At 54.9% G+C, this 57,671-nt stretch carries 47 protein-coding genes and 2 pseudogenes (1 of these 49 running past the window's edge); 30 read left to right on the top strand and 19 right to left on the bottom strand.

Annotated features, from left to right (window positions below; all coding sequences use genetic code 11):
• The 4 genes from galS to mglC form a co-directional block, all read left to right on the top strand.
• Positions 1–789, top strand: partial view of an HTH-type transcriptional regulator GalS gene (galS, locus tag LZ634_RS08970; RefSeq protein WP_234504130.1) — the 3' portion only. Its footprint begins 234 nt before the window's first position; the window shows 789 of its 1,023 coding nt (coding positions 235–1,023); its start codon lies off the left edge, out of view; its stop codon occupies positions 787–789.
• 291 nt (positions 790–1,080) lie between these two features.
• A complete protein-coding gene (gene mglB, locus LZ634_RS08965) occupies positions 1,081–2,079 on the top strand; it encodes a galactose/glucose ABC transporter substrate-binding protein MglB (RefSeq protein WP_234504128.1) in 999 nt (332 codons plus the stop codon).
• Positions 2,080–2,153: 74 nt separating this feature from the next.
• Positions 2,154–3,674, top strand: coding sequence for a galactose/methyl galactoside ABC transporter ATP-binding protein MglA (mglA, locus tag LZ634_RS08960; protein ID WP_234504126.1), 1,521 nt, complete (start codon positions 2,154–2,156; stop codon positions 3,672–3,674).
• A gap of 15 nt (positions 3,675–3,689) precedes the next feature.
• Positions 3,690–4,700 carry a galactose/methyl galactoside ABC transporter permease MglC gene (gene mglC, locus LZ634_RS08955; protein WP_052285156.1) on the top strand — a complete coding sequence of 337 codons (1,011 nt, stop codon included), beginning with the start codon at positions 3,690–3,692 and terminating at the stop codon, positions 4,698–4,700.
• A 148-nt stretch (positions 4,701–4,848) separates the two neighbouring features.
• Here the strand turns inward: mglC and sanA are convergent, their stop codons facing one another.
• The 5 genes from sanA to LZ634_RS08930 all read right to left on the bottom strand — a co-directional run bounded on the left by sanA (position 4,849) and on the right by LZ634_RS08930 (position 9,509).
• The gene (gene sanA / locus LZ634_RS08950; protein ID WP_234504123.1) at positions 4,849–5,565 is read right to left on the bottom strand and encodes an outer membrane permeability protein SanA; all 717 of its coding nucleotides are present in this window, start codon (positions 5,563–5,565) and stop codon (positions 4,849–4,851) included.
• A gap of 180 nt (positions 5,566–5,745) precedes the next feature.
• The gene (cdd, locus tag LZ634_RS08945) at positions 5,746–6,630 is read right to left on the bottom strand and encodes a cytidine deaminase (protein ID WP_234504120.1); all 885 of its coding nucleotides are present in this window, start codon (positions 6,628–6,630) and stop codon (positions 5,746–5,748) included.
• Positions 6,631–6,759: 129 nt separating this feature from the next.
• Entirely contained in the window at positions 6,760–7,455 is a 696-nt protein-coding gene (locus LZ634_RS08940) for a CidB/LrgB family autolysis modulator (RefSeq protein WP_234504117.1), read from the bottom strand.
• Positions 7,455–7,853, bottom strand: coding sequence for a CidA/LrgA family protein (locus tag LZ634_RS08935; protein WP_234504114.1), 399 nt, complete (start codon positions 7,851–7,853; stop codon positions 7,455–7,457). Before LZ634_RS08935 ends, LZ634_RS08940 begins: the two co-directional genes overlap by 1 nt.
• Positions 7,854–8,117: 264 nt before the next feature.
• Complete coding sequence (locus tag LZ634_RS08930) at positions 8,118–9,509, bottom strand: M24 family metallopeptidase (RefSeq protein WP_234504111.1); 1,392 nt, start codon at positions 9,507–9,509, stop codon at positions 8,118–8,120.
• 110 nt (positions 9,510–9,619) lie between these two features.
• On the opposite strand from LZ634_RS08930, the gene dusC reads away from it, so the two are divergent.
• From dusC to LZ634_RS08910, 4 genes and pseudogenes are all read left to right on the top strand, one after another.
• The gene (gene dusC / locus LZ634_RS08925; protein WP_234504108.1) at positions 9,620–10,558 is read left to right on the top strand and encodes a tRNA dihydrouridine(16) synthase DusC; all 939 of its coding nucleotides are present in this window, start codon (positions 9,620–9,622) and stop codon (positions 10,556–10,558) included.
• A 153-nt stretch (positions 10,559–10,711) separates the two neighbouring features.
• Positions 10,712–11,545: pseudogene (gene bglG, locus LZ634_RS08920) on the top strand (transcriptional antiterminator BglG).
• Positions 11,546–11,560: 15 nt separating this feature from the next.
• Positions 11,561–13,511 (top strand): annotated as a pseudogene (gene bglF, locus LZ634_RS08915) (PTS beta-glucoside transporter subunit IIABC).
• A 15-nt stretch (positions 13,512–13,526) separates the two neighbouring features.
• Complete coding sequence (locus tag LZ634_RS08910) at positions 13,527–14,921, top strand: glycoside hydrolase family 1 protein (RefSeq protein WP_234504105.1); 1,395 nt, start codon at positions 13,527–13,529, stop codon at positions 14,919–14,921.
• Positions 14,922–15,108: 187 nt separating this feature from the next.
• Here the strand turns inward: LZ634_RS08910 and LZ634_RS08905 are convergent, their stop codons facing one another.
• Complete coding sequence (locus LZ634_RS08905) at positions 15,109–15,843, bottom strand: class I SAM-dependent methyltransferase (RefSeq protein WP_234504101.1); 735 nt, start codon at positions 15,841–15,843, stop codon at positions 15,109–15,111.
• A 133-nt stretch (positions 15,844–15,976) separates the two neighbouring features.
• Here LZ634_RS08905 and mdtQ point away from each other — a divergent pair, with 133 nt between their 5' ends.
• On the top strand, positions 15,977–17,416 hold the full coding sequence (mdtQ, locus tag LZ634_RS08900; protein WP_234504099.1) for a multidrug resistance outer membrane protein MdtQ: 1,440 nt from the start codon (positions 15,977–15,979) through the stop codon (positions 17,414–17,416).
• Between the two features lie 95 nt (positions 17,417–17,511).
• Here the strand turns inward: mdtQ and LZ634_RS08895 are convergent, their stop codons facing one another.
• Positions 17,512–18,084, bottom strand: a complete 573-nt coding sequence (locus LZ634_RS08895) for a DedA family protein (protein ID WP_234504094.1) — start codon at positions 18,082–18,084, stop codon at positions 17,512–17,514.
• 154 nt (positions 18,085–18,238) lie between these two features.
• Here LZ634_RS08895 and LZ634_RS08890 point away from each other — a divergent pair, with 154 nt between their 5' ends.
• Positions 18,239–18,826, top strand: a complete 588-nt coding sequence (locus LZ634_RS08890; RefSeq protein WP_234504092.1) for a Yip1 family protein — start codon at positions 18,239–18,241, stop codon at positions 18,824–18,826.
• Between the two features lie 178 nt (positions 18,827–19,004).
• Positions 19,005–19,958, top strand: coding sequence for a D-alanyl-D-alanine endopeptidase (pbpG, locus tag LZ634_RS08885; RefSeq protein ID WP_234504090.1), 954 nt, complete (start codon positions 19,005–19,007; stop codon positions 19,956–19,958).
• Positions 19,959–19,976: 18 nt separating this feature from the next.
• Here the strand turns inward: pbpG and LZ634_RS08880 are convergent, their stop codons facing one another.
• Together LZ634_RS08880 and dld are read right to left on the bottom strand one after the other, a co-directional pair.
• Positions 19,977–20,531, bottom strand: coding sequence for a GNAT family N-acetyltransferase (locus LZ634_RS08880; protein ID WP_234504254.1), 555 nt, complete (start codon positions 20,529–20,531; stop codon positions 19,977–19,979).
• Between the two features lie 84 nt (positions 20,532–20,615).
• Positions 20,616–22,337 (bottom strand): D-lactate dehydrogenase, encoded by a 1,722-nt coding sequence (gene dld, locus LZ634_RS08875; RefSeq protein ID WP_234504089.1) that lies wholly within the window; start codon positions 22,335–22,337, stop codon positions 20,616–20,618.
• Positions 22,338–22,540: 203 nt separating this feature from the next.
• Between dld and bglX the strand changes: the two genes are divergently transcribed.
• Positions 22,541–24,838: a beta-glucosidase BglX gene (gene bglX / locus LZ634_RS08870; RefSeq protein WP_234504088.1), complete on the top strand. Its 2,298-nt coding sequence runs from the start codon at positions 22,541–22,543 to the stop codon at positions 24,836–24,838.
• Between the two features lie 210 nt (positions 24,839–25,048).
• Here bglX and LZ634_RS08865 read toward each other — a convergent pair whose 3' ends face one another.
• Positions 25,049–26,203 carry an ATP-binding protein gene (locus LZ634_RS08865; protein WP_234504087.1) on the bottom strand — a complete coding sequence of 385 codons (1,155 nt, stop codon included), beginning with the start codon at positions 26,201–26,203 and terminating at the stop codon, positions 25,049–25,051.
• Positions 26,204–26,862: 659 nt separating this feature from the next.
• Between LZ634_RS08865 and LZ634_RS08860 the strand changes: the two genes are divergently transcribed.
• The 7 genes from LZ634_RS08860 to LZ634_RS08830 all read left to right on the top strand — a co-directional run bounded on the left by LZ634_RS08860 (position 26,863) and on the right by LZ634_RS08830 (position 34,974).
• Complete coding sequence (locus tag LZ634_RS08860) at positions 26,863–28,203, top strand: glycoside hydrolase family 28 protein (RefSeq protein WP_234504086.1); 1,341 nt, start codon at positions 26,863–26,865, stop codon at positions 28,201–28,203.
• Positions 28,204–28,265: 62 nt separating this feature from the next.
• Positions 28,266–29,825 carry an MFS transporter gene (locus tag LZ634_RS08855; protein WP_234504085.1) on the top strand — a complete coding sequence of 520 codons (1,560 nt, stop codon included), beginning with the start codon at positions 28,266–28,268 and terminating at the stop codon, positions 29,823–29,825.
• 98 nt (positions 29,826–29,923) lie between these two features.
• Complete coding sequence (locus tag LZ634_RS08850; protein WP_234504083.1) at positions 29,924–31,159, top strand: MFS transporter; 1,236 nt, start codon at positions 29,924–29,926, stop codon at positions 31,157–31,159.
• 69 nt (positions 31,160–31,228) lie between these two features.
• Complete coding sequence (locus tag LZ634_RS08845; RefSeq protein WP_061279379.1) at positions 31,229–32,146, top strand: ABC transporter substrate-binding protein; 918 nt, start codon at positions 31,229–31,231, stop codon at positions 32,144–32,146.
• A gap of 12 nt (positions 32,147–32,158) precedes the next feature.
• Positions 32,159–33,313, top strand: coding sequence for an ABC transporter permease (locus LZ634_RS08840; RefSeq protein WP_234504082.1), 1,155 nt, complete (start codon positions 32,159–32,161; stop codon positions 33,311–33,313).
• Positions 33,306–34,253 (top strand): ABC transporter ATP-binding protein, encoded by a 948-nt coding sequence (locus tag LZ634_RS08835; RefSeq protein WP_234504079.1) that lies wholly within the window; start codon positions 33,306–33,308, stop codon positions 34,251–34,253. The genes LZ634_RS08840 and LZ634_RS08835 overlap by 8 nt, the downstream gene beginning before the upstream one ends.
• Positions 34,237–34,974 (top strand): ABC transporter permease, encoded by a 738-nt coding sequence (locus tag LZ634_RS08830; RefSeq protein ID WP_234504077.1) that lies wholly within the window; start codon positions 34,237–34,239, stop codon positions 34,972–34,974. The genes LZ634_RS08835 and LZ634_RS08830 overlap by 17 nt, the downstream gene beginning before the upstream one ends.
• On the opposite strand, the gene LZ634_RS08825 is transcribed toward LZ634_RS08830, so the two are convergent.
• Together LZ634_RS08825 and LZ634_RS08820 are read right to left on the bottom strand one after the other, a co-directional pair.
• A complete protein-coding gene (locus LZ634_RS08825) occupies positions 34,949–35,062 on the bottom strand; it encodes a protein YohO (protein ID WP_072129168.1) in 114 nt (37 codons plus the stop codon). The two genes, LZ634_RS08830 and LZ634_RS08825, sit on opposite strands and share 26 nt — an antisense overlap.
• A gap of 59 nt (positions 35,063–35,121) precedes the next feature.
• Complete coding sequence (locus LZ634_RS08820; protein ID WP_234504075.1) at positions 35,122–35,841, bottom strand: MerR family transcriptional regulator; 720 nt, start codon at positions 35,839–35,841, stop codon at positions 35,122–35,124.
• Between the two features lie 209 nt (positions 35,842–36,050).
• Between LZ634_RS08820 and LZ634_RS08815 the strand changes: the two genes are divergently transcribed.
• From LZ634_RS08815 to LZ634_RS08805, 3 genes are all read left to right on the top strand, one after another.
• Entirely contained in the window at positions 36,051–37,736 is a 1,686-nt protein-coding gene (locus LZ634_RS08815; RefSeq protein WP_234504074.1) for a sensor histidine kinase, read from the top strand.
• The gene (gene btsR / locus LZ634_RS08810) at positions 37,733–38,452 is read left to right on the top strand and encodes a two-component system response regulator BtsR (RefSeq protein ID WP_234504073.1); all 720 of its coding nucleotides are present in this window, start codon (positions 37,733–37,735) and stop codon (positions 38,450–38,452) included. Before LZ634_RS08815 ends, btsR begins: the two co-directional genes overlap by 4 nt.
• A gap of 106 nt (positions 38,453–38,558) precedes the next feature.
• Entirely contained in the window at positions 38,559–39,032 is a 474-nt protein-coding gene (locus LZ634_RS08805; RefSeq protein ID WP_234504251.1) for a DUF1456 family protein, read from the top strand.
• 42 nt (positions 39,033–39,074) lie between these two features.
• Here LZ634_RS08805 and LZ634_RS08800 read toward each other — a convergent pair whose 3' ends face one another.
• Together LZ634_RS08800 and metG are read right to left on the bottom strand one after the other, a co-directional pair.
• Positions 39,075–39,575 carry a DUF1307 domain-containing protein gene (locus LZ634_RS08800; protein ID WP_234504072.1) on the bottom strand — a complete coding sequence of 167 codons (501 nt, stop codon included), beginning with the start codon at positions 39,573–39,575 and terminating at the stop codon, positions 39,075–39,077.
• Between the two features lie 250 nt (positions 39,576–39,825).
• Positions 39,826–41,862 carry a methionine--tRNA ligase gene (metG, locus tag LZ634_RS08795; protein WP_234504070.1) on the bottom strand — a complete coding sequence of 679 codons (2,037 nt, stop codon included), beginning with the start codon at positions 41,860–41,862 and terminating at the stop codon, positions 39,826–39,828.
• Positions 41,863–42,083: 221 nt separating this feature from the next.
• Here metG and apbC point away from each other — a divergent pair, with 221 nt between their 5' ends.
• Positions 42,084–43,193, top strand: coding sequence for an iron-sulfur cluster carrier protein ApbC (gene apbC, locus LZ634_RS08790; RefSeq protein WP_234504067.1), 1,110 nt, complete (start codon positions 42,084–42,086; stop codon positions 43,191–43,193).
• A gap of 52 nt (positions 43,194–43,245) precedes the next feature.
• On the opposite strand, the gene LZ634_RS08785 is transcribed toward apbC, so the two are convergent.
• Positions 43,246–43,563, bottom strand: a complete 318-nt coding sequence (locus LZ634_RS08785; RefSeq protein WP_234504065.1) for an RcnB family protein — start codon at positions 43,561–43,563, stop codon at positions 43,246–43,248.
• 153 nt (positions 43,564–43,716) lie between these two features.
• Between LZ634_RS08785 and LZ634_RS08780 the strand changes: the two genes are divergently transcribed.
• Positions 43,717–44,610, top strand: a complete 894-nt coding sequence (locus tag LZ634_RS08780; RefSeq protein ID WP_234504061.1) for a LysR family transcriptional regulator — start codon at positions 43,717–43,719, stop codon at positions 44,608–44,610.
• Between the two features lie 84 nt (positions 44,611–44,694).
• Here LZ634_RS08780 and speG read toward each other — a convergent pair whose 3' ends face one another.
• From speG to LZ634_RS08765, 3 genes are all read right to left on the bottom strand, one after another.
• Complete coding sequence (gene speG / locus LZ634_RS08775; RefSeq protein ID WP_234504059.1) at positions 44,695–45,252, bottom strand: spermidine N1-acetyltransferase; 558 nt, start codon at positions 45,250–45,252, stop codon at positions 44,695–44,697.
• Positions 45,253–45,479: 227 nt separating this feature from the next.
• Positions 45,480–46,823: an NCS2 family permease gene (locus tag LZ634_RS08770; protein ID WP_234504057.1), complete on the bottom strand. Its 1,344-nt coding sequence runs from the start codon at positions 46,821–46,823 to the stop codon at positions 45,480–45,482.
• An 18-nt stretch (positions 46,824–46,841) separates the two neighbouring features.
• Positions 46,842–48,623 carry an adenine deaminase gene (locus tag LZ634_RS08765; RefSeq protein WP_414467734.1) on the bottom strand — a complete coding sequence of 594 codons (1,782 nt, stop codon included), beginning with the start codon at positions 48,621–48,623 and terminating at the stop codon, positions 46,842–46,844.
• Positions 48,624–48,748: 125 nt separating this feature from the next.
• Here LZ634_RS08765 and LZ634_RS08760 point away from each other — a divergent pair, with 125 nt between their 5' ends.
• The 6 genes from LZ634_RS08760 (at position 48,749) to LZ634_RS08735 (ending at position 56,499) form a co-directional block, all read left to right on the top strand.
• Positions 48,749–49,666 (top strand): LysR family transcriptional regulator, encoded by a 918-nt coding sequence (locus LZ634_RS08760; protein WP_234504053.1) that lies wholly within the window; start codon positions 48,749–48,751, stop codon positions 49,664–49,666.
• Between the two features lie 348 nt (positions 49,667–50,014).
• The gene (locus tag LZ634_RS08755) at positions 50,015–50,476 is read left to right on the top strand and encodes a PTS sugar transporter subunit IIA (protein WP_234504050.1); all 462 of its coding nucleotides are present in this window, start codon (positions 50,015–50,017) and stop codon (positions 50,474–50,476) included.
• The gene (locus LZ634_RS08750; protein WP_234504048.1) at positions 50,473–50,796 is read left to right on the top strand and encodes a PTS fructose transporter subunit IIB; all 324 of its coding nucleotides are present in this window, start codon (positions 50,473–50,475) and stop codon (positions 50,794–50,796) included. Before LZ634_RS08755 ends, LZ634_RS08750 begins: the two co-directional genes overlap by 4 nt.
• Positions 50,797–50,809: 13 nt before the next feature.
• Positions 50,810–51,916: a PTS fructose transporter subunit IIC gene (locus tag LZ634_RS08745; protein WP_234504046.1), complete on the top strand. Its 1,107-nt coding sequence runs from the start codon at positions 50,810–50,812 to the stop codon at positions 51,914–51,916.
• Between the two features lie 31 nt (positions 51,917–51,947).
• Positions 51,948–54,581, top strand: a complete 2,634-nt coding sequence (mngB, locus tag LZ634_RS08740) for a mannosylglycerate hydrolase (protein WP_234504044.1) — start codon at positions 51,948–51,950, stop codon at positions 54,579–54,581.
• Between the two features lie 10 nt (positions 54,582–54,591).
• Positions 54,592–56,499 (top strand): BglG family transcription antiterminator, encoded by a 1,908-nt coding sequence (locus tag LZ634_RS08735; protein ID WP_234504042.1) that lies wholly within the window; start codon positions 54,592–54,594, stop codon positions 56,497–56,499.
• Positions 56,500–56,549: 50 nt separating this feature from the next.
• On the opposite strand, the gene LZ634_RS08730 is transcribed toward LZ634_RS08735, so the two are convergent.
• Positions 56,550–57,029 carry a hypothetical protein gene (locus tag LZ634_RS08730; protein WP_320673451.1) on the bottom strand — a complete coding sequence of 160 codons (480 nt, stop codon included), beginning with the start codon at positions 57,027–57,029 and terminating at the stop codon, positions 56,550–56,552.
• Positions 57,030–57,671 lie beyond the last annotated feature (642 nt).

The following is a 57,671-nucleotide window of genomic DNA, read 5'->3' as shown; positions in this document are numbered from 1 at the left end:
AAAGCCGTGGATATGGTGGCTCAGCAGCATCAAAAGTATGTGCTTATCGGTAACAGCTACCATGAGGCAGAAAAAGAGCGCCACGCCATTGAAGTGTTGATTCGCCAACGATGCAGCGCACTCATCGTTCACTCGAAAGCCTTAAGCGACCGCGAGTTGAGTGAGTTTATGACCCATATGTCGGGCATGGTATTGATTAACCGCGTCGTGCCGGGCTACGCCCATCGTTGCGTATGTCTTGATAACGTCAGCGGTGCGCTGATGGGTACGCGTATGCTGCTCAATCATGGGCATCAGCGAATCGGCTATCTTGCCTCCAGTCATAATATTGAAGATGACACGCTGCGGCGGGAAGGGTGGACGCGCGCCTTGCAGGAACAGGGCATCGTGGCGCCGGAAAGTTGGGTCGGGACCGGCACGCCGGACATGCCCGGGGGGGAAGCGGCTATGGTCGAACTGCTCGGGCGCAATGCCGGGCTGACCGCCGTATTTGCCTACAACGATAACATGGCCGCCGGGGCGCTCAGCGCATTAAAAGACAACGGAATTGCCGTGCCGCAGCAGGTCTCGGTTATCGGCTTCGATGATATTCCCATCGCTCGCTATACCGATCCTCAACTCACGACCATCCGCTACCCGATTGTTTCTATGGCAAAACAGGCGACGGAACTGGCGCTTCTTGGGGCGGCAGGAAAGCTAGATAGTGAGGCAACTCACTGTTTTATGCCGACGCTGGTTCGACGCCATTCGGTGGCTCAACGGCAATTTGTGCATCCCATCACGAAGTAACACGTTCACTCGATGTAACCGTTTTCAATCTGTGATTAAATTCACAGATTGTTAACATTGCGATGACTATGATGGCAGCGTTTATTCGATTGAAACATGATGTAACGGTGATTAATCACTTTTTATAATGCGTTTCAGCCTTAAACACAGATTAAAGCGTAACCGGGATCGTGACTCAACACGGAAGAACAAATTTTTATCAGTGAATTTCGTCGCGCAGTAACATCTTATTAACGTTGCCTGCCGACTATTATCATCTGAACTACCCTGCATAATAAAACCGGAGATACCATGAATAAGAAGGTGTTAACCCTGTCTGCCCTGATGGCCAGCATGTTTTTCGGTGCCGCAGCGCACGCAGCCGATACCCGTATTGGTGTGACGATCTATAAATACGACGATAACTTTATGTCCGTTGTGCGCAAAGCTATCGAAAAAGACGGCAAAGCTGCCCCTGACGTGCAGTTGCTGATGAACGACTCCCAGAACGACCAGTCCAAACAGAACGACCAGATTGACGTGCTGCTGGCAAAAGGCGTGAAAGCGCTGGCGATTAACCTGGTTGACCCGGCAGCGGCGGGCACAGTGATTGAAAAAGCGCGCAGCCAGAACGTGCCAATCGTCTTCTTCAACAAAGAACCTTCTCGTAAAGCGCTGGATAGCTACGACAAAGCCTTCTACGTCGGTACCGACTCTAAAGAGTCCGGTATCATCCAGGGCGATCTGATTGCTAAACACTGGGCGGCGAACCCGAATTGGGATCTGAACAAAGACGGTCAGGTACAGTTCGTTCTGCTGAAAGGCGAACCAGGCCACCCGGATGCTGAAGCACGTACCACCTACGTTATCAAAGAGCTGAATGACAAGGGTCTGAAAACCCAGCAGCTGGCGCTGGATACCGCGATGTGGGATACCGCTCAGGCAAAAGACAAGATGGATGCATGGCTGTCTGGCCCGAACGCTAACAAAATTGAAGTGGTGATCGCGAACAACGATGCGATGGCAATGGGTGCGGTTGAAGCGCTGAAAGCACACAACAAATCATCGATTCCAGTCTTCGGTGTTGATGCCCTGCCAGAAGCACTGTCACTGGTGAAATCTGGCGCAATGGCCGGTACCGTGCTGAACGATGCTAACAACCAGGCGAAAGCGACCTTTGATCTGGCGAAAAACCTCGCTGAAGGTAAAGGCGCGGCTGACGGCACCAAGTGGAAAATTGAGAACAAAATCGTCCGCGTACCTTACGTTGGCGTAGATAAAGACAACCTTAGCGAATTTACCGGTAAGTAATCTTTAATTATATATGGCGCACTTTGGTGCGCCATATAAATACTGACGCAGATATATCGCAGCCAGGTACAATTATGGACAACAATAATAGAGAGCCGTCTGGTGAATTCTTGTTGGAAATGAGCCAGATCGACAAGTCATTTCCGGGCGTAAAAGCACTCGATAATGTTAACCTGAAAGTTCGTCCGCACTCTATCCATGCATTAATGGGTGAGAACGGCGCGGGCAAATCAACGTTATTAAAATGTCTATTTGGCATCTACCAAAAAGATTCCGGCAGTATTTTATTTCAGGGTAAAGAAATTGATTTCCATTCAGCAAAAGAAGCGCTGGAAAATGGAATCTCAATGGTTCACCAGGAACTTAACCTGGTATTACAACGTTCGGTAATGGACAACATGTGGCTGGGTCGTTATCCCACTAAAGGCATGTTTGTCGATCAGGACAAAATGTATCGCGATACTAAAGCCATCTTTGATGAGCTGGATATTGATATCGATCCGCGCGCTCGCGTGGGCACCTTATCGGTTTCGCAGATGCAAATGATTGAAATCGCCAAGGCCTTCTCCTATAACGCGAAAATCGTGATTATGGATGAACCGACCTCGTCGCTGACGGAAAAAGAGGTGAACCATCTGTTCACCATTATTCGGAAGTTGAAAGATCGTGGCTGCGGCATCGTCTATATCTCGCACAAAATGGAAGAGATCTTCCAGCTGTGTGATGAAATTACCGTTCTGCGCGATGGGCAGTGGATTGCCACCCAGCCGCTGGAAGGGCTGGATATGGACAAGATTATCGCCATGATGGTGGGACGTTCGTTGAACCAGCGTTTCCCGGACCGGCAGAACACGCCGGGTGAAGTGATTCTTGATGTCCAGCATCTGACTTCACTGCGCCAGCCATCAATCCGTGACATCTCGTTCCAGCTGCGTAAGGGCGAAATCCTTGGTATTGCTGGGCTGGTGGGGGCGAAACGTACCGATATCGTCGAGACGTTGTTTGGCGTGCGCGAAAAATCGGGCGGCACCATTACGCTACATGGCAAGAAAATTAATAACCATAACGCCAACGAAGCCATCAATAACGGCTTTGCGCTGGTGACGGAAGAGCGTCGCTCTACCGGTATCTATGCCTACCTTGATATTGGCTTTAACTCGTTAATATCTAATATCAAGAATTATAAAAATAAAGTGGGGTTATTGGATACTTCCCGCATGAAGAGCGATACCCAATGGGTTATTGACTCTATGCGTGTTAAAACGCCAGGGCACCACACGCAGATTGGTTCTTTATCGGGCGGTAACCAGCAAAAGGTTATTATCGGTCGCTGGCTGTTAACCCAACCTGAAATTTTAATGCTCGATGAGCCGACGCGCGGTATCGACGTTGGGGCAAAGTTTGAAATTTATCAATTAATCGCTGAGCTAGCGAAGAAAGATAAAGGGATTATTATTATTTCTTCCGAAATGCCTGAGCTGCTGGGAATTACCGACCGCATCCTTGTCATGAGTAATGGCCTGGTTGCTGGAATTGTCGAAACGAAAACAACAACGCAAAACGAAATTCTCCGTCTTGCGTCATTGCATCTTTAATCGCAGGGGCTCGACATGAGTACATTAAATAAAAAAAGCTTTCTGAGTTATCTGAAGGATGGCGGCATCTACGTCGTTCTTTTGGTTCTGCTGGCTATTATTATTATCCAGGACCCGACTTTCTTAAGTTTGTTGAACCTCAGTAACATCCTGACCCAGTCTTCTGTACGTATTATTATCGCGTTGGGCGTCGCGGGTCTGATTGTCACCCAGGGTACCGACCTGTCTGCTGGTCGTCAGGTTGGCCTGGCGGCGGTTATCGCGGCGACGCTGTTGCAATCCATGGAGAACGCCAACAAGGTATTCCCTGAGATGGCCACGATGCCGATTTTCGTGGTGGTACTGATTGTCTGTGCGATTGGCGCGGTAATTGGCCTGATTAACGGCATTATCATTGCTTACCTCAACGTGACGCCATTTATCACCACCTTGGGTACCATGATTATCGTTTACGGTATCAACTCCCTGTACTACGACTTCGTGGGTGCATCGCCGATTTCCGGCTTCGACAGCGGCTTCTCGACGTTCGCTCAAGGGTTTATTGCGCTGGGCAGTTTCCGCCTGTCATACATCACCTTCTACGCGTTGATTGCCGTTGCCTTCGTTTGGGTACTGTGGAACAAAACGCGCTTTGGTAAAAACATCTTCGCTATCGGCGGCAACCCGGAAGCGGCGAAAGTTTCCGGCGTGAACGTGGCGCTGAACCTGCTGGTGATTTATGCGCTGTCCGGTGTGTTCTATGCCTTCGGCGGGCTGCTGGAAGCGGGGCGTATAGGCTCGGCAACCAACAACCTCGGCTTTATGTATGAGCTGGATGCGATTGCGGCCTGCGTGGTCGGCGGCGTATCGTTTAGCGGCGGCGTGGGTACGGTTGTTGGGGTCGTGACCGGTGTTATCATCTTCACCGTTATCAACTACGGTCTGACCTATATCGGCGTTAACCCGTACTGGCAGTACATTATCAAAGGCGCGATCATCATCTTCGCTGTGGCACTGGATTCATTGAAATACGCCCGCAAGAAGTAACAGAACGCAGCCAGAAAAAGCCCGGCAGATGCTGGGCTTTTTTACGTCTATGAATAAGGGCTTGGTGAGCGGGATGCGTAGGGTAAAGCATGCGTAAACACATCAGCTCAATCTCGATGCGATTAGCTCTGCGGGCTTCAATGCTTTACTACGATTTCTTCTTTTGCAGCTCCAGCAGCTGCTCCGGTGTGACCGCAGGATAACCCTGGGCATCTTCCGGCAGCGCTTGCTGAGCAGGGATCGGGATAAGCGGGCCTAAGAAACGCGGTTCACGCTTGAAGAGATAAAGGTCGGCCAGCGCACCGAAGCGAGCGCCGAATTCGCGCAAGCGTACGCTCCACATATCTTTCGGTGACGGCACGGCGTAGCACTGCGCCTGAATGCCCATATGCAGGGCGATAAACAGCGCGCGCTCGCAGTGGAAGCGCTGGGTGATGATAATGAAATCGTTGGTATCGAACACCTTGCGGGTGCGAACGATGGAGTCGAGCGTCCTGAAACCGGCGTAGTCGAGCACAATATCTTCCGGCGCAACGCCGGCTTTGATCAGATCGCGGCGCATCGTCATCGGCTCGTTATAGCTTTGCAGTGCGTTATCGCCGCTCAGCAGCAGGTAATTCACCTTACCGCTGTTATAGGCGTTGAGTGCGCCCTGCATGCGGTAGCGATAATACTGATTGATAACGCCGGTACGATAATATTTAGCGGTGCCGAGCACCACGCCGACCTGGCGGTAGGGGAGATCCTGCAGCTCATCGTAAATATAGGGCGCGGTTTTCCAGCTCATCCAGCGGTCAAGACCGAGCACGGTTATCAGCAGCAGGCCGCATAGGACTAACAGGCTGTATAACACACGCTTTAACATGAACTTGACTCAATAGTGGACGAGAGAGGCATCAGGCTACTGCACCCGCCCCGCAAGCGCAAGAAACCATCGTTTAATTGCGGGGAAATTGGACAATTACGCCATTTGTTGCGGCGAAGCGCCGGGGAGAACGCCCGGAGTCAGCGTTTGCACGCGTCGTCCGGGTGAGCGTGGAGAGGATTAACCTAACAGCACGCGGTCGATATTGCTGCAACCCAGCGCTTTCAGCGTGGCGGCGGTGGCATCCCACTGGATAAGCGGCGCATCGGCGCGTTCGGCCAGAATAGCGCGCTGGATATCCGGATAGTCATAACCGTTGAGGCTCAGTAGATTGAGCGCACCTTGCAGCGGTGGCAGCGTTGGGTTGAAGGCGGCGTTTTCCGCGTAGCTGCCGCTGAAAATCGTGCCATCGCGCAGTTTCAGCGCCACGCCGGAAGGCGATTTGCTGTATGGCGTATGGCTGCGGTTCGCCGCTTTGATAGCTGCCTGCGCCAGCGCATCGCCTTCAAGCGGATAACCATGATTCTGTTCATCCATCAGCAGAGTTTTGATATCCAGATCTTTTGGCCCAAATGCGTCAGGCAGGTAATCCTGCAGCGTATGCGGCTGACGGCCCGGCAGGTTAATGCGCAGCGAAAGCCCGCTGTTCAGTTCATTCATAAACTGACGACAGTGACCACAAGGGGTGTAGTTGACGGTAATCGCCTGCAGGGCTTTTTCACCGCACATCCAGGCATGGCTGATGGCGCTTTGTTCTGCGTGAACCGTTTGCTGCATGGTCGCACCCAGAAACTCCATGTTGCCGCCGAAGTACCAAGTGCCGCTGACGCCGCGGGCGATAGCGCCGACGTTAAAGTGCGACAGGTCCGCACGCGCGCAGGCTGCTGCCAGCGGTAGAAGCGCAAAAGCGAGCGCGTCTTCGTCCAGCCCCGTCGCCTTTTGCAGCGAAGAGACCTGCTCGGCGCTCAGCTCGGCAGAGAAGTGCGGACAGGCTAGCAGCGGGGCGATAGCGGTCTGCAGATCTGCCGCCAGTTGCGTAAAAGCAGATTGAAAACGTGGATGCATGGCGTTGTGCCTCATAACAATGTAATGGGATCGTAGTGTACGGGGCGCGAACGCCTTAAATAGTGATCAATATCTCATTGTTAATGCAACGCATGTAACATCGTTTAAAAATGTGTGATTTGTCTCGTTTTATCCCATCACGGCCAGAATAACCGGGAACAGGAACGGAGCAATCAGCGAAGTAATAATGCCGCAGATAACCAACGCCAGTGAACTAAACGCCCCTTCCTGGTAGTCCAGTTCGGCGCAGCGGGCGGTACCGAGGGCGTGCGAAGCGGTCCCCATCGACAGACCGCGCGACGCTTTGGTGGTTATACGCATCAGGTTCAACAGCGTATGACCAAATACCGCGCCGAGAATCCCGACATAAATCACGCAGACGGCGCTAATGGCTGGGATCCCGCCAATGCTGCCGCTGACCGCCATGGCAATCGGCGTAGTGACCGATTTTGGCAAGATAGAGGCGGCGATTTGCGGTGAGGCCCCCATCATCAGTGCAACGGACGTACCGGTGATCATCGCCACCGCGCTACCGATAAAGCAGATGGTGATGATGGATTTCCAGCGCGCGCGAATCTGGTGCAGCTGTTCATACAATGGGTAGGCGAGGGCGACCACCGCCGGTTGCAGCAGATCGTTTAATACTTCGCTGCCTTTAAAGTAGTGATCGTACGGAATGCCTGTCAGCATCAGGAACGGAATAATCACCACCATGGAAACCAGCAGCGGGTTCAGCAGCGGCATTTTAAAACGCGCACCCAGCTTACGGGCGGCAAAAAAAACGACTAAGGTCAGCGGCAGTGACCACCAGATATAGTGCAGCATTATTTTTTTGCCTCTTCCTGACCAACAACTTTACGTTCACCGTGAACCAGATGCGAACTCCAGCTCACAACCACCAGCACCACCAGGGTACTGATGGTACAGGACACCACCACCGGGCCGAACTGAGCGCTTAACAGCGAGAAATACTGCATTACGCCAACGCCAATCGGTACAAACAGCAGCGCCATATAGCGGATCAACACGTAGCAGCCGGGGTTAACCCATTTGGCGGGCAGAATTTGCAGCCCCAGCAGAACGAAAAGAATTAGCATGCCGATAATGCTGCCGGGAATGGTAATTGGCAGCAGCGAGGCAATAAAAATACCGGCGTAAAGGCAGGCGTAAATCAGGACGAATGCACGCAGGTATTGCCAGATGATATTCAGTGATTTGAGCATGGGATTCACCTTTGGTGGAATGCATTCATCATACAATTAAACCCTAAACTGTGCTACCGATCACACCATGAATTCTGAGCATACCTGATATAGACAAGCGGAACATCAGGCATCTGACCGGATAACTCCGCCGTTTCTATAAGATAAGACAAATAGCCACCGTGCGCCGCCTGGTGGCGCTACGCTTATCAGGCCTACAGAAAGATCTGTATATGTCGGGCAAGGCGTAGCCGCCACCCGACATATACACCAACCCCAGGAATATCACTCAACCGAACAAAGCAGCGCCTTATCTTTGGCCAGCATAAACGGTCGCAGATACCCCACGCTGTTGGATAACGGGATCACATCGTCGCTGATGGCAATCTTCAGCACGTCGCGAATGTAGGCGCGGCGGGTGACAATCCGCGCCCATAGATCCGGATAATCCTGAGCGATCGCCTGCTGTAGTGCCGCATCCGCCAGCGCCACGCTCTCCTCGGCACTCACCCCGGTATAGCCCGGCACCGAAGGGATAATATCGATCTGCAGGATCATTCCGCTTTTGAGCGTCTCGCTTGATGCCGGATAGACCGGCGATGACATCCACTCTTCGTCGGCGCTCAGGTGCCCCGGATTGAGATGCCAACCGTAGGTTTCTTTTGGCAACACGCGCTCGATAAGGTTGTACAGTTCGCCGCCCGGCATCCCAATCTGAATGTTCTCCAGCCAGCTGGCGACCGCGCCGAAATAAGGTTTCGCCACGCGGTCTAAATAATCTTTCTGGTTTTCCGGCAGCTCGCTTTCATCGGCAATCACAAAGCCGGTGCGGCTGGAAAGCCCGCCTTTAAAGCCGGTGGTCATCGACAGCGGCTGCCCGCGTTCGACCGGTTTATAGGTTGGATAAAGGTTGGCTTTCTCAAAACGCTGCCCGGCAGCGGCAATGGCCACCACCGTCTGATACTGCCCTTCGGCGGCCAGCAGTGCGCCCAGTTCGGTTTCACGAATCCCCGGCGTGACGGCGTCCAGCGCGGTGAGTATACAGTTTGAGGCGAGGTTGGCGCCGTATTCATAATGGGCGATTTCATTGGCGTTGTTGACCGTTCTCGCCCCTTTATCACCGCGGATAAACAGATGCGCGGCGTTCACCAGATCCGCGTGAGTGCTGCTCTTGACCGCATCGACAATAAACCACGGTAGGTCGAAGAGTTTGGCGTTATCGGTATGTGCGGCGGTAAACATTTTCCAGCCCACCAGACCGATTTTCGACATGGTGCTCAGCCCGGTTTCGTTGAACAACTGGGCCAGCGGCTTTTCGTTGTCCATCGGCTGGTTGGGCAGGGAAAACAGCGGGCAGTGTTTGAGGGCAACCGGCAGGCGCGAATGCTGCGCCATTTTGAGGTTTTCATTGCCGAGAATGGCGGTGGCGTGGCCGGATTTATCCAGCACCAGCAGCCCTTCTTCAAAGCGCGGAATAAACCCGGTCAGGTATTCAAAGTTGCCGCCATGTTCTTTATCGGCATAAATCACCAGGGCGTCGAAGCGTTCTTCGCGCATGCGTTCCAGCAGCTTATCTTTGCGCGCAAGCATAGTGGCATCGGTTAATAAAACCGGCGGCACATCGCGAAACTGCTGCGGGGCTGGCGTGGTCTGTAGCTGGATAACTTTCGAATTCATGATTCACCTCCTGGTGTGTCAATAATCGCGATTGCTCGTCGCGCTCCTGGCAGTGGAAAGCTGCATGTGAAGACGTTACCATAGCGCCTCTTTTTTTTCCGGATAACAATATGCGTGTTTTACTGGCGCCAATGGAAGGCGTGCTCGATTCGCTGGTGCGTGAGCTGCTGACCGAAGTGAATGATTACGATCTGTGCATCACCGAATTTTTGCGCGTGGTGGATCAACTGCTGCCGGTAAAATCGTTCCAGAAGCTTTGCCCGGAATTACATAACCACAGTCGTACCCCTTCCGGCACCCGCGTGCGCATCCAGCTATTAGGGCAGTACCCCCAGTGGCTGGCGGAAAACGCCGCTCGCGCGGTAGAGCTGGGCTCGTGGGGCGTTGATCTCAACTGCGGTTGCCCCTCGAAGACGGTGAACGGTAGCGGCGGCGGGGCCACGCTGCTTAAAGATCCTGAACTGATTTACCAGGGTGCGAAAGCCATGCGCGAAGCGGTGCCGGCGCATCTGCCGGTCACGGTGAAAGTGCGTCTGGGCTGGGACAGCGGCGCGCGGCAGTTTGAAATCGCCGACGCGGTGCAGCAGGCCGGTGCGACGGAGCTGGCGGTACACGGGCGTACCAAAGAAGATGGTTACAAGGCCGAGCGCATTAACTGGCAGGCGATTGCCGATATCCGCCAGCGCCTGACCATTCCGGTTATCGCCAACGGCGAAATCTGGGACTACCAAAGCGCGCAGGAATGCATGGCGGTCACCGGCTGTGATGCGGTGATGATTGGCCGCGGGGCGCTCAACGTGCCAAACCTGAGCCGGGTCATCAAATACAACGAGCCGCGTTTACCCTGGCCACAGGTGGTTGAACTGCTGCAAAAGTACACCCGTCTGGAAAAACACGGCGATACCGGGCTGTATCACGTGGCGCGCATCAAGCAGTGGTTGGGCTACCTGCGTAAAGAATACGAGGAAGCGACTACGCTATTTACCGCCGTTCGCGCGCTGCAGGAATCGAAGCTGATTTCGCAGGTGATTAACGACTGGCGCGGATAAAGTTCCGATCCACATCACAAATTTCCCTTTGTGCCATTGAGCTATTGATAGGGGAAATGAAATACTCATAACGATTGTTACTGCTTCGGCAGGCAAAACCTGATTATCTGACGTTTGTCAGGAGTCAGGTTTTTTTGTTTCTGGGGTTCATAAATGCAAATCGCCAAAGTGCTTAATAATAATGTGGTGGTTGTTCTGGATGAACACCGGCGTGAGCAGGTGGTGATGGGGCGAGGGCTAGCCTTTCAGAAACGCGTCGGCGACTCATTGGATGAGACAAAAATCGAGAAAATTTTCGCCTTACAGAGCGATGAGCTGGTAGGGCGGTTGGGTGAATTACTCAGTCAGATTCCGCTCGAGGTGATGACCACCTGCGACCGGATAATAGAACGTGCCCGCGAGCGGCTAGGGCCGTTGCAGGAGAGCATTTACATCACGCTCACCGACCACTGTCACTTTGCTATCGAGCGACAGAAAAACGGCGTAGCGCTGCGAAATGTCCTGCTGTGGGAAACCAAGCGGCTCTATCCGAAAGAGTTTGCGCTGGGGCAGGAGGCGTGAGCGCTGATTGCCAAGCGGCTCGGGGTGGAGCTGGCGGAAGATGAAGCGGGTTTTATTGCTTTGCATCTGGTGACGGGCCAGCTTAACAGCGAAATGCCGGAAGTGATGCACGTGACCCGCGTCATGCAGGAAATCTTGCAGCTGGTGAAGTATCAGCTGCATCTGGAGTATGACGAAGAGTCGTTAAGCTACCAGCGTTTCGTGACTCATCTGAAGTTTTTCGCCCAGCGTATGCTGACGCGAACGGTGGTGGAAGATGATGATGCGTCGCTGCATAGCGCGGTGAAAGACAACTACGCCAAAGCGTGGAAATGCGCGGAAACCGTGGCCCTTCATCTGCAAAACAGCTATCAGCGGTCGCTAACGACGGAAGAAATTATGTTTCTCGCCATTCATATTGAGCGGGTGAGAAAAGAGGGGCGTTAACCCCTACACAACTGGATTGTTACTGCATTTTTGCAGGCAAAACCTGAGCGCGGCGTCTTCGGACGACGTTCTCGGGTTTTTTTGTTTTTATACTCGGTCAAGGAATTACAGTATGGAATACAAAGCACTCGCGCAGGATATTCTCAGCCACGTTGGCGGCAAAGAGAATATTGTGAGTCTGGTTCACTGCGCTACCCGACTGCGTTTCAAGCTTAAAGAGAGCGGCAAGGCCGATGCCGAGGCGCTCAAAAAGAACCCCGGCGTCATTATGGTCGTTGAAAGCGGCGGCCAGTTTCAGGTGGTGATTGGCAACCACGTCCATGACGTGTGGCAGGCGGTGCGCTATGAAGCCGGGATTAACGATGACAGCGAACCGGTCGCCGTGAAGGGGGAAAAAACGTCCGCCCTCGGCCAGGTGATTGATATTGTCTCCGGTATTTTTGCGCCGTTTATCGGCGTGATGGCGGCCACCGGTTTACTGAAAGGGCTGCTGGCGCTGGCGGTGGTCTGCGGTTGGCTCAACACCGAACAGGCGACCTATAAAATCTGGTTCGCGGCCAGCGATGCGCTGTTCTTCTTCTTCCCGCTGTTCCTCGGCTATACCGCCGGGAAAAAGTTTGGCGGCAATCCGTTTATCACCATGGTCATCGGCGGTGCGCTGACGCATCCGCTGATGATTCAGGCTTTCGAAGCGGCGCAGGCGCCGGGGGCGACGGCGGACTATTTCCTCGGTATCCCGGTCACCTTTATCAACTACAGCTCGTCGGTTATCCCGATTATTCTCGCCGCGTGGGTGAGCTGCTGGATTGAACGGCGCAGCAACGCCTGGCTGCCGTCGGCGATGAAAAACTTCTTCACCCCGGCTATTTGTCTGGCGGTTGTGGTACCACTGACCTTCCTGGTGATTGGCCCTGTCGCCACCTGGCTTAGCCATCTGCTGGCGAACGGCTATCAGATTATCTACGTAGTGGCACCGTGGTTAGCCGGTGCGGCACTGGGCGGCCTGTGGCAGGTGTGCGTGATCTTTGGTCTGCATTGGGGGCTGGTGCCGCTGATGATCAATAACATGACCGTGCTCGGCCACGACTCCATGCTGCCGATTATTCTGCCTGCGGTATTGGCGCAGGTGGGGGCGGTGCTGGGGATCTTCCTCGCCACCCGCGATGCTCGCCAGAAAGTGCTGGCCGGCTCTGCGTTTTCTGCTGGGCTTTTTGGTATCACCGAACCGGCGGTGTACGGTCTGACCCTGCCATTACGCCGTCCGTTTATCTTTGGCTGCGTAGCGGGGGCTATCGGCGGCGCGATCACCGCGTTCAGCAACAGCTACGCCTTCTCATTCGGGCTGCCGAATATCTTCTTCCCGGCGCAGATGATCCCTGCTAGCGGCATTGATGCCAGCGTTTGGGGCGGGCTGATTGGCACGGCGGTGGCCTTTATTCTGGCCTGTGCGCTGACCTTTTTCGTCGGCGTACCGCGCAAAACCGCAGAGTCCAGCGTGATTGCCACCGCATCAGCCAATGATGTGCTGGCCCCGATGACGGGCACCGTGCTGGCGCTCGACAAGGTGCCGGATACCACGTTTGCCAGCGGCCTGCTGGGTAAAGGCGTGGCGATTATTCCCAGCGTAGGCGAAGTGATTGCGCCATTTGACGGCGAAGTGGCCTCTATTTTTCAGACCAAACACGCCATCGGTTTACTCAGCGACAGCGGCATTGAACTGCTGATCCACGTTGGCATTGATACCGTCAAGCTCGATGGCGCACCGTTTACCACCCACGTGAAAGAGGGTGACAAAGTGAAGGCCGGCGATCTGCTGCTGACCTTCGATCGTCAGGCGATTATCGACGCCGGTTACGACCTGGCAACGCCAATTATTATCAGCAACAGCGACGACTATCCGGGGCTGGAAATCAGCGCCGCCAGCGCGGTCACCGCCGGTCAGCCGCTGTTGACCGTACAGCATTAATCACAGGAGAGAGAGATGAAAACATTCCCGCATACGTTTCTTTGGGGCGGCGCGACCGCGGCAAATCAGGTCGAAGGCGCTTATCTGGAAGATGGCAAAGGACTATCGACCTCCGACGTACAGCCGCACGGCGTGTTTGGCGACGTCGTCGAGCGTGTACCGGGTGATTCCGGCATTAAGGATGTGGCTATCGATTTCTATCATCGCTACCCGGAAGATATCGCGCTGTTCGCCGAAATGGGCTTTAACTGCCTGCGCGTCTCCATTGCCTGGACGCGCATCTTCCCCAACGGCGACGATGCCGAGCCAAATGAAGCCGGGCTGGCGTTTTACGACAAGCTGTTCGATGAGATGGCGCAGCACAACATCACCCCGCTGGTGACGCTGTCCCACTACGAGATGCCGTGGGCGCTGGTGAAAAACTACGGCGGCTGGGGAAACCGCAAGGTGATTGGCTTCTTTGAACGCTACGTCCGCACGGTGTTTGAGCGCTTTAAAGGTAAAGTAAAACTGTGGCTGACCTTCAACGAAATCAACATGTCGCTGCACGCGCCGATGACCGGCGTTGGCCTGCCGGCGGACAGCAGTAAAGCCGATATTTACCAGGCCATTCATCATCAGCTGGTAGCGAGCGCGCTGGCGGTAAAAGCCTGTCATGACATCGTCCCGGAAGGGAAAATTGGCAATATGCTGCTGGGCGGCCTGATGTATCCGCTGAGCTGCAAGCCGGACGATGTGTTTAAAACTCTGCAGGAAAACCGCAGCTGGCAATTCTTCGGTGACGTGCAGTGCCGCGGCGCGTATCCGGGCTATATGCTGCGCTATTTCCGTGATAATGGGTTTGAACTCACGATTACCGATAGCGATCGCGAAGCGCTGAAATCGACCGTCGACTTTATCTCCTTTAGCTACTACATGACCGGCTGCGTCACCGCCGATGAGGCGCTGAATAACAAAGCGCGCGGTAACATTCTTAATATGGTGCCGAACCCGCATCTCGAGAGTTCAGAGTGGGGCTGGCAGATTGACCCGCTGGGGCTGCGCACGCTGCTTAACGTGCTGTGGGATCGCTATCAGAAGCCGCTGTTTATCGTGGAAAACGGTCTGGGGGCGAAGGATAAAGTCGAAGCCGACGGCAGCATCAATGATGACTACCGCATCAGCTACCTCAACGATCACCTGGTGCAGGCGCGTGAAGCGATTGAAGACGGCGTTGAGCTGATGGGCTTTACCAGCTGGGGGCCAATCGATCTGGTCAGCGCCTCGAAAGCCGAGCTGTCCAAGCGCTACGGTTTTATCTACGTTGACCGCAACGATGACGGCAGCGGTACGCTGGCGCGCAGTAAGAAGAAGAGCTTTGGCTGGTATAAAGAGGTGATTGCGACTCACGGCGCAAGCTTGAAAGAGTAAACCTGAAGAGAACCGCGCTTTATCCGGCCTAAGAGCGGGATAAAGCGTAACACCGTGAGTTTAAGATTGAGATACCCGGGGCGACCGCCGGGTTGGGCGTCCCTCCGGGAACCCAATCCCGACGTTTCCCCTAATCGCTTTGCTTAAGTGAACGGTATTAGGGTAAAGCGCGGCCTTATCGGTGTTTTTAACCCGCTTTTCGAGCGCGCAGAATAAATATCATCGGCCGCTCTTTCTCTTCGTCCAGCGCAGGGTTAGCGGCAATTTGCTCCGCCGTGGGGCCCCATTCGTTGAGATGTTCAATCACAAATCCGGCGCCAATCAAGGCGTTAATCCAGCTGCCCAGCGTACGGTGCTGTTTTTTGACGCCATCGGCAAACCAGTTGCTGATACGCTCACCTTCTTGCTGATAATGGCTCACCGGCCAGCTTTTCTGCCCATGTACATCCACCTGCCAGCCCTGCTGTAGCGGGGCGGTGTAGATCGGGTGTTCGGCGGTGAATACCAACGTCCCGCTCGGCGTTAATGCCTGATAGACGTTAGCCAGCAGCGGGGCAATATCCGGTAAATAGTGCAGCGTCAGTGAGCTGTAGACCAGATCGCAGCTATTGGCGGGTAGGCTGAGGGCCTGTAAATCTTCGCGGCGGTACTCAATACCGTCGCCGTCGGTCATCTCACGCGCGCGTTCCAGCATACGCTGGGACAGGTCAAGCCCGCTTATCTGCGCGGCGCCCTGGTCGCGCGCCCAGCGGCAAAACCAGCCGTAACCGCAGCCCAAATCGACCACGCGCAGACCGCGCATTGTCGGCAGTATTTGCTGAATGGCAGGCCATTCCGGCGCGCCGTCCAGCCCTTTGACCGAGCGGTCGAGGGTGGCGTATCCGGCGAAGAAATTGGCATCGTCATAGATGTTTTGGCTCATTTTCACTCCGTGAATATTAACTATTTTTAGCTGTGTTTAAGTATGTCTGTTTATGTTCCCACACGCTTTACTAAAGAGATTTATATCATTTAAATTATGATCAACCTCCCTATTCTGTAACCTGACCTTCCAAATGAATCTAACTCTGAAAAAAAGCGTGTTGTCCGGTTTGCCTCTGTTCATAGCGCTGGCGGGTTGTGCGCCATCGCATGATATTGGCGCACCGGCAAAACAGCAGGTTCCGGCCTCCACCGTGTCGGCAGATCTTCCTGCCGCGGTGCAAAATGGCTGGCCGCAGAGCAACTGGTGGCAGGATTACCACGACGCGCAGCTTAATAGCTTAATCACCCGCGCGTTGGCCAACTCACCGGATATGCAAATTGCCGACCAGCGCATTAAGCTAGCGGAAGCCCAGGCGCGAATGTCGCAGGCGGATCTTGGCCCGGAAGTTGATTTTGGCGGCAACGTTGAGCGGCAAAAAATGTCCGCAGAGGGCCTGATGGGGCCTTTTGCCACCGACAGCGACGGTAACACCGGCCCGTGGTATACCAACGGGACGTTCGGGTTAACGGCCGGCTGGGATCTCGACCTGTGGGGCAAAAACCGCGCTCTGGTGCAGGCGCGCATTGGTGAAGTCAAAGCGCAGATGGCCGAACGGGCTCAAACCCGAGAGCTGCTTTCCAGCAGCGTGGCGCGCCTTTACTGGCAGTGGCAGACCGAAGCGGCCATCCAGGATGTGCTGCAGCAGATCAAAAGCGAACAGAATAATATCGTGACCGTGGATACCGCGCTGCTCGAGCATGGTATTACCAACTCGGCGGAAGGGGCGGAGAACGATATCAACGTCAGCAAAACCGATGAACAGCTGGCGGACGTCGCAGGCAATATGAAAGAGATTGAGGCCCGGCTGATGGCGCTGACCAACAGTCAGAGCCGGTCGTTGAATTTGCGTAAGGCGGCGCTGCCTGCCGTCGCCAGCAAAATGCCGACCACCTTAGGTTACGAGCTACTGGCGCGCCGTCCGGATTTGCAGGAAGCACACTGGTATATCGAGGCATCACTCAGCGAAATTGATGCCGCGAAAGCGGCGTTTTATCCGGATATTAACCTGATGGCCTTCCTGCAACAGGATGCTCTGCACTTAAGCGATCTGTTCCGCCACTCGGCGCAGCAGATGGGCGTGACCGCCGGCTTAACGCTGCCTATCTTTGACAGCGGCCGCCTTAACGCCAATCTGGATATTGCCAGCGCGCAGAACAACCTTTCCATCGCCAAATACAACAAAGCAGTGGTTGATGCCGTCAATCAAGTGGCGAAAACCGCAAGCCAGGTCGAAACGCTGATGGCGAAAAACCAGCAGCAGGCGCAGGTGGAGAAAGATGTGCAGCGGGTGGTCAATCTGGCGCAACAGCGCAAGAATGCCGGGATTATCTCCGGTGCAAAAGTCAGCGTGGCGAAACTACCTGCGCTGCAGGAGCGGATTGGTGCTATCCGCCTGCACGGCCAGTGGATTGACGCCAGCATTCAGCTGACCTCTGCGCTGGGCGGCGGCTACCACATTACCGAGAAATAAACACGCCATGGATGATGTCCTCCCGTACTGTCCGGCGGGAGGTTATCTCAGCCACGCGTTAACACGCCTTTTCCCGCTACCGCCGTCGATATGGGCTATTCCTGCGGCTTTCTCGCTTCCCGCCGTTTCAACCACCAGCGCAGCGCTATCACCAGAACGATAGCCAGTGCCAGCCAGATCAGATGCTTAAGGTGCTTATCCAGATGATGGAGCCATGGACCGATCGCTTCACCGCCAAGATAGCCGAGCGTGGTAAACAGCAGCGCCCAGATAATCGCCCCGACAATATTCAGCGGCAGGAAAATTTTCGGCGGCAGACCGCTGGCGCCAATCAGCAGCGGGCCTATTACCCGGAAACCGTACATAAAGCGCGTACCGATAACGAACAGATAGGGGTGACTCTTAATTAAGCGCTGCGCTTTGCGAATCCGCGCCTGATGGCGTGAGAAGCGCTTAAGTAATCGACCGCCAAACCGCCGCCCAAGAAGGTAAAGCAGCTGATCGCCAATCATGCCGCCTAACGCCACCGAAATGACCACCAGCGGAAATTTCAATAGACCCTGATGTGCCGCCACGCCGCCGAGCAGCGTAATTGTTTCACCTTCTGCCATGCTGCCGATAATCAGCGCGGCGTAACCATAGTGGGAAATCAGGTTATTGATATCCATGCAAACACGTACTCCTTACAACGTCTTTCCCTTAATGATACACCCTGACGCGCAGGCTGCGGCTGCGTCTATTTTTCGCGTTGTACATAAAATAATCCATTGACGTGAATTATACTTACAGCAACGTGGTACGAAGCCGTGCAGAGGAGGCGTTATGAACCATGTATGGGGACTTTTCTCCCACCCTGACAAAGAAATGCATATTATCCGTAGCGAGAACGAAACTGTTTCTCACCACTTTGTGCATCACGTACTAATCATGGCGGCCATTCCGGTCATTTGTGCTTTCATTGGCACCACCCAGCTTGGCTGGAACTTTGGCGATGGCAACATCGTCAGGCTATCTGTCATGACGGGGTTGGGGATGGCCGTGCTGTTCTATGCGCTAATGCTAGCGGGTGTCGCCGTGATGGGGCGGGTCATCTGGTGGATGGCGCGTCACTATCCAAACAGACCGTCGCTCAAACGCTGCATGGTGTTTGCCGGCTATGTGGCAACGCCTATCTTCCTGAGCGGTATCGTCGCGCTGTACCCACTGGTTTGGCTGTGCGCGCTGGTGGGAACGGTGGCGCTGTTTTACACCGGTTATCTGCTGTATGTCGGCATTCCGACCTTCCTGAATATCGACCGGGAAGAAGGGCTGAGTTTCGCCAGTTCGACGCTGGCCATTGGCGTGTTGGTGCTGGAAGTGCTGCTGGCGCTGACCGTTGTGCTCTGGGGCTACGGCTACCGTCTGTTCTGATGTTGTAACGCATTGCTGGCGTGAATTTAATCGCGCTAGCAATGCAGCATTTATTCACTATTCTTTGCTGGTAGATTCCGCGCACTCCGCGCTATGATGAGCCATTCCGCTTCGTCACCGTTTGGTGCGAAGCGGTTGTCTATCATAATGTGCATAAATAACCGCCAGAATACTCACCATGCAGAAATTTCGAGTTTCCCTGCTCAGCCTTGCTTTAGTGCTGGCTGTGCCTTTTGCGCCTCAGGCGAGTGCAAAAACGGCCGTTTCCGCCGTGGCCTCGCAGCCGGATATTGCTTCCGGTAGCGCAATGATTGTTGATCTGAATACCAATAAAGTCATTTATGCAAACCAGCCGGATCTCGTGCGCCCGATGGCCTCGATAACCAAGCTGATGACGGCGATGGTGGTGCTGGATGCACATTTACCGCTGGATGAGATGCTGACGGTCGATATCAGCCATACGCCGGAAATGAAAGGGATTTACTCTCGCGTACGCCTCAATAGCCAGATCAGCCGTAAAAATATGCTGCTGCTGGCGCTGATGTCTTCCGAAAACCGTGCGGCGGCGAGCCTGGCGCATCATTATCCGGGCGGTTATGACGCGTTTGTTCGCGCCATGAATGCGAAAGCCAAAGCGCTGGGCATGACCCGCACTCGCTATGTCGAGCCGACGGGGCTGTCGATTCACAACGTATCGACCGCGCGTGACCTGACTCGCCTGCTGATTGCCACCAAACAGTATCCGCTGATTGGCCAGTTGAGTACCACCAAAGAAGATACCGCGACCTTTGCCCACCCGGCTTACACGCTGCCGTTCCGCAATACCAACCATCTGGTGTATCGCGATAACTGGAGCATTCAGCTGACCAAAACCGGCTTTACCAACGCCGCGGGTCACTGCCTGGTGATGCGTACCGTGATGAACAACCGTCCGGTGGCGATGGTGGTGATGGATGCGTTTGGCAAATATACCCACTTTGCCGACGCCAGCCGTCTGCGTACGTGGGTCGAAACCGGGAAAGTGATGCCGGTTCCGGCGGCGGCTTTGAGCTATAAAAAGCAAAAAGAAGCCCAGGTGGAAGGCGATATCGCCAAAGCCCAGCGTAGCGGGCAAACCACCCAGGAAGATTAGCCCTCGGCTGATGTAAAATTATTCCGGCAGCGTCCAGTCACCATCGTTGAGTGGGCGCTGCATAATCACCGTATCCCGCCAGTCTCCCAGTTTGTAGCCTACGCTACGCAGCTGGCCCACAACCTCAAATCCATGTTTCTTATGCAGGCGTAACGAGCCGGTATTGTTATTCCCGTCGCCAATCACCGCCAGCATCTGTCGCCACGGGCCTTGTTCGCAGATTGCAATCAGCGCCGTTAACAGACGACTGCCGATACCGTGCGCCGTCATACTGGTGTCAACGTAGATAGACTCTTCAAGCGTGTAGCGATAGGCCGGGCGAGGGCTATAGGGGCTGGCATAACAGTAGCCGACAATCTCGCCGCGATAGAGCGCCACCAGCCAGGGCAAGCCCTGCTGCTGGATTTTGCTCATCCGCTGGCCCATTTCGTCAATCGAAGGGGGGACTTCTTCAAACGAGGCGCGTCCGTTGAGGACATGCCAGGCGTACAGCGCCGCAATGGCCTGAACATCGTCGGCTCTGGCGGCGCGGATTTCAATATCGGCATCGCAGGCGACATCAAGCGTGGACATCATCGAATTCCTTGTAGTGACAAACGCGTTTGGGATACGCCGGGGGCCCGCAAAAGCGCCCCCGGAAAAGCCCGGATGACGACATTATGCGTCAGTTTTCTCACCCCAGTATTTCAGTTTACTGGTTTTACCGATACCCGGATTCATACTGTTGGTCGGATCGTTTTCGTGGTAATGGCGCTGGAGGTTTTCATCGGCTTCATACAGATGTCCGACGTTATGTTCCGCCGGGTACTGTGCGCCGCGCGCGCGCAGCAGTTCCAGCATTTGCTCTTTAAGTTCGTGCGGATCGACGCCTTTTTTGACGATGTAATCCTGGTGGAAAACGTGGCACATAAAGTGGCCGTAGTAGAGCTTATGCACCAGCTTGCTGTCGATTTCCGGCGGTAGGTGTTCAAACCACTCGGTATCATTCCGGCGCAGTGCGATATCCAGCGCCAGAATATCTTCCACTTCATCCGCGTGTACCGCCTGATAACGGATTGCCGCACCGGCAGCCGCGAAACGGTGCAGGAACGCTTTGCTGCCTTCTTCCGGCGTACAGGCGAAGAAATCACCTTCCGCCTGTTTAAAGTACTCGGTCAGCCAGCTTTGCGCTTCTTCAATACCCTCGCCGGACATTTTCAGCAGCAGGTGATGTTCGTACTTGTCGCGCCAGGTTTTCATGCGCTCCGGCAGGTGTGCGGGGAAGACATGCCCCAGCTTTTGCATGAAGCGGTCGGTGAAGTGCGGTTTAAACAGCGACACTTTTTCCAGCATCGCGTCGGTACGCCCTTTCATGGTGAAGAAGAACGGCATTTTATCGGTGCCGAGCTTGTCGATCATCAGGAAGGTATCTTTACCGTACTGCTCGGCAATATCGTAAATATCGCGATGCATGTATTCGCCGGCAACCGGCAGATTGTTAAACTCAGCCAGAATGTGGCGACGGATTTCGGTCAGCACCTCAGGCTGGTTGCTGCCAATGTAGAACACCTGCTGGCGTTTTTCCGCCGGGAAGGTGTCAAGACGCACGGCAAATACCGCCAGCTTGCCCGCACAGCCGGAGGACTCGAACAGACGGTCCGGGTCGGCGTTGTAGCGCGCCGGGGTGTCGGCGTTCACATCGCGCACGCGGTTCACGTAGTCGTGGTCGTGTGCATGACGGCCGTCGTGCTGCACGTCGCTGTCCTTCACGCGCTCATCGTCGAGCTTGCTTAAGATTTGCTCCGGCGTTTCGCCCAGATCGATCCCCAAATGGTTAACCAGCGTCAGTTTTCCCTGCTCATCAATGCGCGCAAACAGCGACATTTCGGTGTAGGCCGGGCCGCGCTGGACCAGTGAACCGCCGGAGTTGTTGCAGATGCCGCCGATAACCGACGCGCCGATGCAGGAAGAACCAATCACCGAGTGCGGCTCGCGACCGAACGGTTTCAGCGCTTTCTCCAGCGAATAGAGGGTGGTGCCCGGCCAGGCCAGAACCTGCTCGCCTTTATCCAGCAGGTGCAGTTTATCAAGGCGCAGGGTGCTGATAATGACGATTTCGCGGTCGTAGTCGTTGCCGCTTGGCGTCGAGCCTTCGGTCAGACCGGTATTGGCGGCCTGCATCAGGATAATTTTGTCCGCCGCCACGCAGGCGCTGAGGACGCGCCACAGTTCCAGCAGCGTGCCGGGGAAGACCACGGCGAGGGCATCGCCGTGACCAGAACGAAAGCCTTTGCGATAGCGGGCGGTTTTAGCGGGGTCGGTCAGCAGGTGAGCGTGACCAACCAGGCGGGAGAGTTCGTTAATCAACGCGTTATTATCGATTGTAGTTTGAGAAGACATTCTCCACTCCTTGTGGTGGGACGAATTTTTTTTCGTTTCTAAGAATAGCGCTTTGTATGATCATTTGGTGAGCGAATGTTTCTAATAATCAGAGAATAAACCTTAGCTTTCTGTACCGGGGTCATTCAAGTTTATGGCAAACTGCGTTTTTTCATCGACTCTCGTCGCCCAAATCGGCACGCACTCAAAGAGACTATAAGAATATGAAATGGCTATTATCTGTAAGCGTTGCGGTGAGCCTGGCGCTGCAACCCGCTCTGGCTGAGGATCTGTTCGGCAACCATCCGCTGACGCCGCAGGCGCGCGATGCCTTCGTAACCGGCCTGCTGAAAAAGATGACCGTCGATGAAAAAATCGGCCAGCTACGACTGATTAGCGTCGGCCCGGATAACCCGAAAGAAGCCATTCGCGAGATGATCAAAGACGGTCAGGTGGGGGCGATTTTTAACACCGTCACCCGTAAGGACATTCGCGCCATGCAAGATCAGGTGATGTCGCTAAGCCGCCTGAAAATCCCTCTGTTCTTCGCCTACGATGTGGTGCACGGTCAGCGCACCGTCTTCCCGATTAGCCTCGGGCTAGCCTCGACGTTTAACCTCGATGCGGTGAAAACCGTTGGCCGCGTGTCGGCCTATGAAGCGGCGGACGATGGCCTGAATATGACCTGGGCGCCGATGGTCGATGTCTCGCGCGATCCGCGCTGGGGGCGCGCCTCGGAAGGGTTTGGTGAAGACACCTATTTAACCTCCATCATGGGTGAAACCATGGTGAGCGCGATGCAGGGAAAAAGCCCGGCGGATCGCTACTCGGTGATGACCAGCGTCAAGCACTTCGCCGCCTACGGCGCGGTGGAGGGCGGTAAAGAATACAACACCGTCGACATGAGCCCGCAGCGCCTGTTCAACGACTACATGCCGCCATACAAAGCCGGGCTGGATGCGGGCAGCGGCGCGGTGATGATCGGCCTGAACTCGCTCAACGGTACGCCGGCGACCTCCGACGCGTGGTTGCTAAAAGACGTGCTGCGTAACCAGTGGGGCTTTAAAGGCATTACCGTCTCCGATCACGGGGCGATTAAAGAGCTTATCAAGCACGGCGTAGCATCCGACCCGGAAGATGCGGTGCGCGTGGCGCTGAAGTCCGGCATTGATATGAGCATGAGCGATGAGTACTACAGCAAATACCTGCCGGGGCTGGTGAAGTCCGGCAAGATAACCATGGCGGAGCTGGACGATGCGACGCGTCACGTCCTGAACGTGAAGTACGATATGGGGCTGTTTAACGACCCGTATAGCCACCTGGGGCCAAAAGATTCTGACCCGCAGGACACCAATGCGGAAAGCCGCCTGCACCGCGCTGAAGCGCGTGAAGTGGCGCGCCAAAGCCTGGTACTGCTGAAAAACCGTCTGGAAACCTTGCCGCTCAAGAAAGACGCCACCGTTGCCGTTGTCGGTCCACTGGCGGATAGCCAGCGCGATGTGATGGGCAGCTGGTCAGCGGCAGGCGTTGCCGCACAGTCGGTGACCGTGCTGAGCGGTATTAAAAACGTGATGGCCGGGCAGGGGAAAGTGGTGTACGCCAAAGGGGCGAACGCTATCAATGACAAAGGCATAGTGGACTTCCTGAACCAGTACGAAGAGGCGGTGAAAATCGACCCGCGCTCACCGCAGGCGATGATTGATGAAGCGGTTAACGCCGCCAAACAATCTGACGTGGTGGTGGCGGTGGTTGGTGAAGCGCAGGGCATGGCCCACGAAGCCTCCAGCCGCACCGAACTCTCCATCCCGCAAAGCCAGCAGGATCTGATCGCCGCGCTGAAAGCCACCGGCAAGCCGCTGGTACTGGTGCTGATGAACGGTCGTCCGCTGACGCTGGTGAAAGAAGATCAGCAGGCGGATGCCATTCTGGAAACCTGGTTCGCCGGTACCGAAGGCGGTAACGCCATCGCCGACGTGCTGTTTGGCGACTACAACCCGTCCGGTAAACTGCCGATGTCCTTCCCGCGCTCCGTGGGGCAGATTCCGCAGTACTACAGCCATCTCAACACCGGCCGTCCATACAACGCCGATAAGCCGAACAAATACACCTCGCGCTACTTTGACGAGGCCAATGGCCCGCTGTATCCGTTCGGTTACGGCCTGAGCTACACCACCTTCACCGTGTCTGATGTGAAAATGTCCGCGCCGAGCATGAAGGCAAGCGGCAGCGTCACCGCCAGCGTGCAGGTCACTAACACCGGCAAACGCGAAGGTGCGACGGTCATTCAGATGTACTTGCAGGACGTCACCGCGTCGATGAGTCGTCCGGTGAAACAGTTGAAAGGCTTTGAGAAAGTGACGCTGAAACCGGGCGAAACCCAGACGGTCAGCTTCCCGATTGATGAAAGCCAGCTGAAGTTCTGGAACCAGCAGATGAAGTATGCCGCTGAGCCGGGTAAATTCAACGTCTTTATCGGCGTGGATTCCGCACGCGTGAAGCAGGGCGAGTTCGAGCTGCAGTAAGTTTTGCTCACTTACGACGCTTTGCCGGGCTCTCCATTTGAGGAGAGGGCCCGGCAACCCCCAAATATAGTCAGCTATGAGCGAGGAGCAGATGTTCGTAATTGAGTCGCCATAGATGTTGCTAGTAATGCCGTGTATCAATCAACTGGGAACAGGTCACTTCTTCATTATCCCCGCTCTGGATTACAGAACTGCTGAATCCCCTAACAATCACTTCGCTTGTTCAGCGGTGACGTAATCCCTGAAACCATTAAAGTCTAAAGAGAGACGATCTCCCGTTGTCTCAACTGCAAACTCTTGCTCAATCGGAGTGCCTAATTCACCGCCTAAAACACGCAAGCGAATACGCATGCGTCCCGGGCCTTCCGGCAAAACTGCAATGAGCTCCGAACTGGCCTGTTCCCCTGGCAATAGAGATCCTAAACGAAAGTGGCATTCCGGATTTTGGGCACCTTCGATTATCTCCAGCTTGTTATCTCTGTTAAACAATGGGCCGCTTTTAATGGTCCCGAAGTCGAGCGTATTTTGCGTTGGTTTTGGCTTTTCAGGCAAATCACTTTCTGCGATTAAATGCACATGGGACTCTATTGTATCAATGGTTAGTTCAACCTTAGCGTTGGACAACTGCACGCCAGACCGATTGAGAAGCACTAGTCTTAGCATAATAAGCGCTTTATTGATTCGCATGTATTCTGCGTACTCGCGGAAGAAATTCCTATTGTCCCTGTAAATGCTTGAGACACTAGGCATGTCAAAAGGCCCTCGTGGTTTTGAGGGCCTTTCAAAGTCTGGAAACTCCTCAGTGAAATGAAGGTAAGTGCGGGTAAAGTTGAGGGGAAGAGTGTCATTATCAGGTGTCCGCAGGGATAGCTCGATTTTCATCTCCGCGCGACCATTGTCTTCATACCCCATCGCTATGGTTTCGACAGGTTCGGCTTCATCAGTGCTACTTCCTCTTCGGACATAAACGACATTGCTTTTGAGTTTTCCGTAAGCAGTAGTGAGATAAAACGGGCGCTTCTGTTTGGGGATTGAAATGATGCCGATGGTCTTGCCTTCATACAGGTGTTCTTCATAACTGAATGTAAGCTTCGGCTTCACCTTGCTGTTCACGAACTGCTGTATTCGAGAGTCATCAATGCTGTCATGAATTCCAACTACCTCCGCAGGATTCGGACGCTGATCTTTAAATCCCAATAGGATATATCCGGTGCCATCGCGCCAGGAGTTAGCTATAGCGAGAATATCTTTAAGCAGTTCTGATTTATCGTTCTCAGAGCCATTGGTAAAGCGGTACTGTGCAGATTTGAAGTCAATATCAGTACCCTCACTCTTATAGCGCAGCATATTTAATAAATTGTGCATTTTAGTTCTCATGCTTTGGTTTTATGAGCACATTATAAATAAATCGCCATCTGAGTGTTAGGCATGCAGAACAGCGCTGACCTGCTCCGTTGAGCCACACCAACTGTTATTAACAACGTCTGCAATTGGCTGTGAGTTCAACTGATGGACGCAACACATTGGTTAAAACTTCTGTCGTGATTTGCCATAAGCATTTTTAGTGTGATTACATGGGGTGAAGGATATGGGTAGGAGCAACTTGCGTATTGACGAGCAGCTGAAAGCTCTGCTCGATGGTACGTGAACAGTGGAAAAATGAACTCGCAAAAGGCAGGGTATCTCTGTTTTGCAGCAAAGGAACCGCTTCTACATTGTGTTGATACCCCCCAATCTCGCTCTTCACTCCACTTTGTGAACCCCATCGCGATTTACCTCTCTGTGACGCAGAATCTGCGCTAAATAGCCTATTTTTTATCCGCTAAATCGTACGTAACGTGATTAATCTCACGACTTACGTCCCGCGCCTGCCACCGTTTTGTGCGCCAGTTCAAATGCGGCCCCGCATCGTAAGAACTGGCGTGATGCCATTCACTAATACGTAAAAAAGCCCACATCTGTCCGGCGAGAGAAAACGAAAACCCGCGTTAAATGCAGCTATCTCAACATCAGCAGGTAGCGACATGAAGATTTCTCTGCATAACACTTCCCTCGACCGTAGTGGCAAAACGCCGCTGACCGCTCAGCTTCAACAGCTGATTGATGAAATTGACCGCGCGGGCGGCGGCACGCTGGTGGTGCCGTCGGGTGACTGGATGACCGGCACGCTGATACTGCCATCGAATTTTACCCTGCATCTGGAAGCGGGAGCGCGTTTGCTGGCCAGCCCGAATGCAGAAGATTACCCGCAGACATTGACGCAAACCGTCGCCGAACTCTCGCGGATGGCGCTCATCTATGCCCGCAATGCCCATCACATCACCCTGAGCGGTGAAGGCAGCCTGGTAGGCGGTGCGAGCGCCTGGTTTTCAGCCAGCGCCGATGCCCAGGGCTATCGCCAGCCGAAAACGATGCGCCCGCGCATGCTGGTGCTGGAAGGCTGCCAGCAGGTGCGCATTCGCGATATCACTATCAGCGATTCGCCGATGTGGACGGCGCACCTGGTGAGCTGCAATCAGCTGTTTATCCAGAATCTCACCATTGATAACGATCTGGCGCTGTCCAATACCGACGCGCTGGATATCGACAGCTGCCAGCACGTGCATATCAGCGACAGTTATTTCAGCGCTGCCGACGACGGCATCTGCATTAAAACCACCCGTAAGCCGGAAGGTTTACAGCAGGCCACCCGACACGTAGTGGTCAGCAACTGCCTGATTCGCTCCAAAAGTTGCGCCATTAAAGTCGGCACTGAAACCTTCGCCGATATCAGCCATATCGCGGTACACAACTGCTCGATTTTTGAATCCAACCGCGGCATTGGTCTGGTTTCCCGCGACGGCGGCCAGTTCAGCCAAATGATTTTCAGCAACATTCTGTTCGACTGTTGCCACGGCCATCCGTGCCATTGGGGCAAAGCCGACCCGGTATTTATCTCGGTCCGTCACCGCGATCCGCAAATTCAGCCGGGCCGGGTCGAGGACATTACCTTCAGCCAGCTCTCCGGCGTGGGGGAAGGGGCGATTAACCTGCACAGCGAAACGCCGGGTGATATCCGCCACGTCACCTTCAATTCTCTCTCTTTACAGCAGCTGGCGAGTGTTTCGGACGAGCAGGGTTGTTACGACATTCGTCCACCGTGCAACCCGGCAAGCCCAACCGGAATGGGGCTGGATAACGCTTACCGCGTCAATCCGCAAACCGGTCGCGCCTGGGGCGTTGAGGGGTATCCGGGCGGGCTGCCTGCGCTGTATGCCAACGGCGTTTGGGGGCTGACGCTTAATGATGTGCGCGTTCGTCGCCCACAGCCGCTGCCGCCGGGCTGGAGTGCGAGCGCCATCGTGCAGGAAAACGCCGACGCCTGATTCTATTTGATGCTGGCGCGGCGAAGCACCGCGTCGTTGTGTACTGTTCAAGGGGATGGAAAATGATAAAAAAAGTGCGGGAAATAAAACTCCACAACTACATCTGCTTTGGTCTGGCCGATGTAATTGGTTCGGGCGCGTTTACTCTGGTGAGCGCCTGGCTGCTGTTCTTCCTGACCACCTTCTGCGGCCTGACGCCGATTGAGGCCGGTTCGCTGTTTGCCGTGGCGCGTATCGTCGATGTGATCATGTGTCCGCTGATGGGTTACATTTCCGATAACTTCCACAAAACGCGCCTTGGCCGCCGGTTTGGTCGTCGCCGTTTCTTCCTGCTGCTGAGTATTCCGCTGGTGGCGGTCTACAGCCTGCTGTGGGTGCAGGGCTTTAGCTACTGGACCTATCTGCTGGCCTATATTCTGTTCGAAATCGTCTATTCGATGATTATGATCCCGTACGACACTCTGTCGGCGGAGATGACTTCTGATTTCACCAAACGCTCGAAGCTCACCAGCGCCCGTATGTATATTGCCCAGTTCGCTGGCTTTACCGCCGCATTTTTGCCGGGACGCCTGTTGGCCTACTTTGGGTCAGACTCGGCCATCTCCTTCTTCTACGCCGGGGCGATTTTCACCGTCGCCTTTATGATAGTGCTGTTCTTCGTTTACTTCGGCACCTGGGAACGTTCGCTTGAAGAGATTGAGCAAAACGAGCGCAGCATTGTGCATGAAGAGAAGCAGCCTCTGGGCAAACGTCTGTTCGATATTTACTACGACTTCGTTTCAACGCTCAAAATCAAAACCTTCCGCTCGCACCTCGGGATGTATCTGGGGGGATCGGTGGCGCAGGATATTTTCAACTCCGTCTTTACCTATTTTGTGGTGTTCGCGCTGGCAACCTCATCGGTTGTCGCCAGTAACCTGCTGAGCGTGATTAACGGACTGCAGTTCTTTGGCGTCGGCGTGGCGACGTGGCTGACCCTGCGCTACTCGCCGTCCCGCGCGTTTGCGACTCAGGCGCTGATGGCGCTGGTGGCGTTTGTCCTGTTTGCGGTGACCTATCTGTACGGTTCCACCAGCATGGCGATGCTGTACCTGGCGGCGGGCGTTGCAGGCCTGGCGCGCGGCGGTATCTACTCCATTCCATGGAACAACTACACCTTCGTGGCCGATGTGGATGAAATCCTCACTTGCAGCCGTCGTGAAGGGGTCTTCGCCGGCTTTATGAGCCTGCTGCGTAAAGCTTCCCAGGCGCTGTCTATCTTCCTCGTCGGCGTCGCGCTGCAAATGTCTGGCTTTGTCACCGGCCATACCAGCCAGCCTGAGTCGGCTATCAACATGATCCTCGCGATCATGATTATTCTGCCGGTAGCACTGACCCTGTGGGGGATTTGGTCTGCTTTCCAGTTCAAAGTGAACAGCCGTACGCATGCCGTGCTTAACGAGGAAGTGGCGCGCCTGAAACAGGGCGGTAGCAAAGCGACCGTCACGGCGGAAACCAAAGAGATCATCGAAAGCCTGACCGGTATGCCGTACGAACAGTGCTGGGGCGATAACACCGTCGGCCACGTTAACCGCAGCCTGCTGAAAGCCAAACAGCATCAGGTTCAGCTAAAAAACGCCTAGGTTTTACCCGGCGGCGCATCGCGCTGTCGGGCAGATGAATAACACAGTGTTCTCCCGGGTAAGCCATGCGACCCCGGGACTTTTTTTGGATAACGGACATGACCGACAGGACTTTATATATTCAACAGGGGATTTGGGCACGCTTAGGCCTGCCGCGCGAGCTGGCGTGGGGCTTTATCGGCGTGTTCCTGTTCATCACCGGGGCGACCATCGAGCAGAGCTGGCTGGCGTCGCTCCTTCAGCAGCGCGGCCTCGACGCCGTGCACATCAGCCTGCTGTCATCGGTGTTCGGCCTGTGTGTCGCCGCCATCTCCTGGTTCTCCGGCATTGGCGCGGGCGTACTGGGCGTGCGTCGGCTGATGTGGCTGGCGACAGTGCTCTATTTTATCGGCTCGGTACCGTTTATTTTTGTCGCCTTACCGGAGGGCAATTACCCGATGATGATGGTGAGCTACGCGATACGCGGCATGGCCTATCCGCTGTTTGCCTATTCGTTTTTGGTGTGGATTAACCAGCGCTGTGAAGCGCGCATTTTAGGCCGTGCCGTCTCCTGGTTCTGGATTGCTTTTGGCGTAGGGATGACCATCGTTGGGCCGTGGTTCTCGGGATTTATGATCCCGCGGGTGGGCGAAACCACCACGCTACTTTCTGGTTTTTTCTTCGTGCTGGCAGGCTGCGGCTGCGCGCTGGTGCTCAACCGTGACAAACCTCACTGGCAGCGTGATGTGGCGATAGGCCCGGCGCTGGCAGAAGGCATTATCGTGCTGGTGCGCGAACCGAAAATGCGCCTCGCGGTGGTGGTGAAAACCATCAATGATATTGGCAAATTCTCGCTGGTTATCCTGATGCCGGTGTATCTGCCGCGTTTTGGTTTTAGCATTGAAGAGTGGCTGACCATTTGGGGGCTGGTCAACGTGGTGAATATCTTTGCCAACTACTTCTTCGGCTGGTTGGGCGATACCATCGGCTGGCGTAATACGGTGGTGTGGTTTGCCGGCACGCTGTGCGGCATTTCTGCGCTGGCGGTATGCTATGCGCCGGTGCTGTTTGGCCATAGCAGCACGGCGCTGATTATCGCGCTGGCGATTTATGCCATTGGGCTTGGGGCGTTTGGCCCACTGAGCGCACTGATCCCTTCTCTGCTGCCGGAAAACAAAGGGGCGGCGATCTCCTGCCTGAATCTGGGCTCCGGCCTGAGTAATTTTGTTGGCCCGCTTATCGTCACGCTGTGCGTGAATCCGCTGGGCGTGGAAGGCACTCTGTGGGTTATTGCGCTGCTTTATTTTGCTGCAAGCTTGCTGACTCTGCCGTTAAAAATGTCAGAAAACAGCTAATTGGCAAAAAATCGTCTACGCTTTTTTCTCAAGCGCCGTTTTTATTGAGCGCCAATAAGAGGAAAGCGTATGACGATTTTACGGGGATGGAGCGGTCCGCTGGTGCTGCTGGCGGCGGTAAGCTTGCCATTGCAGGCCGCCGAGCCGGTGAAGGTGGGTTCGAAAATTGATACCGAGGGCGCGCTGCTCGGCAATATTATTCTGCAGGTGCTGGAAAGCCACGGCGTCAAAACCGTCAATAAAGTACAGCTGGGGACCACGCCGGTGGTGCGCGGTGCAATTACCTCCGGCGAGCTGGATATCTACCCGGAATACACCGGCAACGGCGCGTTTTTCTTCAAAGATGAAAACGACCCGGCGTGGAAAAACGCCCAGGCCGGCTATGAGAAAGTGAAAAAGCTGGATGCGGAGAAAAATCATCTGGTGTGGCTGACCCCGGCGCCCGCCAACAACACCTGGACCATCGCCGTCCGTAAAGACGTGGCGGAAAAAGATAAGCTGACGTCGCTTGCCGATCTGAGCCGCTATCTGAAAGACGGCGGCACCTTTAAGCTTGCCGCTTCGGCCGAATTTATCGAACGCGCCGATGCGCTGCCCGCCTTTGAAAAAGCCTACGATTTTAAACTGAATCAGGATCAGCTGCTGTCGCTGGCGGGCGGTGATACGGCGGTGACCATCAAAGCGGCCGCTCAGCAAACTTCCGGGGTGAACGCGGCGATGGCCTACGGCACCGACGGCCCGGTGGCGGCGCTGGGGCTGCAAACCCTGAGCGACCCGAAAGGCGTCCAGCCAATCTATGCGCCAACGCCGGTGGTGCGTGAAGCGGTGCTGAAAGCTTACCCGGACCTCGACCAGTGGCTGAAACCGGTCTTTGCCAGCCTCGATGAGAAGACCCTGCAAACCCTGAACGCGAAGATTGCGGTCGAAGGGTTAGATGCCAAAAGCGTCGCCGCAGGCTATCTGAAGCAAAAAGGGTGGTCGAAGTAATCGGTTAATCGTATGCCTTATTGTTATAACCGCGTGGTGGTGCTGCTGGCGCTGATGTTGCTGGCCGCCGCCGCGCTGCCGTTCGTCAATTTTGCCCCGAACCGTCTGGTCTCGGGCGACGGCCTGTGGCTGTGGCAGGTCTGGTCCTTCCCGCCGCTGGCGCTGCTGCCAATCCCCGTGCTGTTTATCGCGCTTTGCTATTTACCCGGTCGAGCTGCAAGTCTGATTATTCTGCTGTTCGCGCAGCTTGGCTTCACCCTGCTGCTGTGGCTTGGCGGCGAGTCGGCGCATCGGCTGGCGGAAACCAGCAGTCCGCTGGCGCGCACCTCGCCCGGCAGCGGGCTGTGGCTGTCGCTGCTGCTGATGCTGCTTATCTGTAGCGACGCGATCCGTCGTCTTACCTCTCAGGCTCTCTGGCGCTGGTTGCTGAACGTTCAGCTGTGGCTGCTGCCGTGCTGGCTGCTGTGGAGCGGGGCGCTCGACGGGCTGTCGCTGCTGAAAGAATACGCCAACCGCCAGGAGACGTTCGACGATGCGCTGCATCAACATCTGACGCTCTTGTGGGGTACGCTGCTGCCGGGGCTGGTGCTCGGTATTCCGCTGGGGCTGTGGTGCTGGCGGCATCCGGGGCGTCAGTCGAGCGTGTTCACGGTGCTCAATATTATTCAAACCATTCCGTCGGTGGCGCTGTTTGGCGTGCTGATTGCGCCGCTGGCGGGGTTGGTGCAGCATTTTCCATGGCTGTCGACGCTTGGCATCGCGGGTACCGGCCTGACGCCAGCGCTGATCGCACTGGTGCTTTACGCGCTGTTGCCGCTGGTGCGCGGGGTTGTCGCCGGCATGCAGCAGGTGTCGCCGCAGGTGCTGGAGAGCGCGGCGGCGATGGGCATGGGCCGCGGACAAACCTTTTTCCGCGTCCAGCTCCCGTTAGCCTTGCCGGTGCTGCTGCGCAGCCTGCGGGTGGTGGTGGTACAGATGGTCGGTATGGCGGTGGTCGCCGCGCTGATTGGCGCCGGGGGCTTTGGCTCGCTGGTATTCCAGGGGCTTTTAAGCAGCGCGCTGGATCTGGTGCTGCTGGGCGTGATCCCGGTGATCGCCCTGGCGGTGCTGGCGGATGCGCTGTTCAGTCTCGTCACAGCCTTAATGAAAGGAGAAGCCGGTGATTGAATTTATGCAGGTGAATAAATCGTTCGCCGCCCATCCGGCGGTGAAAGACCTCTCGCTACGGCTGGAAGAGGGCGCTTTTTCGGTACTGATTGGCACCTCCGGTTCTGGAAAATCCACGACTCTCAAGATGATTAACCGCCTGGTGGAGCCAGACAGCGGGACGATCCGCTTTGCCGGGCAGGATATCCGCGAACAGCCTCTGCTGGCCCTGCGTCGCCGGATGGGCTATGCCATTCAATCGATTGGCCTGTTCCCCCACTGGACGGTGGCGCAAAACATCGCCACCGTACCGCAGCTATTAAAATGGCCGAAGGCGAAGATTAATGCGCGGGTTGATGAGCTGATGGCGCTGCTGGATCTGGACTCTTCGCTGCGCGCACGTTATCCGCACCAGCTGTCCGGCGGGCAGCAGCAGCGCGTCGGCGTGGCGCGCGCGCTGGCGGGTGACCCGGAAGTGCTGTTGATGGATGAACCTTTTGGCGCATTGGATCCGGTCACTCGCGGGGCGCTCCAGCAGGAGATGCGTCGAATCCATCAGCTGTTGGGGCGCACCATCGTATTGGTGACGCACGATATCGATGAAGCGCTGAGGCTGGCGGATAACCTTATTCTGATGGACGGCGGTGAAGTGGTGCAGCAGGGCACGCCGCTGGAGATGCTCAGCGCGCCGGGCAGCGAGTTTGCGCGCAACTTCTTTGGTCGCAGCGAACTCGGTGTCCGTTTGCTGTCACTCCGTCAGGTAGCCGATTACGCCCGGCCCGGTGAACATGCGGAGGGCGAACCGCTGGCCTCGACGCTATCGCTGCGCGATGCGCTATCCGGATTTATGGCCCAGCGGCGGACGATTCTGCCGGTGGCCAATAGCGCCGGAAGCGTGATGGGTACGCTGCATTTTGCCGATCTGCTGCGCGAGGAGCCAAGCGATGTCCCTGCTTCGTGACCCGCTATTGTGGCTGATGGTGCTGTTTGCCGCGCTGCTGATTGGTCTGCCGCACAGTGAGCCGCTGTTTCACGCGCTGTTTCCCGAGCAGCCGCGCCCGCTCTATCAGCAGGCGGGCTTTTTCGCCCTCACGCTGGCACATGCCGAACTGGTGGGGATCTCCAGCCTGCTGGCGGTGGTGATAGGGATCAGCGCTGGGGTTATCGTAACGCGTCCGGCCGGGCGAGAGTTTCGTCCGCTGGTGGAAACGCTGGCGGCGATGGGGCAGACCTTTCCGCCGGTGGCGGTGCTGGCGATGGCGGTCCCGGTGATGGGCTTCGGTGAAAAACCGGCGATAATCGCCCTGATTCTGTATGGCATTCTGCCGGTCTTACAGGGAACGTTGGCCGGGTTGGCGGCGGTTCCCGCGGCAGCTGTTACCGTTGCGGAAGGCATGGGAATGACCGGCTGGCAAAGACTGTGGAAAGTGGAGCTGCCGCTGGCGGCACCGGTTATCGTGGCCGGGGTGCGCACGTCGGTGATTGTCAATATTGGGACGGCGACCATTGCTTCAACGGTCGGCGCAAATACGCTGGGCACGCCAATCATCATTGGCCTGAGCGGATTTAATACGGCCTATGTGGTGCAGGGGGCTATGTTGGTGGCGCTGGCGGCGATTATCGTCGACCGCGCCTTTGAGCGGCTTAGCCTAAGGCTCAGCCGACACCGCCACGCACAATAAATGAATAGCCGGCGAGCATAACGCCACCGATGCCGCTAATGGCCATAAAGGCGAAAAGGACGATTGCGGCGAGTTTAGCTGACTTCATGGTGTACTCCTTTTGTTAACCAAAAGATTATACCGCGAAGCCAGGCTGTTAACGAACGATTAATTTGCCGGTAAGGCGAAGGCGGCACCGTCTTCCTGCCAGCGCGCCAGCTGCTGTTGTTGCAGGGCATTGGGCGCGGAGCCGCACCACACCAGCAGCGTTTGGCCAGGGAACAGCTCTGGCTGAATGTGACTGAGTGAGTGGGCGAGAACGTCCACGCGCCAGCCCTGTTCACAGGCGACCCAGCCTTCCAGCCATAAACGGGTCAGATCGGTGACGTTCCAGCCGACCACCAGCGCCTGCGGCCCTGATTTGCGTCGGGCCGCGGAAAGGCTCAGCGCGATATCGTTAATCAATACACCGTCGAGCAGCCCCAGCAGGGTATGCAGCGGCAGCTGCGCGCTTTGCAGGCGCAGGCGTAGCGGTGTGAAAAGGTTATCGACGAGGGTTCGTGCACTGTCGGTGCGCCGCAGTTCTTTCACCCACTGGCGCAGATGGTTGAGATTGCCATTGCGCAGATCGCGCAGCGCGATTTCCTGCTGTTCCCGCCAGCCGTCCGGCTGCTCGCAGAGCAGGTTTTTCACTTTACTGACCTGCACGCCTGTTTCAATCCAGCGCTGAATTTCGCGGATACGGTCGATATCCGCGTCGTTAAACAGCCGGTGGCCGCCGTCGGTGCGCTGGGGTTTTAGCAGCGCGTACCGTCGTTGCCAGGCGCGGAGCGTGACCGGGTTGATATCACAAAGCTGTGCCACTTCACCAATCGTATAAAGCGCCATCGTTCCTCCGGCATGCGTTCCCCCATTTAACTTTAGACTGGGTTTGCCGTACTGGCCTGCTGTGGTGATTTTTTATCCATTCCATTTCTCTATCGAATGGATAAAATGTGATCGGTAGCATTTTTTGCACTTTTTTTGCCAGGTTTCAAAGAAAGTTATGCCAACTATGTGTATGTTACGCAGTTTTATTTCTTCTGTGGTGATCGGGTATGTACGAGTTTAATCTGGTGTTGCTGCTGCTTCAGCAGATGTGCGTGTTCCTGGTTATCGCCTGGCTGATGAGCAAAACGCGGCTGTTTATTCCGCTGATGCAAGTCACCGTGCGCCTGCCGCACAAGCTGCTGTGCTACGTCACCTTCTCGATTTTCTGTATTCTCGGCACCTATTTCGGTCTGCACATTGAAGACTCTATCGCCAACACCCGTGCGATTGGCGCGGTGATGGGCGGGCTGCTGGGCGGCCCGGTGGTTGGCGGTTTAGTGGGGTTTACCGGCGGTCTGCACCGTTATTCGATGGGCGGGATGACCGCGTTAAGCTGCATGATTTCCACTATGGTGGAAGGTCTGCTCGGCGGTTTGGTGCACAGTATTCTGATTCGCCGCGGCCGCCCGGATAAAGTCTTTAGCCCGTGGACGGCGGGGGCGATTACCCTGGTCGCCGAGCTGGTGCAGATGCTGATAATTTTGCTGATTGCCCGCCCGTTCGAAGACGCGCTGCATCTGGTGCAGAGCATTGCCGCGCCGATGATGGTGACCAATACCGTCGGCGCGGCGCTGTTTATGCGCATCCTGCTGGATAAGCGGGCGATGTTTGAGAAATACACCTCGGCATTCTCGGCCACGGCGCTGAAGGTGGCGGCCTCAACCGAAGGTATTTTGCGTAAAGGATTTAACGAAGAGAACAGCATGAAGGTGGCGCAGGTACTGATTCAGGAGCTGGATATCGGCGCGGTGGCGATAACCGACCGGGAAAAGCTGCTCGCCTTTACCGGCATTGGTGAAGACCACCATCTTCCCGGCAAGCCTATTTCATCGCGCTATACGCAAAAAACCATTGAAACCGGCGAAGTGGTGTACGCGGACGGTAATGAAATGCCGTATCGCTGTTCAATTCATCCCAACTGTAAGCTGGGCTCGACGCTGGTTATCCCGCTGCGCGGGGAAAACCAAAAGGTTATCGGCACGATTAAGCTGTATGAAGCCAAAAATCGCCTGTTTAGTTCGATTAACCGTACGCTGGGAGAAGGGATTGCCCAGCTGCTGTCGGCGCAAATTCTTGCCGGGCAGTATGAGCGGCAGAAAGCGCTACTGACCCAGTCGGAGATTAAGCTGCTGCATGCCCAGGTGAACCCCCATTTTCTGTTTAACGCTCTCAATACCTTAAAGGCGGTGATCCGCCGTGACAGCGAACAGGCCAGCCAGCTGGTGCAGTATCTGTCGACGTTCTTTCGTAAGAACCTCAAACGGCCATCGGAGATTGTCACCCTGGCCGATGAGATCGAACACGTAAATGCCTATCTGCAAATCGAGAAAGCGCGATTCCAGTCGCGCCTGGTGGTGCATATGGATATCCCCGATGCGCTTTCGGGGCAACAGCTTCCGGCCTTTACGCTCCAGCCAATTGTTGAGAATGCCATTAAACACGGCACTTCCCAACTTCTGGAGGTGGGGGAAATCACCCTACGTGCCAGCCGTCAGGGGCAGCATCTGGTGCTGGATATTGAAGATAACGCCGGGCTGTATCAGCCCAACGCCCAGGCCAGCGGTTTGGGGATGAGTCTGGTCGATAAGCGTCTGAAAATGCGCTTTGGCGATGAATGCGGAATTGCCGTTACCTGCGAAGCGGACCGTTTAACCCGTGTCACCTTGCGGTTACCTCTGGAGGAGAACGCATGATAAAAGTGCTGATTGTCGATGATGAACCCCTGGCGCGGGAAAACCTGCGCGTGTTGCTGCAAACCCAGGATGATATCGACATTGTCGGGGAGTGCGCCAATGCGGTGGAAGCCATTGGTGCGGTACATAAGCTGCGTCCGGACGTGCTGTTTCTCGACATCCAGATGCCGCGCATCAGCGGGCTGGAGATGGTTGGCATGCTCGACCCGGAACATCGGCCCTATATTGTGTTCCTGACCGCTTTCGACGAGTACGCGGTGAAGGCGTTTGAAGAGCACGCATTTGACTACCTGTTGAAGCCCATTGAAGAGAAACGCTTAGAGAAAACGCTGATGCGGTTGCGTCAGGAGCGGGCGGTGCAGGATGTGTCAGTGCTGGGGGAAAACCAGCAGGCGCTGAAGTTTATTCCCTGTACCGGGCATAGCCGCATCTATTTACTACAGATGGATGATGTGGCCTTTGTTAGCAGCCGGCTGAGCGGGGTGTACGTGACCAGCGGCGAGGGCAAAGAGGGCTTTACCGAACTGACGCTGCGCACGCTGGAAAGCCGGACGCCGTTGATTCGTTGCCATCGCCAGCATCTGGTGAATATGGCGCACTTGAAAGAGATTCGCCTTGAGGATAACGGCCAGGCGGAGCTGCTGCTAAGAAATGGGCTGACTGTTCCGGTAAGCCGCCGCTATTTAAAGACCCTGAAGGAGGCGTTGGGGCTGTAATTCGTGTATACTCGTCGCGCTTCAAGTTGCCGCGGCGTTGGCTGCAACTCGAATCGCTTAGAGTATGAATTTACCCACCGCATTTTTCATTACCACCGAAGGCACTATGGTCAGTAACGATATTTTACGCAGCGTCCGCTACATCCTGAAAATTAATAATAACGATCTAGTGCGTATTTTCGCGCTGGGTGAAGCTGAAGTCACGGCGGAACAGCTGGTTCCGTGGCTGCGCAAAGAGGATGAAGAGGGCTTTGTTCGCTGCCCGGATATTCTGCTGTCGTGCTTCTTAAACGGCCTGATTTATGAAAAGCGCGGTCGTGATGAGTCAGCTCCTGCGCTGGCGGTCGATCGCCGTATCAACAACAACATCATGCTGAAAAAACTGCGTATCGCGTTTGCGCTGAAAACTGATGATATTCTGGCTATCATGACCCAGCAGCAGTTCCGCATTTCGATGCCGGAAATCACCGCCATGATGCGCGCCCCTGAGCATAAAAATTTCCGTGAATGTGGCGATCAGTTCCTGCGCTACTTCCTGCGTGGCCTGGCCGTTCGTGAGCACGCGGCGAAGGCCAAGTAACCTTACACTTCCGGGCAAACAATCGAGCTTGCCCGGGATTGATTATTTAATCTCTTCAAATCCCTGTTCCAGCATAAAGTTTTCAACACTCGCCTCGGTGAAATAGGGGGCTGAACAGTCGGTGACTATCATTCCCGGCGTTATGTTTGGCAGCCTACACAGTTCGTTAATATTGGCTCTGGTCAGGTCGATGGTCAGGCTTTCCCGTACGCGGTCTTTCGGGTATTCCACCCGCTGTGTCAATCCGGCAACTGTCTTGTATCCTTCGGCAATTTTATTCATGACGGCCTGGGCCTGCGCTTTATTATTTGCCGCCAGAATGCTGTAGGGAAACGTATCGACGGTCGTTTGGCGAAGAATGATGTTGGCTTTGAAGTAATAGGTAATATTAATTTCTAACTCGCCGATTTTTTGGCTGAACGATCTTTGCTGCTCTTGCGTAGTGGGGAGGGGCTGAGGAGCTTCTTTTTTGTCGCAGCCGACCACGCTTGCCAGCAAACCACAGACAACGATAGATATGAAAAATTTCTGCGTGGCGTGCATATGACTTCCTTTTCATCTCAAAATAGATGCCTTAAAACAGGCTGCGGCAGTATTGATGATGAAGCAGGAGAGGAAAAGGCGGATTATTCGGCGGGCGTTAGTTTTCAGAATCCATAAAGGGAAAGCGCTGCCGACAGCCGTAAAAATAGAGTAGGCCTGATAAGCGCAGCGCCATCAGACATGAAGGTGCGCGGTATTCCTGGGTTCGGGTCATAAAAAACGCTGCCGAAGCAGCGTTTTCTTATGCAGATTATTTCACCTGCTGACCCGGCTGTGCGCCGTCGTCAGGGCTTAACAGGAAGATATCCTTACCGCCAGGGCCTGCGGCCATCACCATCCCTTCCGAGATGCCAAAGCGCATTTTACGCGGCGCCAGGTTGGCGACCATCACGGTCAGACGGCCAATCAGCGGCTGCGGGTCCGGGTAAGCGGAACGGATGCCGGAGAAGACGTTACGTTTCTCACCGCCCAGATCCAGCGTCAGGCGCAGCAGCTTGTCGGAGCCTTCCACGAATTCCGCGTTTTCAATCAGCGCCACGCGCAGATCGATTTTAGCGAAATCATCAAACGTGATGGTTTCCTGAATCGGATCGTCCGCCAGCGGGCCGGTCACCGGCGTGCTGTTCAACGCTTTCACTTCTTCCTTCGACGCTTCCACCAGCGCTTCAACCTGCTTCATCTCGATGCGGTTATACAGCGCTTTGAAAGTGTTGATTTTGTGGCCAACCAGCGGCTGGTTGATAGCATCCCAGCTCAGCTCGGTATTGAGGAATGCTTCGGTACGTGCCGTCAGCTCCGGCAGTACCGGCTTCAGCCAGGTCATCAGCACGCGGAACATGTTCAGACCCATGGTGCAGATAGCCTGCAGGCCGGCGTCGCGGCCTTCCTGTTTCGCTACCACCCAAGGTGCCTGTTCATCAACGTAGCGGTTTGCCACGTCGGCCAGCGCCATGATTTCGCGGATGGCTTTACCAAATTCGCGGCTGTCCCACGCTTCGCCAATGCTTGCTGCGGCGTCGGTGAAGGTTTTGTACAGCTCAGGATCGGCCAGCTCAGAAGAGAGCACGCCGTCAAAGCGCTTGGCGATAAAGCCGGCGTTACGCGAGGCCAGGTTCACCACTTTGTTGACAATGTCAGCGTTTACGCGCTGGACGAAATCTTCCAGGTTCAGGTCGATATCGTCGATACGGGAAGAGAGCTTGGCGGTGTAGTAGTAGCGCAGGCTATCGGAATCGAAGTGCTTCAGCCAGGTGCTGGCTTTAATGAAGGTACCGCGAGACTTGGACATCTTCGCCCCGTTCACCGTCACGTAGCCGTGCACGAACAGGTTGGTCGGTTTACGGAAGTTGCTGCCTTCCAGCATTGCCGGCCAGAACAGGCTATGGAAGTAGACGATATCTTTACCGATAAAGTGATACAGCTCGGCGGTGGAGTCTTTCTTCCAGTATTCATCAAAGCTGGTGGTATCGCCGCGCTTGTCGCACAGGTTTTTGAACGAACCCATGTAGCCGATTGGCGCATCCAGCCAGACGTAGAAATATTTGCCCGGTGCGTTCGGGATTTCGAAACCGAAGTATGGCGCATCGCGGGAGATGTCCCACTGCTGCAGGCCGGATTCAAACCATTCCTGCATTTTGTTCGCCACCTGCTCCTGCAGCGCACCGCTGCGGGTCCACGCCTGCAGCATTTCGCTAAAGGACGGCAGATCAAAGAAGAAGTGCTCGGATTCACGCATCACCGGCGTTGCGCCAGAAACCACGGATTTTGGCTCGATAAGCTCAGTCGGGCTGTAGGTTGCGCCGCAAACTTCGCAGTTATCGCCGTACTGATCCGGGGATTTACATTTCGGGCAGGTGCCTTTAACGAAACGGTCCGGCAGGAACATGCCTTTTTCCGGATCGTATAACTGAGAAATTGTACGATTTTTGATAAAACCGTTTTCTTTCAGGCGGCCATAGATAAGCTCAGACAGCTCGCGGTTCTCGTCGCTGTGCGTCGAGTGGTAGTTGTCATAGCTGATATTAAAGCCCGAAAAATCAGTCTGATGCTCCTGACTCATTTCGGCAATCATCTGCTCCGGTGTAACACCTAACTGCTGTGCTTTCAGCATGATAGGGGTGCCGTGGGCGTCGTCCGCGCAGATGAAGTTGACCTGGTGGCCGCGCATTCGCTGGTAACGGACCCAGACATCAGCCTGGATGTGCTCCAGCATATGGCCGAGGTGGATGGAGCCGTTTGCGTACGGCAGTGCGCACGTTACCAGAATTTTCTTCGCGACTTGAGTCATAGTGGGTATTACTTCTTCTGTTGCAAAAAGGGCTTTTGATATTACCAAAAGGGTGGTGGGTGCGCCATATATGGATGCCCGTTAGCTGTGGTAGACTTAGGCGTACTGAAAGCAAATATACTCGTCGTCTTTCAATTTGTTGGTACGTTGGCTGCATTCGCGTATTTGCCGCCTTCCTGCAACTTGAAATCCTTAGAGTGTCAAACAACAAAGGAGTCGGGATGAACTCAGAATCCCAGGCCAAATCCCCTGAGCGTTTACGTGCGATGGTGGCCGGCACGCTGGCGAATTTCCAGCACCCAACCCTGAAACATAACCTCACCGCGCTGAAAGCGCTGCACCACGTCGCCTGGCTTGACGACACCGTGCACATCGAATTGCAGATGCCGTTTGTCTGGCACAGCGCCTTTGAAGAATTAAAAGAGCAAACCAGCGCGGAACTGCTGCGGGTGACCGGGGCGAAAGCCATCGACTGGAAACTGTCGCACAGCATCGCCACGCTGAAGCGCGTGAAAAATCAGCCGGGTATCAACGGCGTTAAAAACATTATCGCAGTGAGCTCCGGTAAAGGCGGGGTGGGTAAATCCTCTACCGCCGTGAACCTGGCGCTGGCGCTGGCTGCGGAAGGCGCCAAAGTGGGCATCCTCGATGCCGATATCTACGGCCCGTCAATCCCGAATATGCTGGGCGCTGAAAACCAGCGTCCAACCTCGCCGGATGGTACCCACATGGCGCCGATTATGGCCCACGGCGTGGCCACCAACTCCATTGGTTATCTGGTGACCGACGATAATGCGATGGTCTGGCGTGGCCCAATGGCCAGCAAGGCGCTGATGCAGATGCTGCAAGAGACGCTGTGGCCGGATCTCGATTACCTCGTGCTCGACATGCCGCCGGGCACCGGTGACATTCAGCTGACGCTGGCGCAGAACATCCCTGTGACAGGCGCAGTGGTCGTCACCACGCCGCAGGACATTGCGCTGATCGACGCCAAAAAAGGCATCGTGATGTTCGAGAAAGTGGAAGTGCCGGTGCTGGGTATCGTGGAAAACATGAGCATGCACATTTGCAGCAACTGCGGTCACCATGAGCCTATCTTTGGCACCGGTGGTGCGGAGAAGCTGGCGGAGAAATATCATACCCAGCTGCTGGGTCAGATGCCACTGCACATCAATCTGCGTGAAGATCTGGATAACGGCACCCCAACGGTGGTGGCGCGTCCGGACAGCGAGTTTACCGAGATTTATCGTCAGCTGGCGGGTCGCGTAGCGGCGCAGCTGTACTGGCAGGGTGAAGTCATTCCGAGCGAGATTGCCTTCCGCGCGGTATAACCGCGAAAAAGAAGAGGCCCGCAGGACGCTGAGTCCTGCGGGCCTTTATTCGTTAACGATGGTAGAAAATTTCACCGTCGTAGATTTTGCTGATTTTACCGTCGGCATCACCAATCAGTACATAGTTGCCGCCCATGTACGTCCAGTGTGTACCGGCATCCGGTGCCGGCAGATTACGCAGCTGCCACTGTTTGATATTGTACTCTGGCGTCAGGTACATCGCCGGGGCGTTATCGCCAATCTTGAATTGCGTGAAATCGGCAATAAACTCTTTGAGTTCATATTTTGCGATTCCGGTTGCTGGCGCTGCCCAGGCAGCACTCGCCGTAGCCAACAGTACGCCCAGAAGCATCATTTTTGTTTTACGCATACTATCCCCATTTTGTCCTGGATATAAAATTATCGCCCCGTATGATTCCTGATGGGCAGGCTCGATGGCAAGCGCTGCTTTCTTAAAAAATGTAAGCAAACGGCGGTAGCCCCTATTTTGAGGATTATTCTGCCCCGTCTTTGAGGAGCCTTTATGTTCAGGCTGGAAGATTTAACCCTGTTCGTCCGCGCCGCCGCCCTTAGCAGTTTTAGCGAGGCGGCACGCGAGGCAAGTATCCCCCCGGCGCAGGTGAGCTCGGCGATTAAACGGCTGGAGACGGCGCTGAATATTCGCCTGTTTGCCCGCTCGACCCGCAGCCTGCGCCTGACGGTTGAAGGGGAGACCTGGCTGCCGTTTGCCGTGCAAATGCTCGATACGCTGCAAAACGGGCTGCAACAAATCCATACCCCGGATGATGAAGTGCGCGGCACGCTGCAAATTGCCGTGCCGTCGGACCTCGGGCGTAATCTGCTGCTCGATGTTTTTCGCCGCTTTCGCGAACGCCACCCGGCGCTGCGGCTGCGTATTTTGTTCTCCGATCATCGCACCGATGTCTTTAAAGACCCGGTGGATGTGGCATTTCGCTACGGTGACAACGACGACGCGTCGTTTGTATCGCTGCCCGTTGCCCCGGAAAATCGCCGCGTGCTGGTGGCCTCTCCGGCGTGGGTAGCCCGCCACGGCGAGCCGAAAACGTTGGCCGATCTCGAAAAATGCAACGCGCTGACCTACGTGCTGCGCGGCAGCGTATTTGACCGCTGGTCGCTAAGCCGGGACGGCGTGGAACATCAGGTGCAGGTATCCGGCACGATTACCAGCGATGACGCAGAGGTTATCCGTCGGCTGGCGATTGCCGGAGAAGGGATTGCCTTTAAGTCGGCGCTTGATGTCAGCGACGATCTGCGGGAAGGGCGGCTACAGGTGCTGTTGCCAGACTACAAAGGCGATAAGGTACCGCTGAATATGATTTGCCCGCACCGTAAGCAGCTCTCCGCCGCGGTGCGCCTGCTGTATGAAGAGGTGAAGGCACGCTGCGTGAACGAATAACACCGGTGTCCTATTGCCCGGCCGGATCCAACCGGCTGGGCAATGTCTCTTCAGGCGTCGACGCGAATACTATCGGAGCCGAAATTACTGCGCCGTCGGTTTCAATATCCCGCCCGTCGTTTTGTTATGTTCCAGATATTGCTGCTGGAAAATACACATTCTTATCGTGTTACGGTATTCGCCGTTAACGAAAAACTCATGGATTAATTCCCCTTCCTGAATAAAGCCAAGCTTACGATAAATATGGACCGCCTTGGCGTTCTCTTTATCAACGATAAGATAGAGCTTATAGAGATTCAGTACGGTAAAGCCGTAATCCATGGCCATCTTCGCCGCGCGGCTTGCCAGGCCTTTACCCTGGAATTCCGGCGAGATGATAATCTGAAACTCGGCGCGTCGATGGATATGGTTGATTTCAACCAGTTCCACCAGCCCCGCATTGTTGCCATTAAAGGTCACAACAAAACGGCGCTCGCTCTGATCGTGGATGTGTTTATCATAAAGATCGCTCAGCTCTACAAACGCTTCGTAGGGCTCTTCAAACCAGTAACGCATCACGCTGGCATTATTATCAAGCTGATGTACAAAGCGTAAGTCTTCGCGCTCAAGGGGTCTTAGTTTAACTTCCGAACGTTCTGACATGGTATTTCCTATCATTAATTACAGCCTGAAAATATATTATCTGCTGATAGGCGAAAACATCCAGAATTTTAAAATCATTACATTCTCGCCTTGAACATAAAACAGATATTCGCAGGATCAGGGCGAAAAAAAACTGCCTCACACCACTCTGGACGGTTTACCCGCCAGGGAGGAATGAGGCAGCTTATTCAGAGACTTTCAGCTAGCCAGCCCGTAAGCGGGATAGGCTAGTGTCTTACCAGCGTGGCGAAGTAATAGACCAGCGGAATGGCAAGGATCCACAGGCCAATGGGGATTTCGCGCCACTTCCCGGCAATGGTTTTAATCACGATATAGAACAGCAGGCCGCCGGCAATCCCGGTACCAAAGCTGTTAGCAATCAGGGTAATCATCACCATCATCAGTACCGGCAAACCGTCGGTGAAGTTGGCTAAATCAACCTTACGCAGCCCGCTGAACATATTCAGGCCAATCAGAATCAGCGCAGGTGCGGTGGCTTCTTTGGGGATCATCAGCGCGACCGGGGTGAACAGCAGCATCAGCAGGAACATCACCGCTGCCGCCAGCGCCGTCAGGCCGGTTTTGCCGCCCGCTTCCGCCGCCGCAGAGGATTCAATCAGCGCGGTAGCGGCCGGAATGCCCAACCATGGGCCGACGGCGGCGGCAATCGAGTCCACCATAAACGGGCGGTTGATGTGCGGCATATTGCCTTCTTCATCCAACAGGCCCGCTTCGCCGCCCACCGCCAGGGTCGTCCCCATGGTGGAGAAGAACTCCGAGGCGAAGAACACGAACAGGAACGGCAGGAAGGCGATATTGAGCGCGCCCAGCATATCAATCTGCCCCAGTACCGGCGTTAATGAATGCGGTGCATCAATAAAGTGGCTTGGCAGACGCGTCACGCCCATCGGAATACCGACCAGCGTGGCGAACAAAATGGCCCACAAAATGGCTCCCGGAATACGACGAGCCTGCAGCGCAATGGCAAGGAACAGCCCGCACAGCGCCACCAGCGCGCCAGGCGCGAGGAAATCGCCCAGCATCAGCGAGTTGGTTTTGGCGTTTGCCAGCACCAGACCGGCATTACGAAAACCGAGGACCGCCACGAACAGGCCGATGGAGGCCGTTAGCCCGAGCTTTATCGACTGGGGAACCGAACGGGTCACCACTTCGCGCAGACCGAATTTGGTCAGCAGGAAGAACAGAATCCCTGACCAGCAGGCGATGCCGAGGCCAATCGGCCAGCCGATGTGTTCGCTGCCCGCCAGCGTCACGCCGACCAGCACCGAACCGCCGATACCTGGGCCGACGATAAACGGCAGGTTGGCATAAAATGCCATCAGCAGCGTGCCGCCGACAAACACCAGAATGGTGCCGGTGGTGGCCGCGCCTTTATCCATCCCGCCCACGGCCAGCAGGCCCGGAATGACAACTAACAGATAGGCGGCAGCGAGAAAGCCGGTGACGCCAGCCAGACATTCAGTGCGCAGCGAACTGCCGCGCGAAGAGAGCGCAAAACGGCGTTCCAGCCAGCTCCCGGAGGTTGTTGATTGAAGGGTGTTATCGGCCATTGCGTGGCGCTCCCATGATTATTGTTGTGTGGTGTGTTGTGACGAAATGACCGGATCGACAATCTGTCGCGTGGTGCCGTCGGTCAGCCCTAAATCGGTTAAATGCGGCCCGGCGTTACAGGCAAGGCAGGTGCCTTCAATGGCTTTAAATACGCGGTACGGCGGCTCCCAGTCGGCCACTTCCGCGCTTAAATCGCGCAGCTTGCGGAACGCGGCTGCCAGCTCTGCGGGTGGCTGGTCGGAAAGCATGCCGGCAATCGGCATCGCCACGTGGGCCAGGATCTGCTGATTTTGCGCCAGCGCCATGCCACCGCCGGAGGCGATCAGCTGATTTGCCGCCAGCGCCATGTCATCGGCGTTGCGCCCCAGCACCACCAGATTGTGCGAGTCGTGCGAGTAGCTGGTGGCAATCGCGCCGCGCAGTTCGCCCCAGCCTTCTAACAGTGCAATCTGCGGTTTGGCTTCGTGGCGACCGTGACGGTGTTTCACCCAGATAAGGCTAAAGCCCGCGGGGATTTGTACTTTGCCGTCGCGGATCTCTACATCCACTTCACCCCATTGGGTAAAACGCGCGCCGCGAATGTGGCGCAAACGGGCGACGCCGTGGTCGATATCAGCCACGCGTAGCGCAAAATCACCGGCGCTGAGTGGCGCTAAGCGCAGGGTATCACGCGGTGGCGTCACGCCGTCGGCGGCCGCAATTGGCGTCAGTAGCTTACCGTCACGGGCAATTTGCTTACCGGCGACATACACGGCGCGCGCCTCAAGTTTATCCAGCGAGTCAAAGACCACCAGATCTGCGCGACGCCCGGCGGCAATCAGCCCCAGGTCGTTACGCTGCAGGCGGATAGCGGCGTTGAGCGTGGCGAAGCGCAGCACGTCGGTGGCGTTGAGGCCGTGCTCAATCAACAGATTCAGCAGGGCGATAATGCCGCCTTTTTCCAGCAGCATGTCCGGCGGCACATCGTCGGTGCAGACGGTGATTTGTGAGGAGAGGTGCGGCAGCGTTTTCAGCGCTTTGACGATATCCGGCAGCAGGTAAGGATGCGAGCCGCGGATCTCTAAGGTTAACCCGGCGCGCAGTTTTTCCAGCGCATCGTCGGCAGACGTCAGTTCGTGATCGGAGGTGACGCCCGCTGCGAGGTAGGCTTGTAGATCGGCGCCGCTCAGGCCGCGCGCGTGCCCCTCAATCAGCTTGCCGCTGTTGAGCCCGGCCTGCACGATCTCCTGCATGCGGCAGCTGCCGTGGAGAACGCCGTGCATGTCCATCACTTCCGCTACGCCGCGCACTTCCGGCCAGCCGAGCATGGTTTCCATTTCCGCACCGGCAAAATCGGCGCCCGACATCTCCAGCCCCGGCGTTGACGGCACGCTCGATGGTGCCGCCACCATCACCTGTAACGGCAGATGGCGGCTGGCTTCCACGGCGTAGCGCACGCCAGCCACGCCCAGCACGTTAGCGAGTTCGTGCGGATCCCAGAAGACGGCGGTGGTGCCCTGTGCCAGCACGATTTCGGCGTAGCGCTCCGGCGGCAGGTGTGAGCTTTCGAGGTGAACGTGGGTATCCATCAGCCCCGGGGAGAGGAATACGCCCGGCAGAGAGTGATACTCGAGCGCATCATTCCGGCTGCCGCGCGGATGGACGCTGGCAATCATATCGCCAACAATGCCGACATCGGCGTCACGGATTTCACCGGTGGCCATATCAACGATTTGGGCATCGGTAAGCAGAAGATCGAACGGAACTTCACCGCGGGCGGCCTGGACGGCGCGGCGGCGGTTTTCAGCATTGCTGGACATAACAACTCCGGCGCAGGGATAATGAGCGCTACTTTAGGGGCAGAGCAAACGGTTGCCCAGATGAATAAATTTATCACCCGATAACTTCGACTTATTCTGGGTGAATGTCTCGAGTGAAGCTCAACATGACCGAACCCTGGCAGCGGCTGCCCGCGCTCTCGCTAAAACAGTTGCAGTATTTTGTCACGCTGGCGCAGCTGCGTCACTTTACCGATACCGCTAACCGTCTGGCGATTAGCCAACCGGCGCTCAGCAGCGCGCTGCGGCAAATTGAAACGGTGATCGGCGGCAAGCTGGTCAACCGTACCGCCTCGGCGGTGACGCTCACCGAGCTGGGGGCGGCGATTCTCCCGCATGCCCAGCGCGTGCTGAGCGTGGCGCAGATGGCGTTTGAGGATATCGAGCAGATCGTGGAAGCGGGCGGCGACGGCACGGTGCGTATTGGGCTCATTCCGTCGGTCAGTTCGCTGCTGTTTCCGCTGCTGCCGGAGGCTCTGGCGCAGGCGTTTCCGCGTCTGCGGGTCGAGTTTCACGACCGGACCAACGATGCGCTGGCCCGCGACCTGCAAAGCGGCCAGATTGATTTTGGCGTTGGGGCAATTGACAGTTCTCTGCCGGAAGAACTTCAGCTTTTCCCGCTGCGTGAAGACCCGATGGTGGCGGTGCTGCACGTCGACGATCCGTTGGGCGGTCAGCCACATCTGCCGTGGAAGCTGCTGGCAGGGCGCGATATCGCCATGTTCTCGAAAGGCAATATTCAGCGTCTGGTCGGCGCGCTGGTCGAAAGCCAGCGGCTGACGCTCAATACCCGCTATCAGGTGGATTATATCGAAACGCTGTACGGGCTGGTGCGCTCAAAACTGGCGGTGGGTATTTTACCGCAGCTTTACACCACCCATTTGCAGGACCCGGCGCTGCGGGTTGCCCAATTGCAACAGCCCGCGCTGACCCGAACCGTGGCGCTGATGCGCGGTCCGCAGTCGTTGCCGCCGATGATTGAAGCGTGCTTCGCGCTGTTGCAAAAGCAGCTACGTGAGGGCTAGGTGGCGTAAGTTTTTCCGGCGAGAATCGGGCCAACGATGCATCGCCGCTATTAGCTGTTACCTCTTTCAATATTCCCCCGTGTTTTAATGGTCAGAGCCAACGCAAATGTGGCGGCCTTAACAAATTTCATCTTTTTTACCTTTGGCTGCTCGGCCAAATAAGTATGAAAGTCATCACAAAACTTCGCCCTTTTATGAACTCGCTCGCTCTTTTATCGACGTTATAGAAGACGTTTCCTCCTGTGAGCGGAAACGGGCTGTCTGTTTGTCGCCGTAATAAGGCTTAGTATCAGCTCAACCTAATTACGGTGTTATCCCAGCTAGCCGCTGGGGATAAGGGAGACAGCCATGCTCATTGCTCGGGAAAATATTTTTCTCAACCAAAGCTTCAGCGATAAACAATCCGTTTTCCGTTTTCTGGCCAGCCACGCGGTAAAACAGGGTTGGGCCGAAAACGCGCAGAAAATTGAAGCGGATCTCTGGGAACGAGAAAATCAATACTCTACTGGCTTCGAAAATCAGATAGCCATTCCACACGCTAAAACGGCCAATGTTTCTCATGCGGGGATTATCTTTATTCGCCTGCAGCAGCCGATTGCCTGGGAGAGTCTTGACGATCAGCCGGTACAAATTATTTTTGGTCTATTGGTGCCTGAGGCCGGTGCCAAATTATTGCATTTACAAATTATTAATAGCCTCGCAAGCCAAATCGTTGACGACGAATTCAGAGATCGGTTGTTCGCCGCGAACGATGAAGATGAGTTATTTCAATTTATGCAATCGCGCATCGAGATTGAGGAGCAGATATGAATATTGTCGGGGTGACATCTTGTATTGCTGGCCTGGCCCATACGCCGATGGCGGCGAAAATGCTGGAAAAAGAGGGCAAACGGCTGGGGCATCGGGTCAAAATTGAACAGCAGGGAGCCATGGGCATCATGGATCGTATTTCTGCGCAGGACATTGCCGAGGCTGATTTTGTGCTGATCGCCGCCGATCGCACCATTGAGGAAGAGGAGCGTTTTGCCGGGAAAACCATTATCCGGGTCAAGATTGGACAATGCGTCAGCCACGCAGCGGATGTGATTACCAAATGCGTGGCAGCGGTCGAGTCTCGTCGCAATAAATAACATGGGTGATGTCATGAAAAAGATAATGATAGACCTGAAAAACCATGTAATGACCGGGATCTCTTATGCTTTACCGGTGATTATTGCCGGTTCCCTGATGGTCGCCGTGGCTAAAATTATTGGCCTTGCCGTCGGCGAGCCCAACCTTGATGCCTTTGCCAAAAGCAGCGGCCTGATGAACTGGCTGTTCCTGACTCAGGATGCTGGCTTCAAGATTATTGGTTTAATGAACTACGTGCTCGGCGCGTACGTCGCTTATTCAGTTGCAGGGAAAAAAGGGCTCGCCGCGGGGTTTACCTCTGGTCTGATTGCCTCGCTCACCGGTTCGGGTTTCCTTGGTGCGGTGGTGGGTGGTCTGCTAGCCGGTTATTCTTCGGAGTGGGTGGCGAGTAAAATTCGCATTACCGGTTCAGCCTCCAGTTCGGTACCGCTAATTATTCTGCCGTTTATTACCGTGGGCTTGCAGGTACTGATAATGCTGCTGCTGCTCGGTGATGTGCTGAGCTGGATCAATACCGAATTGATGGCCTGGGTAAAGCGAATGACCGAAGACGGCACCAGCACGGTATTGCTGGCGGCGGTATTGGGCGGGATGATCTGTTTTGATCTGGGAGGCCCGGTCAACAAGGCGGCATGGGGAACGGCGAATGTCCTGTTTCTTAACGGCGTTTACCTGCCCGCGATTCTGGTCAATGTGGCCATTATTATTCCGCCGTTAGGCTACGCCGCTGCTCGCTTTCTACGGCCCAACAATTTTAACCAGACGCTCAAAGAGGCCGGTAACGGCGCGGTGATTATGGGCATCCTGGGTATTTCTGAAGGAGCTATTCCATTTACCCTGCGAAACCCGGCACGCCTTATTCCGGTGAATGTCGTGGCTGGAGCGCTGGGCGCGGTGACGGTGGCGCTGTTTAAAGCTTATCCCATTATGCCGCCGCTGGGCGGGCTCTATGGTGGTTTTACCGTAGGACATCCGTGGGCTTATTTCCTCGGCGCACTGGTTGGCACTGCGATTATCGCGCTCGGCGCGAATATCCTGGTGGACTTTAACGATGAAGAACCGCGGGATAAATCCACGACGCCAACGTCCGACGAAGAGATTGAAATTAAATTCGACTAAATAGATGCACTTTGCGTGGGGGAGTTGTGGGATGAAAGAGAAAGTGGTCCATATTTATAGCCATACTCACTGGGATCAGGAGTGGTATTTTACTTCATCGCGTTCGCGTATTTATCTCTTTAATCACGTGAAGAATGTTATTCGCGTGCTGGAGAATGACGATGATTTTTCCTGCTATCTGTTGGATGCGCAAAGTGCATTAATTGAAAGTTATTTGCAATGGGCACCGGAAGATAAAGAGCGGCTGTATGCGTTAATTGCTGCCGGACGTTTGCTAACTGGGCCATGGTACACGCAAACAGACCAACTGGTTATTCACCAGGAGTCGGTGGTGCGCAACCTGTGGTACGGCATGAAAATAGCCCATGATGCCGGGAGCGCAATGGCGCTTGGCTATGTTCCGGACTGTTTTGGTCAGGGCGGTAATATGCCGCAGATTTATACCCAGTTTGGCATTCACCACGCGCTGTTCTGGCGTGGCATTGCCGATAACACCCTGCATGAGACGGAGTTTTGTTGGCAGGGGGATAACGGCGATAAGGTTTTCGCCGTACAGATGCCGTGGGGCTACCATTATGGCGGCCTGTTGGATGAAACAGCGGAAACCATGGCGGCATTTTTAAACGAAAAAATGGCGCCGATTGAAGCCCGCAGCGCCCGCAAAAATCTGCTGTATCCACACGGTTTCGACCAGGCGCCAGTGCGTGAAAATCTGCCGGAATTAGTTGCCCGGTTTAACGCCTGCGATAGCGCTCGTCACTATCAGATTGCTAGCCCGTTCGATTTTGTCACCGCATTAGAGCAAGAGACGGCAGGCGATGTGCGGGTGCTGCAAGGCGAGTTGACCGAAGGAAAACACTCGCGGGTACATAAGACGATATTCTCCTGCCGGGCCGATTTAAAGCTGCTCAATAATGAGATTGAGGCGCTGTTGGTCAATACGCTTGAGCCGATTCTGGCCATCAGTCGCAGCCTGGGGCATGACTACCCGGCGAGAATTATCGCTGATATCTGGAAGCTGATGTTTTTCAATGCGGCGCACGACAGCATCGGCGGCTGTAACAGCGATGATACCAACCGGGATATCGCGGCTCGCTATAAGCAGGCGCGAGATCTGGCGATAAACCTGCTGGAGCTGCACACCCGGCAAATTGCCATCCGCACGCCATGCGAACACGATTACCGTTTGACGGTATTCAACCCGCTCACCCACGCGGCGACGCCGCAGATAACTTTCGAAGCCTGGCTGCCCGGTTTGCCGTTTACCCTGCGGGATGCGGCGGGCCACGCCATCCCTTATGTGATTGAAGAGCAAACGGATCTGACGGACTATGTGCTGAACCAGACTATTCGGCTTAATCCGGGTAAACCTTACGTCAAACCACCGCGGGTCTATCGTAGCAAAGTCACGGTCAACAGCAGCGCTTTACCCGCGTTGGGCTACACCAGCTGGCATCTGGATTTCAGCGCCAATGGCGAAAGCGAGACGCGCCGCGACGGCCTGCCGTCTATTGAAAATGCGTTCTATCGTATTGATGTTGAAAAAAATGGCTTACTGACCATTACCCATAAACCGAGCGGTAAGCGCTATGAACGGCAGATGTTGCTGGTGGAAAACGGCGATGACGGCGATTCCTATAATTATTCGCCGCCGCGCAAGGATCTGTGGGTGACTTCAGAGCATTGCCTGATTTCGAACGCGAGGGAGATCAATGCGTTAAAGCAAACGCTAAATCTGAACTATGCCCTCAAGGTTCCGGGCGATTTAGCTGCGCGGGCGCAGGGAATAACCGATGGTCTGATGCCGGTGGCGGTCACGGTGACGCTCCAGCAGGATGCGCTGATTCGCTTTACGGTCGAGGTCGATAATCAAGTGCTTAGTCATCGCCTGTGCGTGCATTTTGCTACCGATATTTTGGCCAATGTCTCCTATGCGGATCAGCTGTTTGGCGTGGTGACTCGGCCGGTACAGCTCAGCAACGCGCTGCGGGTATGGGAAGCTGAGAACTGGCACGAGAAGCCGATTGCCATGGAGCCGATGCAGAGCTACGTCAATCTGCATGATGACAGCCACGGTTTTACCCTGCACACCAACGGGGTCCGTGAGTACGAAATTGTTGGCGATAACTTCGATACCCTTGCCGTGACCTTGTTCCGCTCGTTTGGCTACATGGGTAAAGCGGATTTGCTCTACCGTCCAGGAAGGGCTTCAGGCGAGACGGTCGTTGCCACACCGGATGCGCAGTTGCTGGGGACGCTCTCCTTCAGCTTCGGCTGGCATATTGACCACGGCAGGTTTGATGATGCTCAGCACGCGAAAATCTCAAAAGCGTACCTGACGTCGTTCCCGGTATATCAGGACAGTGACTTCCTGAATGGCCGCCTGCGGTTTTGTTTGCGCGATGAGGCGCGTATTTATCCAGCCCAATACAGCTTGCAGTCGCTGCCTGATACGCCGCAGGATGCACAGCTGAGCGTGGTCAAATGTGCCGAGAATGGGGAAGGGCTGATTTACCGTTTCTATAACCCGAACCTGGAGACCGTTGTGACGATACCCGCGCTGGATAAGGCTCGCTGCGTGCTGCTGGATGAAAAGACCCCGGCTGCGGAAAGAACGGTGCTCAAGCCAAATGATCTACAGACCCTGTACGTTGACATGACCTGAAGAGAGAAAGATGAGACTGTTCACCAATAAGCGCGTCAGAGATATCTTTATCCATATTGCTCAGGGCACGGCCACCCAGGTGTCACTGGCAAAAGCGATGAATGTCTCTACCAGAACCATCCGTAGCGACCTTAAAGCGCTAAGCGATATTCTTGCCGACGCCGGGAACAGTCTTATCTACGATCGCAAGAAAGGCTTTTTTATTCAGGTGGATAATCCTGAAAGCCATCATCATTTGCTTGAACAGTCCCAAAAACCGTGGATAGAAACGCGCTCCACCGCTGAACGCCGTCGCGCACTGCTGACGGCGCTGCTGCGCCAGGATGGCGAGGTGGAGCTTGAGACGCTGGAGTCGACGTGGTTTATCAGTATCTACACCCTGCGCAACGATATTGCACTGCTCAGGCGTCACTTTGATCTCTATGGGATTGTGATTCACAGCGAAAAAAACGACCGCTTTCGGCTGCAGGGCAGTGAAATTGCCTTACGACGCTGCCTGTACGATATTTTACTGCGTGCCAGAGAGGCTGATAAGGATGACTATGCGCTGTTTGATACGCCGGTTGAGATTGCTGAAATCAAACAAGCGTTGAGCCGCTACATTGTTGAACACGGGCTGACGGTCAGCGATGTGAATCTGCGTTTTCTGGCGCTTATCTGCGGGATCAGCGTGCAGAGAATGCTGCGCGGCAACTGGCTGTTGGACTATCAATTTGACGCCTGCGATCCTCGCTTAAAACAGGTCGCCGGTGATATTTCCCAGCTACTCTCTTCGGGGAGTGCCGCGATACCGCAAAGTGAAGTGGACTATCTGGCGATGAACCTCGCGGCGTTCTGCTCTCATCCTAACGACGCTGCGCCAACGCCGGAGCCCTGTGCCGCCGAACAGGCGGTGATGAACCATTTCCTCAGCTACGTCAGCGCGTCGTGGTTTTGCGACGTGTTTTACGATGAACCATCACGCGCTAGCCTGCTTAACCATATTAAAGCGATGCGCATTCGGGTGAATAACGGCATTACCATTATCAACCCGCTGATTGAACAGATTAAGCGTCATTATCCGCTGATGTATGAGATGACACTCGCCGCGTTTAGCGAGCTGGAACATTTTTTTTCCGGCCCGATCAGCGACGATGAGATTGGCTACCTGGTGATGCATATCGGGGCCATTCTTGAGGAAACGCAACTCGAAAATGCTGATAATCGGCTGAGCGCACTGGTCGTGAGCGAGCAGGGGACTGCTTCCACCCGCCTGGTGTGCCAAAAAATTACCCGCATGTACCCGCATCTGACCATTACGCGCAGCGTATCGGTAGAACAATACAAAGCCCTGGAAAGCGTTGATGAGCGAATTGTCATTAGCCTGGTGGCGGTGGAGGAGAAAAATCGCAAGGTGATTCACCTGCCGCCGCTCCCGGAACGCTGGCAACTGGAGAACATGAAGTACTTCCTGAACCCGCAAACACCGCCACCGGAAGCCATGGTGAACTATTTCTCCGCGGATCATTTCTTTATTTTTGCGAACCAGACGCACAGTAAAGCGTCGTTGCTGCCATTCCTGTGCGCGCAGCTTGCACGGCAGGGACGCGTGGACGAGCACTATCTGGATTCGGTGCTGGAGCGTGAAAATCGGGCGTCGACGCTGCTGGATGACAAGATTGCTATTCCCCATCCGCTAGGGCTGGTGGCGTTAAGTACGATGGTGACGGTGGCGGTATTCCCCGACGGTATCGAGTGGGATGCGGGAAAAACCGTGAAGCTGGTCTTTATGCTGGCGGTCAGCGAGGACGCATTCGTGGATAGCATGCTGATTTACGACTATCTGACCAATATTCTGGACGATGATGTCATTGAGGCTTTAAGCCAGTGCGGTGATTACGCGGAATTTATGGCGTTATCGCAACGGTATTTTTTATAGCTGGCGGGGGCGTGTAAAAAGGGGGCGCAATGCCCCCTTTATAAATCAGATTATTTCTGGGTAACGGTCAGCATACCATTATCGCGGCTATGGGCTTTATTCCACGAGGCGCTTTCGATACCTTCTGCATTCATACTGACGGAGATAGTGTAGCCTGCACCGTGAATTTCATAGAAATTCGCATTAATGCGCTTCACCGTCGCTTTTTTACCGTTAACGGTGGCGGTGAAAAAGCCATTAGAAAGGGTGGCTTTCAGTACGTTAGAGGTGAGGATCGCTTCACGCATAGGATCGGCTACGTGCGCCGCCTGAGCGTGCTGCTCGGCGGTGGCGTTAGCGGCGTTAGCATAGGCGGCCGAAAGGGCGGCATTATTTATACCCTGCTGTCGGTTCTGCTCAGATAAATAGCATGTGTCTTTTGAAACACCTTGTGCTTCACATGCTGCCATTCGTTGTGCTGGGGAACTGCAGCCAGCAAGAAATACGGTACTCACCAGCCCCGCTAACACCATCAATTTTACTTTCATCATTAACCTTATTTATTACTGAACATGTCCAGAATTATCGTTGACGCATTCTCATTACTATTTTTGTGGAAAAAAGAAATTAATTCATTTTTTCTGGTGCTATTACAGATTACTGTCGCTGGAGGTTATCGATGTCATATATTAGATACGACAACGATAAAAAACGGCGCTAGCAACCAATGCAATTGAGGCAATCGCATCAGCAATAATGAGTTTGAACATTGGCTATCTATCAGTGCGGCAAACTTAACCTGTTTGCTTTTTTTATAACGCGAAGCAACTATCAGGCAAGTCGACTATGCAGATCTTGATTTAGATCATGCATGGAATCGAAAGCTAAAGAGGGTATTTTAAAAATGATGATTATTGTTATTTGTCTTATTAAACAATCAGTTAGTTATGTTTTGATGGTTTCTATTGAATGAGAATTAATTTTGTTTGAAAGAACTTCTGGTCTTTATTCTGGTGGAGTTTAATGATTTTATTCGATTTTTTATTTCCTCTGTCTGTTATTTGATCACCCGAAGGTGAGTTATTCTATCTTTCGAATGAAAGAATTAACTCAAGGGGTAGATTTTTCTTAAATTACTATTGTTAATTAATAATTAAATATTGGTTTGATTAACTCATGAAGATGATTAAATT

The sequence above is a fragment of the Kluyvera intermedia genome, assembly GCF_021440345.1.
GTDB lineage: Bacteria > Pseudomonadota > Gammaproteobacteria > Enterobacterales > Enterobacteriaceae > Kluyvera > Kluyvera intermedia_A.
This window is presented reverse-complemented; position numbering and strand designations above follow the sequence as displayed.

Coding starts and splice junctions, on each gene's coding strand:
- LZ634_RS08840 (WP_234504082.1), top strand. CDS start 32,159: ATGCCTTATTGTTATAACCGCGTGGTGGTGCTGCTGGCGCTGATGTTG.
- LZ634_RS08930 (WP_234504111.1), bottom strand. CDS start 9,509: ATGAATTCGAAAGTTATCCAGCTACAGACCACGCCAGCCCCGCAGCAG.
- mglC (WP_052285156.1), top strand. CDS start 3,690: ATGAGTACATTAAATAAAAAAAGCTTTCTGAGTTATCTGAAGGATGGC.
- LZ634_RS08730 (WP_320673451.1), bottom strand. CDS start 57,029: ATGATGAAAGTAAAATTGATGGTGTTAGCGGGGCTGGTGAGTACCGTA.
- mdtQ (WP_234504099.1), top strand. CDS start 15,977: ATGAATCTAACTCTGAAAAAAAGCGTGTTGTCCGGTTTGCCTCTGTTC.
- LZ634_RS08805 (WP_234504251.1), top strand. CDS start 38,559: ATGGTCAGTAACGATATTTTACGCAGCGTCCGCTACATCCTGAAAATT.
- LZ634_RS08735 (WP_234504042.1), top strand. CDS start 54,592: ATGAGACTGTTCACCAATAAGCGCGTCAGAGATATCTTTATCCATATT.
- LZ634_RS08820 (WP_234504075.1), bottom strand. CDS start 35,841: ATGGCGCTTTATACGATTGGTGAAGTGGCACAGCTTTGTGATATCAAC.
- LZ634_RS08935 (WP_234504114.1), bottom strand. CDS start 7,853: ATGCTCAAATCACTGAATATCATCTGGCAATACCTGCGTGCATTCGTC.
- LZ634_RS08910 (WP_234504105.1), top strand. CDS start 13,527: ATGAAAACATTCCCGCATACGTTTCTTTGGGGCGGCGCGACCGCGGCA.
- sanA (WP_234504123.1), bottom strand. CDS start 5,565: ATGTTAAAGCGTGTGTTATACAGCCTGTTAGTCCTATGCGGCCTGCTG.
- LZ634_RS08855 (WP_234504085.1), top strand. CDS start 28,266: ATGATAAAAAAAGTGCGGGAAATAAAACTCCACAACTACATCTGCTTT.
- btsR (WP_234504073.1), top strand. CDS start 37,733: ATGATAAAAGTGCTGATTGTCGATGATGAACCCCTGGCGCGGGAAAAC.
- LZ634_RS08750 (WP_234504048.1), top strand. CDS start 50,473: ATGAATATTGTCGGGGTGACATCTTGTATTGCTGGCCTGGCCCATACG.
- cdd (WP_234504120.1), bottom strand. CDS start 6,630: ATGCATCCACGTTTTCAATCTGCTTTTACGCAACTGGCGGCAGATCTG.
- LZ634_RS08890 (WP_234504092.1), top strand. CDS start 18,239: ATGAACCATGTATGGGGACTTTTCTCCCACCCTGACAAAGAAATGCAT.
- LZ634_RS08745 (WP_234504046.1), top strand. CDS start 50,810: ATGAAAAAGATAATGATAGACCTGAAAAACCATGTAATGACCGGGATC.
- LZ634_RS08880 (WP_234504254.1), bottom strand. CDS start 20,531: ATGTCCACGCTTGATGTCGCCTGCGATGCCGATATTGAAATCCGCGCC.
- LZ634_RS08940 (WP_234504117.1), bottom strand. CDS start 7,455: ATGCTGCACTATATCTGGTGGTCACTGCCGCTGACCTTAGTCGTTTTT.
- LZ634_RS08845 (WP_061279379.1), top strand. CDS start 31,229: ATGACGATTTTACGGGGATGGAGCGGTCCGCTGGTGCTGCTGGCGGCG.
- dusC (WP_234504108.1), top strand. CDS start 9,620: ATGCGTGTTTTACTGGCGCCAATGGAAGGCGTGCTCGATTCGCTGGTG.
- LZ634_RS08895 (WP_234504094.1), bottom strand. CDS start 18,084: ATGGATATCAATAACCTGATTTCCCACTATGGTTACGCCGCGCTGATT.
- LZ634_RS08785 (WP_234504065.1), bottom strand. CDS start 43,563: ATGCGTAAAACAAAAATGATGCTTCTGGGCGTACTGTTGGCTACGGCG.
- LZ634_RS08755 (WP_234504050.1), top strand. CDS start 50,015: ATGCTCATTGCTCGGGAAAATATTTTTCTCAACCAAAGCTTCAGCGAT.
- apbC (WP_234504067.1), top strand. CDS start 42,084: ATGAACTCAGAATCCCAGGCCAAATCCCCTGAGCGTTTACGTGCGATG.
- LZ634_RS08765 (WP_414467734.1), bottom strand. CDS start 48,623: ATGTCCAGCAATGCTGAAAACCGCCGCCGCGCCGTCCAGGCCGCCCGC.
- LZ634_RS08780 (WP_234504061.1), top strand. CDS start 43,717: ATGTTCAGGCTGGAAGATTTAACCCTGTTCGTCCGCGCCGCCGCCCTT.
- metG (WP_234504070.1), bottom strand. CDS start 41,862: ATGACTCAAGTCGCGAAGAAAATTCTGGTAACGTGCGCACTGCCGTAC.
- speG (WP_234504059.1), bottom strand. CDS start 45,252: ATGTCAGAACGTTCGGAAGTTAAACTAAGACCCCTTGAGCGCGAAGAC.
- mngB (WP_234504044.1), top strand. CDS start 51,948: ATGAAAGAGAAAGTGGTCCATATTTATAGCCATACTCACTGGGATCAG.
- pbpG (WP_234504090.1), top strand. CDS start 19,005: ATGCAGAAATTTCGAGTTTCCCTGCTCAGCCTTGCTTTAGTGCTGGCT.
- bglX (WP_234504088.1), top strand. CDS start 22,541: ATGAAATGGCTATTATCTGTAAGCGTTGCGGTGAGCCTGGCGCTGCAA.
- mglA (WP_234504126.1), top strand. CDS start 2,154: ATGGACAACAATAATAGAGAGCCGTCTGGTGAATTCTTGTTGGAAATG.
- LZ634_RS08830 (WP_234504077.1), top strand. CDS start 34,237: ATGTCCCTGCTTCGTGACCCGCTATTGTGGCTGATGGTGCTGTTTGCC.
- LZ634_RS08860 (WP_234504086.1), top strand. CDS start 26,863: ATGAAGATTTCTCTGCATAACACTTCCCTCGACCGTAGTGGCAAAACG.
- LZ634_RS08770 (WP_234504057.1), bottom strand. CDS start 46,823: ATGGCCGATAACACCCTTCAATCAACAACCTCCGGGAGCTGGCTGGAA.
- LZ634_RS08865 (WP_234504087.1), bottom strand. CDS start 26,203: ATGCACAATTTATTAAATATGCTGCGCTATAAGAGTGAGGGTACTGAT.
- LZ634_RS08850 (WP_234504083.1), top strand. CDS start 29,924: ATGACCGACAGGACTTTATATATTCAACAGGGGATTTGGGCACGCTTA.
- LZ634_RS08905 (WP_234504101.1), bottom strand. CDS start 15,843: ATGAGCCAAAACATCTATGACGATGCCAATTTCTTCGCCGGATACGCC.
- dld (WP_234504089.1), bottom strand. CDS start 22,337: ATGTCTTCTCAAACTACAATCGATAATAACGCGTTGATTAACGAACTC.
- LZ634_RS08760 (WP_234504053.1), top strand. CDS start 48,749: ATGACCGAACCCTGGCAGCGGCTGCCCGCGCTCTCGCTAAAACAGTTG.
- mglB (WP_234504128.1), top strand. CDS start 1,081: ATGAATAAGAAGGTGTTAACCCTGTCTGCCCTGATGGCCAGCATGTTT.
- LZ634_RS08825 (WP_072129168.1), bottom strand. CDS start 35,062: ATGAAGTCAGCTAAACTCGCCGCAATCGTCCTTTTCGCCTTTATGGCC.
- LZ634_RS08800 (WP_234504072.1), bottom strand. CDS start 39,575: ATGCACGCCACGCAGAAATTTTTCATATCTATCGTTGTCTGTGGTTTG.
- LZ634_RS08815 (WP_234504074.1), top strand. CDS start 36,051: ATGTACGAGTTTAATCTGGTGTTGCTGCTGCTTCAGCAGATGTGCGTG.